This window comes from Frateuria hangzhouensis (genome assembly GCF_026410505.1).
GTDB classification, from domain to species: Bacteria; Pseudomonadota; Gammaproteobacteria; order Xanthomonadales; family Rhodanobacteraceae; genus Frateuria_A; species Frateuria_A hangzhouensis.
Map to the genome: position 1 here is coordinate 1 of NZ_JAPMIU010000011.1, position 56507 is coordinate 56507.

53 protein-coding genes and 1 tRNA gene (1 of these 54 running past the window's edge) are annotated in these 56507 nt (G+C 67.9%); 14 read left to right on the forward strand and 40 right to left on the reverse strand.

Annotated elements, in window-relative coordinates; translation table 11 throughout:
• Positions 1-182: 182 nt before the first annotated feature.
• The 8 genes from OSC30_RS12335 to hppD all read right to left on the reverse strand — a co-directional run bounded on the left by OSC30_RS12335 (position 183) and on the right by hppD (position 7182).
• Positions 183-944 carry a helix-turn-helix domain-containing protein gene (locus OSC30_RS12335; protein WP_267172159.1) on the reverse strand — a complete coding sequence of 254 codons (762 nt, stop codon included), beginning with the start codon at positions 942-944 and terminating at the stop codon, positions 183-185.
• 23 nt (positions 945-967) lie between these two features.
• A complete protein-coding gene (gene hemN / locus OSC30_RS12340; RefSeq protein WP_267172160.1) occupies positions 968-2368 on the reverse strand; it encodes an oxygen-independent coproporphyrinogen III oxidase in 1401 nt (466 codons plus the stop codon).
• A 191-nt stretch (positions 2369-2559) separates the two neighbouring features.
• Positions 2560-2868, reverse strand: coding sequence for a hypothetical protein (locus tag OSC30_RS12345; protein WP_267172161.1), 309 nt, complete (start codon positions 2866-2868; stop codon positions 2560-2562).
• Positions 2865-3851 (reverse strand): fumarylacetoacetate hydrolase family protein, encoded by a 987-nt coding sequence (locus OSC30_RS12350; RefSeq protein ID WP_267172162.1) that lies wholly within the window; start codon positions 3849-3851, stop codon positions 2865-2867. The genes OSC30_RS12345 and OSC30_RS12350 overlap by 4 nt, the downstream gene beginning before the upstream one ends.
• A gap of 82 nt (positions 3852-3933) precedes the next feature.
• Positions 3934-4530 carry a lectin gene (locus OSC30_RS12355; protein ID WP_267172163.1) on the reverse strand — a complete coding sequence of 199 codons (597 nt, stop codon included), beginning with the start codon at positions 4528-4530 and terminating at the stop codon, positions 3934-3936.
• Positions 4527-5849, reverse strand: a complete 1323-nt coding sequence (gene hmgA, locus OSC30_RS12360; RefSeq protein ID WP_267172164.1) for a homogentisate 1,2-dioxygenase — start codon at positions 5847-5849, stop codon at positions 4527-4529. Before hmgA ends, OSC30_RS12355 begins: the two co-directional genes overlap by 4 nt.
• Complete coding sequence (locus OSC30_RS12365) at positions 5846-6091, reverse strand: DUF559 domain-containing protein (protein WP_267172165.1); 246 nt, start codon at positions 6089-6091, stop codon at positions 5846-5848. Before OSC30_RS12365 ends, hmgA begins: the two co-directional genes overlap by 4 nt.
• Entirely contained in the window at positions 6088-7182 is a 1095-nt protein-coding gene (gene hppD / locus OSC30_RS12370; protein WP_267172166.1) for a 4-hydroxyphenylpyruvate dioxygenase, read from the reverse strand. Before hppD ends, OSC30_RS12365 begins: the two co-directional genes overlap by 4 nt.
• Positions 7183-7319: 137 nt before the next feature.
• Here hppD and OSC30_RS12375 point away from each other — a divergent pair, with 137 nt between their 5' ends.
• Positions 7320-7796 carry a MarR family winged helix-turn-helix transcriptional regulator gene (locus OSC30_RS12375; protein WP_267172167.1) on the forward strand — a complete coding sequence of 159 codons (477 nt, stop codon included), beginning with the start codon at positions 7320-7322 and terminating at the stop codon, positions 7794-7796.
• A gap of 61 nt (positions 7797-7857) precedes the next feature.
• Here OSC30_RS12375 and OSC30_RS12380 read toward each other — a convergent pair whose 3' ends face one another.
• From OSC30_RS12380 to OSC30_RS12390, 3 genes are all read right to left on the reverse strand, one after another.
• Positions 7858-9912, reverse strand: coding sequence for an FG-GAP repeat domain-containing protein (locus tag OSC30_RS12380; RefSeq protein ID WP_267172168.1), 2055 nt, complete (start codon positions 9910-9912; stop codon positions 7858-7860).
• Positions 9913-9948: 36 nt separating this feature from the next.
• Positions 9949-11451: a peptide MFS transporter gene (locus tag OSC30_RS12385; RefSeq protein ID WP_267172169.1), complete on the reverse strand. Its 1503-nt coding sequence runs from the start codon at positions 11449-11451 to the stop codon at positions 9949-9951.
• A 159-nt stretch (positions 11452-11610) separates the two neighbouring features.
• Positions 11611-12453 (reverse strand): tryptophan 2,3-dioxygenase, encoded by an 843-nt coding sequence (locus OSC30_RS12390; RefSeq protein WP_267172170.1) that lies wholly within the window; start codon positions 12451-12453, stop codon positions 11611-11613.
• 279 nt (positions 12454-12732) lie between these two features.
• On the opposite strand from OSC30_RS12390, the gene pdhA reads away from it, so the two are divergent.
• The 5 genes from pdhA (at position 12733) to OSC30_RS12415 (ending at position 18821) form a co-directional block, all read left to right on the forward strand.
• Positions 12733-13818: a pyruvate dehydrogenase (acetyl-transferring) E1 component subunit alpha gene (gene pdhA, locus OSC30_RS12395; RefSeq protein WP_267172171.1), complete on the forward strand. Its 1086-nt coding sequence runs from the start codon at positions 12733-12735 to the stop codon at positions 13816-13818.
• Positions 13819-13822: 4 nt separating this feature from the next.
• On the forward strand, positions 13823-14803 hold the full coding sequence (locus tag OSC30_RS12400; protein WP_267172172.1) for an alpha-ketoacid dehydrogenase subunit beta: 981 nt from the start codon (positions 13823-13825) through the stop codon (positions 14801-14803).
• Between the two features lie 142 nt (positions 14804-14945).
• Positions 14946-16319: a dihydrolipoamide acetyltransferase family protein gene (locus OSC30_RS12405; protein ID WP_267172173.1), complete on the forward strand. Its 1374-nt coding sequence runs from the start codon at positions 14946-14948 to the stop codon at positions 16317-16319.
• A gap of 150 nt (positions 16320-16469) precedes the next feature.
• Positions 16470-16853, forward strand: coding sequence for a VOC family protein (locus OSC30_RS12410; RefSeq protein WP_267172174.1), 384 nt, complete (start codon positions 16470-16472; stop codon positions 16851-16853).
• 153 nt (positions 16854-17006) lie between these two features.
• Positions 17007-18821, forward strand: coding sequence for a hypothetical protein (locus OSC30_RS12415; RefSeq protein ID WP_267172175.1), 1815 nt, complete (start codon positions 17007-17009; stop codon positions 18819-18821).
• Positions 18822-18858: 37 nt separating this feature from the next.
• Here OSC30_RS12415 and OSC30_RS12420 read toward each other — a convergent pair whose 3' ends face one another.
• The 15 genes from OSC30_RS12420 to OSC30_RS12490 form a co-directional block, all read right to left on the reverse strand.
• A complete protein-coding gene (locus tag OSC30_RS12420) occupies positions 18859-19215 on the reverse strand; it encodes an EamA family transporter (RefSeq protein WP_267172176.1) in 357 nt (118 codons plus the stop codon).
• A complete protein-coding gene (locus OSC30_RS12425; RefSeq protein WP_267172177.1) occupies positions 19212-19913 on the reverse strand; it encodes a WbqC family protein in 702 nt (233 codons plus the stop codon). Before OSC30_RS12425 ends, OSC30_RS12420 begins: the two co-directional genes overlap by 4 nt.
• Before the next feature lie 14 nt (positions 19914-19927).
• Complete coding sequence (locus OSC30_RS12430; RefSeq protein WP_267172178.1) at positions 19928-21568, reverse strand: HAD-IA family hydrolase; 1641 nt, start codon at positions 21566-21568, stop codon at positions 19928-19930.
• Complete coding sequence (locus tag OSC30_RS12435) at positions 21559-22299, reverse strand: class I SAM-dependent methyltransferase (RefSeq protein WP_267172179.1); 741 nt, start codon at positions 22297-22299, stop codon at positions 21559-21561. The genes OSC30_RS12430 and OSC30_RS12435 overlap by 10 nt, the downstream gene beginning before the upstream one ends.
• A complete protein-coding gene (locus OSC30_RS12440) occupies positions 22289-23272 on the reverse strand; it encodes a glycosyltransferase family 2 protein (protein WP_267172180.1) in 984 nt (327 codons plus the stop codon). Before OSC30_RS12440 ends, OSC30_RS12435 begins: the two co-directional genes overlap by 11 nt.
• Positions 23273-23386: 114 nt before the next feature.
• Entirely contained in the window at positions 23387-24031 is a 645-nt protein-coding gene (locus tag OSC30_RS12445) for a DUF6348 family protein (RefSeq protein WP_267172181.1), read from the reverse strand.
• The gene (locus OSC30_RS12450; RefSeq protein ID WP_267172182.1) at positions 24031-24369 is read right to left on the reverse strand and encodes a hypothetical protein; all 339 of its coding nucleotides are present in this window, start codon (positions 24367-24369) and stop codon (positions 24031-24033) included. Before OSC30_RS12450 ends, OSC30_RS12445 begins: the two co-directional genes overlap by 1 nt.
• Before the next feature lie 14 nt (positions 24370-24383).
• Positions 24384-25745, reverse strand: a complete 1362-nt coding sequence (locus OSC30_RS12455; RefSeq protein WP_267172183.1) for a tryptophan--tRNA ligase — start codon at positions 25743-25745, stop codon at positions 24384-24386.
• A gap of 4 nt (positions 25746-25749) precedes the next feature.
• Positions 25750-26067, reverse strand: a complete 318-nt coding sequence (locus OSC30_RS12460) for a CcdB family protein (RefSeq protein ID WP_267172184.1) — start codon at positions 26065-26067, stop codon at positions 25750-25752.
• Complete coding sequence (locus OSC30_RS12465) at positions 26067-26297, reverse strand: type II toxin-antitoxin system CcdA family antitoxin (RefSeq protein WP_267172185.1); 231 nt, start codon at positions 26295-26297, stop codon at positions 26067-26069. Before OSC30_RS12465 ends, OSC30_RS12460 begins: the two co-directional genes overlap by 1 nt.
• A 60-nt stretch (positions 26298-26357) precedes the next feature.
• Positions 26358-27272, reverse strand: coding sequence for an arginase (gene rocF, locus OSC30_RS12470; RefSeq protein WP_267172186.1), 915 nt, complete (start codon positions 27270-27272; stop codon positions 26358-26360).
• Between the two features lie 53 nt (positions 27273-27325).
• A tRNA-Thr gene (locus OSC30_RS12475) sits at positions 27326-27401 on the reverse strand.
• Positions 27402-27479: 78 nt separating this feature from the next.
• Positions 27480-28163 (reverse strand): SPOR domain-containing protein, encoded by a 684-nt coding sequence (locus OSC30_RS12480; RefSeq protein ID WP_267172187.1) that lies wholly within the window; start codon positions 28161-28163, stop codon positions 27480-27482.
• Between the two features lie 28 nt (positions 28164-28191).
• Entirely contained in the window at positions 28192-28947 is a 756-nt protein-coding gene (locus OSC30_RS12485) for a type III pantothenate kinase (protein WP_267172188.1), read from the reverse strand.
• Entirely contained in the window at positions 28944-29915 is a 972-nt protein-coding gene (locus OSC30_RS12490) for a biotin--[acetyl-CoA-carboxylase] ligase (RefSeq protein WP_267172189.1), read from the reverse strand. The genes OSC30_RS12485 and OSC30_RS12490 overlap by 4 nt, the downstream gene beginning before the upstream one ends.
• 188 nt (positions 29916-30103) lie before the next feature.
• Here OSC30_RS12490 and OSC30_RS12495 point away from each other — a divergent pair, with 188 nt between their 5' ends.
• On the forward strand, positions 30104-30403 hold the full coding sequence (locus OSC30_RS12495; protein WP_267172190.1) for a hypothetical protein: 300 nt from the start codon (positions 30104-30106) through the stop codon (positions 30401-30403).
• A 156-nt stretch (positions 30404-30559) separates the two neighbouring features.
• Here OSC30_RS12495 and OSC30_RS12500 read toward each other — a convergent pair whose 3' ends face one another.
• The 5 genes from OSC30_RS12500 to OSC30_RS12520 all read right to left on the reverse strand — a co-directional run bounded on the left by OSC30_RS12500 (position 30560) and on the right by OSC30_RS12520 (position 35935).
• Positions 30560-31936, reverse strand: coding sequence for an ATP-binding protein (locus tag OSC30_RS12500; RefSeq protein ID WP_267172191.1), 1377 nt, complete (start codon positions 31934-31936; stop codon positions 30560-30562).
• Positions 31937-32015: 79 nt separating this feature from the next.
• Positions 32016-32708: a response regulator transcription factor gene (locus OSC30_RS12505; protein ID WP_267172192.1), complete on the reverse strand. Its 693-nt coding sequence runs from the start codon at positions 32706-32708 to the stop codon at positions 32016-32018.
• Complete coding sequence (locus OSC30_RS12510) at positions 32708-33163, reverse strand: PepSY domain-containing protein (RefSeq protein ID WP_267172193.1); 456 nt, start codon at positions 33161-33163, stop codon at positions 32708-32710. Before OSC30_RS12510 ends, OSC30_RS12505 begins: the two co-directional genes overlap by 1 nt.
• A complete protein-coding gene (gene dusA, locus OSC30_RS12515) occupies positions 33160-34143 on the reverse strand; it encodes a tRNA dihydrouridine(20/20a) synthase DusA (protein WP_267172194.1) in 984 nt (327 codons plus the stop codon). Before dusA ends, OSC30_RS12510 begins: the two co-directional genes overlap by 4 nt.
• A 112-nt stretch (positions 34144-34255) precedes the next feature.
• Positions 34256-35935 carry a GMC oxidoreductase gene (locus OSC30_RS12520; RefSeq protein ID WP_267172195.1) on the reverse strand — a complete coding sequence of 560 codons (1680 nt, stop codon included), beginning with the start codon at positions 35933-35935 and terminating at the stop codon, positions 34256-34258.
• Positions 35936-36259: 324 nt separating this feature from the next.
• Between OSC30_RS12520 and OSC30_RS12525 the strand changes: the two genes are divergently transcribed.
• From OSC30_RS12525 to OSC30_RS12550, 6 genes are all read left to right on the forward strand, one after another.
• A complete protein-coding gene (locus OSC30_RS12525) occupies positions 36260-36883 on the forward strand; it encodes an XrtA/PEP-CTERM system exopolysaccharide export protein (RefSeq protein WP_267172196.1) in 624 nt (207 codons plus the stop codon).
• A 56-nt stretch (positions 36884-36939) separates the two neighbouring features.
• A complete protein-coding gene (locus OSC30_RS12530) occupies positions 36940-38490 on the forward strand; it encodes an XrtA system polysaccharide chain length determinant (protein WP_267172197.1) in 1551 nt (516 codons plus the stop codon).
• Positions 38487-39263: a P-loop NTPase family protein gene (locus OSC30_RS12535; RefSeq protein WP_267172198.1), complete on the forward strand. Its 777-nt coding sequence runs from the start codon at positions 38487-38489 to the stop codon at positions 39261-39263. The genes OSC30_RS12530 and OSC30_RS12535 overlap by 4 nt, the downstream gene beginning before the upstream one ends.
• A 164-nt stretch (positions 39264-39427) precedes the next feature.
• Complete coding sequence (locus OSC30_RS12540) at positions 39428-40738, forward strand: surface lipoprotein assembly modifier (protein WP_267172199.1); 1311 nt, start codon at positions 39428-39430, stop codon at positions 40736-40738.
• Entirely contained in the window at positions 40735-41523 is a 789-nt protein-coding gene (locus OSC30_RS12545; RefSeq protein WP_267172200.1) for a serine aminopeptidase domain-containing protein, read from the forward strand. Before OSC30_RS12540 ends, OSC30_RS12545 begins: the two co-directional genes overlap by 4 nt.
• Positions 41516-42364, forward strand: coding sequence for an alpha/beta fold hydrolase (locus OSC30_RS12550; RefSeq protein WP_267172201.1), 849 nt, complete (start codon positions 41516-41518; stop codon positions 42362-42364). Before OSC30_RS12545 ends, OSC30_RS12550 begins: the two co-directional genes overlap by 8 nt.
• Positions 42365-42391: 27 nt before the next feature.
• Here OSC30_RS12550 and OSC30_RS12555 read toward each other — a convergent pair whose 3' ends face one another.
• The 8 genes from OSC30_RS12555 to OSC30_RS12590 are packed head-to-tail and all read right to left on the reverse strand — an operon-like array spanning position 42392 to position 52021.
• Positions 42392-44068 (reverse strand): hypothetical protein, encoded by a 1677-nt coding sequence (locus OSC30_RS12555; RefSeq protein WP_267172202.1) that lies wholly within the window; start codon positions 44066-44068, stop codon positions 42392-42394.
• Positions 44069-44120: 52 nt separating this feature from the next.
• Positions 44121-44870, reverse strand: coding sequence for a glycosyltransferase family 2 protein (locus tag OSC30_RS12560; protein WP_267172203.1), 750 nt, complete (start codon positions 44868-44870; stop codon positions 44121-44123).
• A gap of 12 nt (positions 44871-44882) precedes the next feature.
• Positions 44883-46106, reverse strand: coding sequence for a hypothetical protein (locus tag OSC30_RS12565; protein WP_267172204.1), 1224 nt, complete (start codon positions 46104-46106; stop codon positions 44883-44885).
• Between the two features lie 38 nt (positions 46107-46144).
• Positions 46145-46831, reverse strand: coding sequence for a polysaccharide deacetylase family protein (locus OSC30_RS12570; protein WP_267172205.1), 687 nt, complete (start codon positions 46829-46831; stop codon positions 46145-46147).
• Entirely contained in the window at positions 46832-48055 is a 1224-nt protein-coding gene (locus OSC30_RS12575; RefSeq protein WP_267172206.1) for a glycosyltransferase, read from the reverse strand.
• 34 nt (positions 48056-48089) lie between these two features.
• On the reverse strand, positions 48090-49631 hold the full coding sequence (locus OSC30_RS12580) for an oligosaccharide flippase family protein (RefSeq protein ID WP_267172207.1): 1542 nt from the start codon (positions 49629-49631) through the stop codon (positions 48090-48092).
• A complete protein-coding gene (locus OSC30_RS12585) occupies positions 49628-50896 on the reverse strand; it encodes an O-antigen ligase family protein (RefSeq protein ID WP_267172208.1) in 1269 nt (422 codons plus the stop codon). The genes OSC30_RS12580 and OSC30_RS12585 overlap by 4 nt, the downstream gene beginning before the upstream one ends.
• Positions 50897-50929: 33 nt before the next feature.
• On the reverse strand, positions 50930-52021 hold the full coding sequence (locus tag OSC30_RS12590; RefSeq protein ID WP_267172209.1) for a polysaccharide deacetylase family protein: 1092 nt from the start codon (positions 52019-52021) through the stop codon (positions 50930-50932).
• A gap of 527 nt (positions 52022-52548) precedes the next feature.
• Between OSC30_RS12590 and OSC30_RS12595 the strand changes: the two genes are divergently transcribed.
• Entirely contained in the window at positions 52549-53730 is a 1182-nt protein-coding gene (locus OSC30_RS12595) for a glycosyltransferase (RefSeq protein WP_267172210.1), read from the forward strand.
• Positions 53731-53751: 21 nt separating this feature from the next.
• On the opposite strand, the gene OSC30_RS12600 is transcribed toward OSC30_RS12595, so the two are convergent.
• Positions 53752-56507, reverse strand: partial view of a non-ribosomal peptide synthetase gene (locus OSC30_RS12600; RefSeq protein ID WP_267172211.1) — the 3' portion only. It continues 2230 nt past the right edge of the window; 2756 of the gene's 4986 nt are visible here — the last part of the coding sequence; its start codon lies beyond the right edge, outside the window — the gene reads right to left on this strand; its stop codon occupies positions 53752-53754.

Sequence of the window (56507 nt, forward strand, 5' to 3'; positions counted from 1 at the left end):
CAGTCATGCGCAAGTACCTCACCGGTCTGTGGGCCTGCATGCAACGCGGCGAGACCTTCGATCCCACCAAGTTGTTCAGCGCCTGCCACCTCGCTAGGGGTTGACCGGTAACAGAGTATCTACAAGGCGTGCGGTGCGTCGAAGTGTGGCCGCAGTGGCGCTTGGCCTGGCAGGCGTGGGGCTCAGTCCGGCAGCAGGCTACGGCCGATGTGGCGCAAGCCAGCCGGATCAAGGATCTCCAACTGGCGCCCCTCCACCTGGATCAGCCCCTGGCTGCGGAACCGGCTGAGTACCCGGCTGACGGTCTCGGCCGCCAGCCGCAGGTAGTTGGCGATGTCGCCGCGCGACATGCTGAGCTGGAACTGCGTGCCGGAAAAGCCGCGCACCGCATAACGCTGGCCAAGGTCGGTCAGGAACGCGGCCATCCGCTCGTCGGCGCTGTGGTCGCCCGCCAGCAGGCTGGCCGAACCCAGCTCCTTGCTGAGCAGGCGGAACAGGTGCGTCTGCACTGCCGGCATGCGCGCAGCCAGCGCACTCATCGCAGGGAAGGAGAAACGACAGAAATGCGAGGTCTCCAGCGCGATCGCATCGCACGGGAAATGCTCGGGATAGATCGCGTTCAGCCCGATCACCTCGCCGGGCAGGTAGAAGCCCAGCACCTGCTCGCGGCCTTCCTTGTCGACCATGCTGGTCTTCACCGTGCCCGAGCGCACCGCGAAGATCGCGCGGAACGGGTTGCCGGTGCGGAACACGTACTCGCCCCCGCGGAATGGCCCGACGTGCTCGACCAGGCAATGCAGCTCGCGCAGCTCTGGCTTGCCGTAGCCCACCGCCTGGCACGCGCTGGCAAAAGCGCAGGTGCGGCAGAAATGGGTCTCGTCGCCGTCGTCGGCGATCGGACTGGGCGGCTCGGGCAGGCGACCGGCCTGGTTTTCGGAATGCATCAGCAAGACCCTGTGGCCCAACGTCAGATCGTACGCGAGAAGCGCTTTGGCGCTTCGTTCGCATGCAGATAGGCATCGAAGCACATGGCGATGCTACGGAGCAACAACCGCCCGCGGGGAGTGACCCGGATCATGCGCCCGTCCAGCGTGACCAGGCCGTCGTTGGCCAGCACGCGCAAGCGGCCGAGCTCGGGGGCGAAGTATTCATTGAACAGCAGCCGGTGGCGCGCGCCGAACAGGCGCGTGTCGATCTCGCCGTGGCACATCAGCTCGCCAATCAGGGTGCGCCGGACCAGGTCGTCCTCGTCCAGTTGCAGTCCGCGCGCGATCGGCAGGCGGCCGGTGTCCAGCGCGGCGTAATAGCCCGTAAGGTCGCGCGCGTTCTGGCTGTAGGTGTCGCCGATGCGGCCGATGGCGCTCACGCCCAGGCCGACGATGTCGCACTCGCCGTGGGTGGAATAGCCCTGGAAGTTGCGTTGCAGGGTGCCTTCGCGCTGGGCGCGGGCCAGCTCGTCGTCGGCGCGGGCGAAGTGGTCCATGCCGATGTAGACGTAGCCGGCGGCGGTGAGCCGTTCCAGCGCGCGGCCGAACAAGGCCAGGCGGGTGGCCGGGTCGGGCAGGTCCGCGGCGTCGATCTGCTTCTGCGCCTTGAACAGGTCCGGCAGGTGCGCATAGCCGTACACGGCGACGCGGTCGGGGTCGAGCGCGATCACCTCGGCGAGGGTGCGGTCGAAGCCTTCCAGGCTCTGCTTCGGCAGGCCGTAGATCAGGTCCACGCTGGCCGAGGCGAAACCCGCCGCGCGGCCGGCCTCGATCACCTCGCGCGTTTCGGCCACGCTCTGGATACGGTTGACCGCCTGCTGCACCACCGGGTCGAAATCCTGGATGCCCACCGACAGGCGATTGAAGCCCAGTTCGCCCAGGCCCCGCACGTACTCGCCGTCGGCGAAGCGCGGGTCGATCTCGATGCCGAACTCGCGCGCGCGCTCGCCGCTGAAGCTGAAGTGCCGGGCCAGCGACTCCATCAGCTCGCGCATGCGCGGCAGGTCGAGAAAGTTGGGCGTGCCGCCGCCGAAGTGCAGCTGCCGCACGGGGCGGTCGCGGTCGAACAGCGGCGCGGTCAGCTCAATCTCGCGGTAGAGCCGCTCCAGGTAGCGGTCGGCCTTGGCGATCTCGCGGGTGATCACGCGGTTGCAGCCGCAGTAGAAGCACGGGCTCATGCAGAAAGGCACGTGCATGTACAGCGACAGCGGGCGCGGAATCGGCTCCTCGTTGGACAGCCGGACCGCCTCGCGCAGGGTCGCCTCGCCGAAGCGCGCGTTGAATTGCGGCGCGGTCGGGTAGCTGGTGTAGCGGGGGCCGGCGGTGTCGTAGCGGGCGATCAGCGCCGGATCGAAGGCGGGGGCAGCGAGAATGTGGCTCATGGCGCCAGTGTGGCGACCCGCACCACGGGACTCTTGATCCGGATCAAGGCACGGGCGGGTCCGGATGGACAGAAGGTCGCGGGCGGATCCGGGCAGCTTGCCCCGTTCGGCCGACCGGCGCTTTCCCCGGGAAACGGGGGTTCTGGACGTATGCCGCTCCTGCTCCCCCGCAGAGGAAGATGCCCAGGCAGCTAGCCCCGCGGCGCATCCTGCAGGTAGGTACGCGCGGCCAACATATCCCGCGCATCAAGCGCGTCGGCATCCAGCGAAACCACCTTGCCGCCGCCATGGCAGGACGCGCACAGGTTGTTCGGCCGGACCGCCGTGGCCTGTCCGGCCGCATGCGCCGGTACGGCGGCATACAGCGCCAATCCAAGCAACGGGGCGGCAACGGCGGCGGCAAGGATGGATGACGGACGCGGCATGCGGGACTCCTGTGTGAACGACGGCCGGCGGGCCGGGACCACCCAGGCGCCTGTGCGCCTGGGTGCGTCGATCATGCCTTCATCGGTGTGATGGTTTGTTCGATGGCGCCGAAGATCGAGGCGCCCTGGGCGTCGGTGACGTCGATGCGCAGGCGGTCGCCGAATTTCAGGAACGGCGTGCTGGGCTTGCCGTCGCGCAGGGTTTCCACCGTGCGCTGCTCGGCCAGGCAGGAGGCGCCCTTGCCGGTGTCTTCGTTGGCGATGGTGCCGGAGCCGACGATGGTGCCGGCGGTCAGCGGGCGGGTCCTGGCCACGTGCGCGACCAGCTGGGCGAAGCTGAACTGCATGTCCACGCCACACTCGGCCTCGCCGAACCACTGGCCGTTGAGCCAGGTGCGCATGGGCAGGTGCAGTTTGTCGTCCTTCCACGCATCGCCCAGTTCGTCAGGCGTGACCAGCACCGGCGACAGCGCCGAGCGCGGCTTGCTCTGCAGGAAGCCGAAACCCTTGGCCAGCTCGCCGGGGATCAGCCCGCGCAGCGAGACATCGTTGACCAGGCCGATCAACTGGATGTGCACCGACGCCTGCGCCGGCGTGGCGGCCATCGGCACGTCGTCGGTGACCACCACCACTTCGGCTTCCAGGTCGATGCCGTAGTCCTCGCTGGGCACCACCACCGGATCGCGCGGTCCGAGGAAGCCGGCACTGGTGGCCTGGTACATCAGCGGGTCGGTGTAGAAGCTTTCCGGCACCGTGGCGCCGCGCGCGCGGCGCACGCGCTCGACGTGCGGCAGGTAGGCCGAGCCGTCGACGAACTCGTAGGCGCGCGGCAGCGGCGAGGCCAGCGCGGCCATGTCCAGCTCGAACGCGTCCGGCACCCGGCCGGCATGCAGCTCGTCCGACAGCGTGTTGAGGCGCGGCGCGGCGTTGGACCAGTCGTCCAGCGCGGCCTGCAGCGTCGGCGCGATGCCGGCGGCCTTGACCGCGCGCTTGAGGTCGCGGCTGACCACGATCAGCGTGCCATCGCGGCCGCCTTCCTTGAGACTAGCGAGTTTCATTGGGACTCCGGTTGCAGACAGGGTGTTCTGGAGAATCCGCCACGAGCGGCGGGTGGGTTCATGGCCGGGAGGCGGCGGGTGGTCAACCGCAGCCTTCCACGTAGTCGACCTGGGGCGGTATCCCCGCGCGCCAGCGCGTCACCTTGCCCTGCGCGTCGGTTTCGAACACGAGCACGCCTGCGTCCCGCGGCCCGGTCACGCGCAGTACCTTGCCGCCGGTCACGTACTTGTGCGGCAGTTCGCTGACCCGGGCGCCGTAGAGCGCATGGATCTGCGCCGCGCTCATGCCGACCTTGCCCCCGCCCGGGGCCGTTTCCTTCGTGGTGCCGACGTCATAGCGCACGAAACGGCCCGCCTCGAACATGAAGGCGAAGTCCGACGGCGTGTCGACCCACGTGGGCGTCTGGTAGAAGCACGCTTCGCCCGCCGGACCCAGGCGCTCGAGTTCGCCTTGCCAGGCCTGGGCGAAGGCTTGTTCATCCATGCCGAAGCGCATGTCGCCGTAGCCGTCGTAGCGGGCCAGCGTCGCCACCGCTTGCGCCCCGGCCGGTGCAACGCTGCCTGCCACGGCCGGCACGCTTGCCGCCGTGGCGGCCGGTGCCGTGGCGGTGCCGCCCGGCTCGCCACCGCTGCAGGCGGCAAGCAGCAGCACGCCGGCCAGGCACGCCGGCCTGATCATTTGCGCTCCGGCTCGAAGTGCCGCGCGATGCCTTGCCAGCACTCGTAGTAGTTCTTCTGCAGTTGCGGCGATTCCAGCGCCTGGCGCGTGGGCCGGATGACCTTGCGCGTCTCGAACATGAAGGCCATGGTGCCGCCGATGACGTCGGCCTTCGACAGATCGGCATTCGATGCCTTCTCGAACGTGGCCGCGTCTGGCCCGTGACCGCTCATGCAGTTGTGCAGCGACGCGCCGCCGGGCGCGAAACCCTCGGCCTTGGCGTCGTACACGCCGGTGATCAAACCCATGAACTCGCTGGCCACGTTGCGATGGAACCACGGCGGCCGGAAGGTGTGCTGCGCCACCAGCCAACGCGGCGGGAAGATGGCGAAATCCATGTTGGCGGTACCGGGCGTGTCGCTGCCGGAGGTCAGCACGGTGAAGATCGACGGATCGGGATGGTCGAAACTGATCGAACCGATGGTGTTGAAGCGGCGCAGGTCGTATTTGTAGGGCGCGTAGTTGCCGTGCCAGCCGACCACGTCCAGCGGCGAGTGGTCGATTTTCGCCTCCCACAGCGCGCCCTGGAATTTGGCAACCAGACGGAAGTCGCCTTCGACGTCCTCGTAGGCGGCGCAGGGCGTGAGGAAATCGCGCGCATTGGCCAGGCAGTTGGAACCGATCGGCCCGAGATCGGGCAGGCGCAGCAGCGCACCGAAGTTCTCGCAGACGTAGCCGCGCGCCTCGCCCCCGCGCTCATCGATATCCGGCAGCTCGACGCGGAAGCGCACGCCGCGCGGGATCACCGCGATTTCCTGCGGCTCGACTTCGAGCACGCCCAGTTCCGTGGCGATGCGCAAGCGGCCCTGTTGCGCCACGATCAACAGCTCGCCGTCGGCGTCGTAGAAGAAGCGGCCCTGCATCGAACGGTTGGCCGCGTACAGATGGATGCCGATGCCCGCCTGCTCCGCCGGGCCGCCGTTGCCGGCGATGGTCACCAGGCCGTCGACAAAGTCGGTGGGTTGCGTGGCGCCCGGCAACGGATCCCAGCGCAGCTGGTTGGGCGTGGCCGGGACTTCGTCGAAACGGTTGTGGAAGCGCTCGTGAGCCAGCGGTTCGAAGGGCTCGTGCACGGCCGCCGGGCGGATGCGGTAAAGCCAACTGCGGCGGTTGACGTGCCGTGGGGCGGTGAAGGCGGTGCCGGAGAGCTGCTCGGCGTAGAGGCCGTGCGCCACGCGCTGGGGCGAGTTCTGGCCCTCGGGAAGGGTGCCGGGGATCGCCTCGGTGGCGAATTCGTTGCCGAAGCCGGATTGGTATCCGCTCGATTGCATGGTGCTCATCGCTTTTCGCTCTTGAGCCCCTCTCCCTCCGGGAGAGGGGTTGGGGTGAGGGTCCGGTCGTGCGCGGTGCGGAGGATCACCTCGAGCACCGCGTCCATCTGCTGCAGTACTTCGTTATCCCAGAAGCGCCGTACCTTCAGGTCCTTGGCCCCGAGAAAGCGCGTGCGCGTCCGATTCGTATGATCGTCGTGCTGCGAGCCGTCGAGTTCTCTCCCGGAGGGAGAGGGGCTCAAAAGCGTCAAAGCACCCCGCGCTTCATCTGATCCCGCTCGATCGACTCGAACAACGCCTGGAAGTTGCCCTCGCCGAACCCTTCGTTGCCCTTGCGCTGGATGATCTCGAAGAAGATTGGCCCGATGTTGTTCTGGGTGAAGATCTGCAGCAGCTTGCGCTGCTTGGTTTCCGCATCGGCGTCGATCAGGATCTTGTTCTTGCGCAGGCGTTCCACATCCTCGCCGTGGTTGGGCACGCGCATGTCGATCACGTCGAAGTAGGTGTCCGGGGTATCGAGGAACTCGACGCCCTGCTCGCGCATCGCCTCGACCGTCGCGTAGATGTCGTCGGTGAAGCAGGCGATGTGCTGGATGCCCTCGCCGTGGTAGGCATCGAGGTACTCGTTGATCTGGCTCTTCGGGTCGTTGGACTCGTTGAGCGGGATGCGCACGATGCCATCGGGCGCGGTCATCGCCTTGGACACCAGGCCGGTCTTGGCACCCTTGATGTCGAAGTAGCGGATCTCGCGGAAGTTGAACAGCCGTTCGTAGTAGTCCGACCACTTCTGCATGTTGCCGAAGTAGAGGTTGTGCGTGAGGTGGTCGATGAAGGTCAGCCCGAAGCCTCTGGGGTTCTGATCGGCGCCCTCGACCGGTGCATAGTCGCCGTCGTACACGTCGCCCTTGGCGCCGTAACGGTCGACCAGGTACAGCATGCAGTCGCCGATGCCCTTGACCACCGGCGCATTGACCGCCTTGCTGGCCGCCTTGTGCTCGACCGCCTCGCCACCGTTGGCCAGCACCTTCGTGCATACCTCGTCCGAGGGCATCTTGAAGCGGATGGCGAAGCCGCAGGCGCTGGGACCGTGCTTGGCGGCGAAGTCGGCGGCGAAGGAATCCGGGTCCTCGTTGACCAGGAAGTTGACGCCGTTCTGGCGGTAGACGGTGATCGCGCGGCTCTTGTGCCTGAGCACCGCGGTGAAACCCATCTTGCGGAACAGCTCGTGCAGCTCCTGCCCGCGGCCGGCCGGTGCGGCGAACTCGACGAACTCGAAGCCGTCGATACCCATCGGGTTCTCGAACGTGGTGACCTGCATGCCGAGGTTCGGTTGGGCGTTCATGGCGCTCTCCTGGAATGGCGGAAGACGTAAGCTGGCAACGCGGCCACGCCGGCAAAGGATGCGCGGGGACCACGAAGAATTCGGCTAGATCTCCGTTATAGTTACATATGAAACCATTTGCAAGGAACCGCGCTGCCGTGCCAGCCAAGCGCCAACCCGCCCGGTCCCCGGCCGAACATGCCTCACTGGAGCATGCCCCGCTGGAGCTGGAGCACTTCCTGCCCTATCGGCTGTCGATCCTGTCCAACACCATCAGCCAGGCGATCGCCGACGACTATCAGCGCCGCTTCGACCTGTCGGTGACCGAGTGGCGGGTGATGGCCGTGCTGGGGCGCTTCGACGGGCTATCCGCGCGCGAAGTGGCCGAGCGCACGGCGATGGACAAGGTCGCAGTCAGCCGCGCGCTGGCGCGACTGGTCGAGGCCGGCCGCGTGGACCGCGCGATCCACGACGGCGACAAGCGCCGCTCGGTGCTCAATCTCAGCGAGGCCGGCTGGGCGATCCACGATCAGGTGGCACCGATGGCGAGGGCGCGCGAGCGGGAAGTGCTGGCCAGACTCACGGCCGAGGAGCGCACCTGGCTGGAGCGCATCCTCGACCGGTTGATGGGGTAACCGCCCCGCCAGCGGCCGAGCGGGGCACTCCCGCTTGTCACCGGTGGCAAGACCTTCTGAATTACCGCGTTGCGGGAAGGCCGGAATTGAAAACCGATTGACCGGTGGACAGCGTCATCGACGGCACGCTTTGGCTAAAGGCGCATCCGGGTACATCCAGGCATCCGCCCCGGTTTTCCCAGAGCGTGAGTGCGTGCCCATCGGACCACAGGACATCGGCCACGCCATCCCCGTCGTAATCGGCTACTGTCGCCACCCGGGAGCCACTGACGGCCGCTGGTACGCCAAAGCTCTTGATGGCGCGGGCCGCTCCGCCGTTCATCAGCCAATAGCCCCACTCCGCATCGTCGTCGGTCATCCACACCAGGTCAGCGCTGCCGTCGCCATCGAGGTCGCCGCGGCCGACGATCTTCCAGGTCGCCGGGAAGTTCGCGACGAACTTCGAGACGAAGCCCTGTCCGCGCGAGATCCAGGTGTACAGATCGTGGCGATCGCTCGACCACAGGACATCCGCCCGCCCGTCAGCGTCGAAGTCGCCCACGGTGACCGGGTAATAGCCGGCCGTGTAGCGGATGACCTTGTAGCCGGTGCGGGTGGCACCGTTCATCAGCCAATAGGCGAACTGGTGCGTCGACTTGTGCACCCACGCCAGGTCGTCCCTGCCATCAGCATCGAAATCGCCCGCGCCGGCGACCGTCCAACCGGCTGGGTAGGTCCCTGCGAATTTCGAGGTGAAGCCGTTCGGGCCGCCCGACCAGACGTAGAGGTCATGACGCGGGCTAGTCCAGAGGATGTCGGCGATGCCATCGCCGTTGAAATCCGCCACCGCCGCCGGGTAGTAACCGGCGGTGATGGCCAAGTCGGTGGCAGTACCGCTGGCCGAGCCGATGGAGAGAATGCCCGGACCTGTGAAAATCAGCGAGGAGACGCCCTTACCGGTGACATCGTCCTGGATGGGGACCACCAACTTGAAGATCGCGCCAGTTCCGTTGGGTCCAGAGTAAAGACTGATCCCGTAGATTGTCCTTGGCGCTCCCTGGATCAGGTTGGTGAGAACGGGTGCGGCGGTGCTGCGATCCGGATCCGGTTCCATGGTATGGAGCACGCTATACCGCCCGTTAGGGGCCACCCTGAATATCACACCAGTCCCATAGCGGACATCGCTTCCGTTTAAATCGTTGATGCCGTAAATGCTTCCGTCCGCGCCGATCAGCAGGTCGCTGGGTTGATCCCCGTTTTTGATAACAAGACCGTCGAACTCGTGGATGATCGAAGAAGTGCCGTCCGCCGCAAGCCGGAACAAGGTGCCGTAGTGGTAGCCAAACCCTGGACCGCCCGACAACGTGCTTCCAACCAGATTGCCGCCCCCATCGATGACCAAAGCGCTCAGTTGGCCTCCTTCGTAGTCATCGGAAAGAACGCGCAGGACGGTGCATACGCCATCCTTGATTTTGAGGATGACCTCTCCTTCTTGCCTGAGTACCGTCACGTAGAATTCGCCGGAAAGGCCGGCGACCAGGTGTTCCACCGGCCAATCACCGACATCATTCCGAAAATCGTAGATCACCCGAGTGTCGCCCTGCGGATCGATCGCGACTAATGTCGGTCCTGAAGGGGCGTTGGCGATGCCGAAGACGTTTCCGTCACGGTCGACTACCAGATTGTGGGGGCTGGTCCACGAGCCGTAGGTACCCATATCTGGGTAGGTATGTACCCGTTTGAAACCCTCACTGCCGGAAACCGTAAAGGCGCTCGCCGTGGTCGTCCCGAATAATGAACCGTCCTTCAGGCGTACAAGGTCGCTGTACGCTTCATAAAAGAAGTCGTCGTAGGGCATTCCATCACCCCAATCGAACTCATGCAGCTTGGTGAAGTCACCCTGTAACGACATTGAGAAGACACCGGCCTGTTCGAAGTAATCGCCGGACGCCATTCCATAGATATACCCGTCGGTGTAGGCGATATCCAGCGGATTGGCGAGCCCGCCGGAACCCCAGGCAGGCATGCTCCCGACCAGGCTGTAATGGGGCGAGGCGCAGATTGCCGCATCGGAAAACATCACTGCCACGATACATGCCAGCACCCGCAGGCGCCGGCTTGCCTTGTTATTTGACATGCTCTCCCCCGTGGCCCCGTGGCCGTATCAGCCAAATTACTTTATGCCATGCATCAACTTGTTGATCAGCGGCGCGATCAGCAGCAACAACACGCCCGAGCCGATCAGCACCGCGAAGCTGAAAGTGAAGCCCGACAGCGCCGAGGCGACCGTCATGCCGGTATCGCCGCTGATCCAGCTGGCTACCAGGCCGGAGAAATCACCGCCGCCGGCGAGCGACAGGAACCAGCCGCCCATTGCCACGCCGACCAGTCGCGGCGGCGCCAGCTTGGTGACCATCGACAGGCCGATGGGCGACAGGCTCAGCTCGCCCAGGGTCTGCATCACGTAGCACAGCACCAGCGGCCAGAACGGGATCAGCCCGGCCGGCCCCAGCAGTTCCTTGAGCGCGTACACCAGCACCGCGAAGCCCAGCCCGTTGAAGATCAGGCCGAAACCGAACTTGCGCGGGATCGAAGGCTCCGCCTTGCGGCGCGCCAGCGCGGCCCACACCAGCGTGACCAGCGGTGCGAACACCAGGATCGCCAGCGGCGTGACCGACTGGAACCAGCCGACCGGGAATACCCAACCGCCGAACATGGTGCGGTCGACCCAGTTCTCGGCCAGGAAGTTGAGCGAGGTGCCGAATTGGAAGTAGAACGTCCAGAACAGCACGCTGAAGACGAAGATGATCAGCATCGCGATCACCCGGTCCAGCTGCACGCGGTCGTGCCGCAGCGCCTCGACGATCAACATCGTCGCCACGCCGATGAACAACAATCCGAGCAGCCATTGCAGGCCCGCCGCGCCGACCCACGCCAGCAGCATGTACACCAGCGGCACCGCCACCGCCACGCCCACCAGCACCCAGGCCACGCGCACACGGCTTTCCATGCCCGGCAGCGGCCGCCCCACGTTCTTCAGCGTGCGCCGGCCGAACCAGAACCACAGCAGGCTGAGCAGCATGCCGACGCCGGCGGCGCCGAATACCACGCGGTAGTTCTGCTGCATCGGCGTGTCGGTGAAGTGCGCGGCCATCCACCCGGTGAGCAGCGGCGCGACCAGCGCGCCGGCGTTGATGCCCATGTAGAACAGGGTGAAACCGCGGTCGCGGCGCGGATCGTCCGTGCCGTACAGCTGGCCGACCATGGAGGAAATGTTCGGCTTGAACAGACCGTCGCCCACCACCACTAGCGCCAGCCCCAGCATCAGCAGCGGCTTGCTCGGCACCAGCAGGGTGAACAGACCGGCGGCCATCACCGCGGCGCCGAGCAAAATCGAGCGCTGGTAGCCGATCACCCGGTCGGCCACGTAACCGCCGAAGATCGAAGCGGCGTAGATCAGCGCGGTGTACGCGCCGAACACGCCCGAGGCCCAGCCCTGCCCGGCCGCGTCGCCCTGGTAGAACTGCGCCACGATGTAGAGCACCAGCGCCCAGCTCACGCTGTAGAAGGCGAAGCGCTCCCAGAACTCGGTCATGAACAGCATCCACAGCGGACGCGGGTGGCCGAGCAGTTGCGGGTAGTCGGGCGCGGCGGCCGGCGTGGCGGTGTCGGTCATGGGTTCCCCTAGGCGTGGAGGGCACGCTCAGCGCGCGCCACCGGGGACGTGTAACCGGCGCAAGGGCGCCACGTCAATGGCGCGGACACCTGTAGGAGCGCACCTGGCGCGACTGCCATCCCTCGGTCGCGCCCAGGTGCGCACCCACAGGAGAGGCGGTTACGTCCCCAGCACCGTGCGCACGTCGAGCAGTTCGGGGAAGAATTCCAGTTCCAGCGCCTTCTTCAGGAACGACACGCCGGACGAGCCGCCGGTGCCGCGGCGATGGCCGATGATGCGCTCGACCGTCTTCATGTGGCGGAAGCGCCACAACTGGAAACTTTCTTCCACGTCGACCAGCTGCTCGCACAGGTAATATTCCGGCCAGAAGCCGGCGCGCTCTTCGTAGATGCGCTTGAGCACCGGCAACAGGTCGGCATGGCGCCGGTACGGCTGCGTCCAGTCACGCTCGATGAGTTCCGCCGGCACGGCGTGGCCGCGGCGCGCGAGGTAGCGCAGGAACTCGTCGTACAGGCTGGGCGCCCCCAGCACCGCGCGCAGCTGCGCCTGTGCCTCCGGGTCGTGGGCGAACACGGTGAGCATGTCGGCGTGCTTGTTGCCGAGTAGAAATTCGATCATGCGGTACTGCAGCGACTGGAAGCCCGACGAGGGGCCCAGGTTGTCGCGGAACTCCAGGTACTCGGCCGGGGTGAGCGTCTCCAGCACCGCCCACTGCTCGAACAGCTGGCGCTGCACCTGCTTGACGCGGGCGAGCACCTTCAGACAGGCGTCGACGTCGTCCTGGCGCAAATGCACGATCGCCGCCTTGAGCTCATGGATGACCAGCTTCATCCACAGTTCGGACACGTGGTGCTGCACGATAAACAGCATTTCGTCGTGCTGGCCGGTGAGCGGACGCTGCGCGGACAACAGGGTGCCCAGCTGCAGGTAACCGCCGTAGGTCAACTTGCCGTCGAGGTCCTTCTCGATGCCGGTTTCGAGGTCGCGCTGGTTGTCCGCCATGGGAGGTGCATCCGCTGCTGCAGGATCGAGCGCCCATGGTAATGGGCCGGCGACGCAGGCGGTCCTGATCCAGGGCAAGAATGGTGTGCCGGAGCCGGCCCGCCGGCCATCACAAGGCCTCCACACGCCCGCGCATGTTGCACCGTACCTTGCAGCGCAACATGCCCGCCTGCTATCAAACGCGGTCTTTCCGGGACGAAAAGTGCGTGCCGGGCCCCACTGGAAGGGCCGCCGCCTCCCCCCGCAAGAAATCACCCACCCCATCTATGGGAGCGAGTCGTGTCCATCGCCGCCAAATTTGAAATCGAGTACCTGCAATACCTCGACGCCGAGGGCAAGCAGGTGCGTGATGACCTGCCTGCCTTCGCGCAGGACCTCGACCAGATGGTCGAGCTCTACAAGCTGATGCTTTCCACCCGCGTGTTCGACGCCAAGTCGATCGCGCTGCAGCGCACCGGCAAGCTCGGCACCTATGCCTCCTGCCTCGGCCACGAGGCCGCGCACGTCGGCATCGGCAGCGCCATGAAGCCCGAGGACGTGCTGGCGCCCAGCTACCGCGAATACGGCGCGCAGCTCTACCGTGGCGTGCAGCCGCGCGAGGTGTACATGTACTGGGGCGGCGACGAGCGCGGCAACGATTACCAGAACGAGCCTGCGCGGCACGACTTCGCCTGGTCGGTGCCGATCGCCACGCAATGCCTGCACGCGGCCGGCTCCGCGCTGGCGTTCAAGATCCGCGGCGAGAAGCGCGTGGCGGTGTGCACGATCGGCGATGGCGGCTCGTCCAAGGGCGACTTCTACGGCGCCATCAACATCGCCGGCGCGCAGAACCTGCCGATGGTCGCCGTCATCGTGAACAACCAGTGGGCGATCTCGGTGCCGCGCAAGATCCAGTCCGGCGCGCCGACGCTGGCGCAGAAGGGCATCGCCGCCGGCCTGTACTGCATCCAGGTCGACGGCAACGACATCATCGCCGTGCGCAAGGCCATGGAAGACGCGCTCGAGCGCGCCCGCAACGGCGAGGGCGGCAGTGTCATCGAGGCGGTCACCTACCGCCTGGGCGACCACACCACCGCCGACGATGCCCGTCGCTACCGCGGCGAGCAGGAGGTCAAGGACGCCTGGGCGAAAGACCCGATGATCCGCCTGAAGAACTGGCTGGTCGCCAAGAAGATGTGGGACGACAAGAAGGAAGAAGCCTGGAAGGCCGAGTGCGACGACTGGATGGACAACGAGGTCAACGCCTACCTCGAGACCAAGACCCAGCCGGTCACCGCGATGTTCGACTACACCTTCGCCGAAATCCCCGCCGACCTGGAAAAGCAGCGCGATCTCGCGCTCTCGCTCGAGAACAAGGCTCACTGACGTCATGGCACAGATCACCCTTATCGAAGCAGTCACCCAGGCACTGGCCTACGAGATGGCGCACGACGAATCGGTCGTGGTGCTGGGCGAGGACGTGGGCGTCAACGGCGGCGTGTTCCGCGCCACCCAGGGCCTGCAGGAGAAGTTCGGCGAGCTGCGCGTGCTCGACACGCCGCTGGACGAGACCACCATCGCCGGCGTCACCGTCGGCCTGGCCGCGCAGGGCATGAAGCCGATCGCCGAGGCGCAGTTCGAAGGCTTCATCTACCCGATGATGGAGCAGATCGCCTGCCACGCCGCGCGCCTGCGCAACCGCACCCGCGGCCGCATCACCGTGCCGGCGGTGTTCCGCGCACCGTGGGGCGGCGGCATCCGTGCGCCGGAGCATCACTCCGAGGCGAACGAACACCTGTTCACCAACATCCCCGGCCTGCGCGTGGTGCTGCCCTCCTCGCCGGCGCGCGCCTACGGCCTGTTGCTGGCGGCGATCCGCGATCCGGATCCGGTGATGTTCTTCGAACCCAAGCGCATCTACCGCCAGTACAAGGAAGAGGTGCCGGACGATGGCGAGGCACTGCCGCTGGACGTGTGCTTCGTGCTGCGCGACGGCACCGACGTGACCCTGGTGACCTGGGGCGCGCAGGTGAAGGAGACGCTGGAAGCGGCCGACGCGCTGGCCGCCGAGGGCATCAGCGCCGAAGTGATCGACGTCGCCACGCTGACGCCGCTGGACTTCGACACGATCGCCGAGTCGGTGGCCAAGACCGGCCGCTGCGTGATCGTGCACGAGGCACCCAAGACCGCCGGTTTCGGTGCCGAGATCGCCGCGCGCCTGGCCGAGGAATGCATGTTCGACCTGCTTGCGCCGGTCGAGCGCGTGACCGGCTTCGACACGCACATCCCGCTGTTCCGCCTGGAAATGAAATACCTGCCCAGCACCGAGCGCGTGGTCGAGGCGGCCAAGCGCACGCTGGCGGCCAGCTGACGCTCTGCTCCTCCCCCTGCTTGCAGGGGGAGGTCGGGAGGGGGTGGCTTTTGACTTGGAGCCCCAGATCAAGAGCACCCCTCCCCAACCCTCCCCTGCAAGCAGGGGAGGGAGCCAAAACCCCCACTTTGGAACTCCGCCCATGGCTGACATCAAGACGTTCTACCTGCCCGACCTCGGCGAAGGCCTCCCCGACGCGACCGTCGTCGAATGGCACGTGAAGGTCGGCGACACGATCAAGCTCGACGCCCCGCTGGCCTCGATGGAAACCGCCAAGGCGGTGGTCGAGGTGCCTTCGCCCTACACCGGCAAGGTGACCAAGCTCTACGGCGCCGCCGGCGACGTGATCGAGACCGGCGCCGCGCTGGCCGACTTCGAGCCCGACCCCAACGCCAAGCAGCGCGCCGAGGCCGAATCCACCGGCCACCACCATGGCCCGAAGAAGGGTGTCGGCAGCCCGGCACCGGACGACGGCGGCAAGGTGGTCGCCTCCGACGAAGGCGGCGAAGTGCAGACCGGCGGCAAGGACCGTGAAGACGAAGGCACCGTGGTCGGCGCCATGGTCAGCGGCAACCACGTGCACGTGGAGCAGGTCGCCACCGTCGGCGGCGTCAAGGCGGTGCCCGCCGTGCGCGCGCTGGCGAAGAAGCTCAAGGTGGACCTGGCCAAGGTGCGCCCGACCGGCGCCGATGGCGTGGTCACCATGAAGGACGTCAAGGACGCCGCCGCCAACGGCAGCGCCCCGCTCGGCGCGCGCGCCGTACCCGCTTCGGCAGGTCGCCACCTGGCGCCCGAGCTGCCGCAGCCGGAGCCGCAGCGCGGCCCGGTCTCGCTCGCCGGCAAGCCCGTGCGCACGGCCCCGCCGTCGCAGCCGGCCACCGGCCAGCCCGAGCAGCTCAAGGGCGTGCGCCGCAACATGGCCCGCGTGATGTCCGATGCCCACGCACAGGTCGTGCCGACCACGCTGGTCGACGACGCCGACCTGCACGCCTGGCTGGGCAAGCAGGACATCACCGCGCGCCTGATCCGCGCCATCGTGGCCGCCTGCAAGGCGGTGCCGGCGCTCAACGCCTGGTTCGACGGCAAGAACCTCACCCGCACCATGCACGGCCACGTCGACATCGGTATCGCGGTGGACACCGACGACGGCCTGTTCGTGCCTGCTCTGCGCAATGCCGACGTACTCGACGGCGCCGGCGTGCGTGCCGCGATCAAGCGCCTGCGCTCGCAGGTGGAAGACCGCAGCATCCCGTCGTCGGAACTGTCCGGCTACACCATCAGCCTGTCGAACTTCGGCATGTTCGCCGGCCGCTATGCCACCCCGGTGGTCGTGCCGCCATGCGTCGCCATCATCGGCGCCGGCAAGCTCAGCCACGACGTGGTGGCGGTGATGGGCGGCATCGAGGTCCACCGCCGCATGCCGATCAGCCTCACCTTCGACCACCGCGCCGCCACCGGCGGCGAAGCGGCGCGCTTCCTCAAGGCGCTGCTGGACGATCTGGCGCTGCCGCAATAACGCAGGGGGTTGCGTGCTCTTCCCCGGTCCGCCGGGAAAGGGCTGGGGCGCTTGCCGCCCGACCCGAGAAAAGCGGAGCGCCCCGGGCGCTCCGTTTTCTTTTCACGCCCCCGGGCGCACCCTTGGCCTTCCGTACTGACGGAGGTCCCCATGCACCACAGCCGCCTCAGCACCATCGTGCTCGACTGCCAGCTCGACGACCTGGAACCGGCCATCCGGTTCTGGAGCGCTACGCTGGGCAAGCCGGTCGAGGACGCCGACCAGGACGGCGACGGTTGTTACGCCGCGCTCGCCACGGCCGATGACGAGCCGATCATTCTGCTGCAGAAGGTCGAGCATGAGAGCCGCGTGCATCTGGACATCGAGACCGACGACCTGGAAGCCGAAGTGGCCCGGCTGGAGTCGCTGGGCGCCCGCGCCATCGCCTTCGTGCGCGAGCGTTGGTGGGTGATGCAAGCGCCCACCGGCCATCGCTTCTGCGTAGTGCAAAAACAGCGCGAGCGTTTCGGGCCGCACATCAACCGCTGGGATTAGCGGCCTTCGCGGTGTCGACGGCCGCGGAATGAACTGCTGATATCATCGAATATCGTTTATTTCTTCGTTGGCGTAATGACTATCGGGGCTATCGGGGGCGGCGGGGGAAGCGCTGACGATCACGCGCATCGGGACGCCCTCGAATGGCTACTGATGGCGATACTCGCCGTCATCTGCATTCCATTGGCCTCGAGCGGACTGGTTCTACGGGCCGCCATCTGGCTGGGGCTTTCGTTTCACTCCGCATCGCTTGCACTGGCCTGCGTGGTCGCGCCGGGCTGGATGTTGGCAGGCATGTTGTTCCTGCCCAAGCGCCCCCGGCCTGGTCCTTGTTCCGTCCGCCTGGATCGCGCTGCATTGCTTGCGCTATCGGTCGCTTGCGTGGCCGCGGTCCTGTCCGTTTTGTGCCTGCATCGTGCGGACGCCGACGACGTCATCTATTTGCCGAAGCTCGTTTACGCGGTAGCCCACCCAGGCGTGGTCATGGATGGCGCCATTCACGAGATTGCGCACACTCCGGTGCTCGCGCTGCCATTGTCGGCAGCGGCTTACTATCCGACCGCGTACGAGTTTTCCCAGGCTGCCTTTGCGCACTTGAGCGGGATCGATCTGCTATGGGTCTATTACCGCCTGGCGCCTGCACTGACGACATGGTTCGGCGTGCTTCTGCTCGCCTTCAATTTGCATTACCTCGGGGTTTCCAGGCGCGCATCGGCCGTTGCGGTGCTGCTCCTTGTCCCCCTTCTTTTGCTCATGGGCGAGAGCCACAGGAGCCTCGGCAACTTCACCCTTGTCCGCATGTATCAGGCCAAATGCGCCTTCATTTTTCTTGGCCTGCAGATCTTCACCGCCCTGTCGCTGCTGTTTTTCCGAAAGCCGGACATCGCCCGATGGATGCTGCTTCTGGTCGGCGTGATTGCCGTGTCCGGCATGACGACGTCGGCATTGGTCATGCTGCCGCTGCTTTCCCTGCCGCTGTTCCTGGCCTGGTGGCTGGCTTTTGGTCACGGCGGCTCGCTATCGGCCAGCATCGGCAGGGGGGCGGCCTATGTCGCGGCGCTGTCGCCGGCCTTCGCTTTTGCGCTGGACTTCCGCGGTTACGCCCTTGCCCGCGCGGCGTATGGTTCCTCGCTCAACGCGGGTTTTCCCGGGGGCTTCCACGGCCAGCTCAACCTGGTAACGGGCGGCTCCGCGCTATCACCGACCCTGCTGCTTTTCGCATCTTCGGCTCTCGTGCTGGCCGGCTTCTGGCGCGAGCCCCGCCATCGTTTCCTGCTGGCAATGGCGGCATTGACCGTCATGTTCTATCTCAATCCCTGGATGGGTCCCTGGGTCATGCGGTACCTGACCTCGGAGAATATCTATTGGCGGCTGTTCTACCTGCTGCCTTTGCTTCTCATGATGGGGGCTGCCGTGGGCGCCCTGTTCGAGAAGGTCGGTGGGGGCGCCCTGTTGCGGCGTGGGGTGCCGTTCGTCTGTTTCGCCGCTCTCGTAGCGGCCGTCTTCGTGTCACCGAGCTCGGTCATGCGGCCGGGCAATCGCGTCGAGGTCTCCGCACAGGGCTATCCGCTCGGCATTTACGCTGAAGATGCGCGCGCCTGCCTGCGCCTCGCCCGGCCGGGCGTGATACTTGCTCCGGTCGTGCTTGCACAGAACATGGCCGTGCTTTCGGCACGGCATGCGCAGGTGGTGACGCGTCCGGACTTCCTCGCCAACGCGCTTTTCGGCGACCGCGAAGAGTTCAAGCAGCGCATGAGCGCAGCAGCGGCCGTCGCCGGGAAAGGCGGCCGCCTGGAAGATCTGGTCGCGGTGGTGAGGCGCGTTCGGCCATCGACCGTTGTCGTCGCGCGCAAGGCACTCACCGCCACCATGGCATCGACGCTCGCGGACGAAGGATTCCACACGGATGGTGCGACCGGCCGCTGGATCGTTTACGGCCGTGCCGTAACGGGCCCGATGGACCGATAGTTCCGCCAACAGCGGGTTACCGCGCAGGAAGCGACACTCAGGCGCGGCTGGTGATGACCAGGCCGGCGATGACCAGCACGAGCCCGATCATTTTCGGGGTCGACAGCGATTCGCCGAAGAACGGCACCGCGAGCAAGCCGACGAGCACGAAGTTGAGCGCCATGAACGGATAGACCTTGCTCAGCTCGAATCGCGAGATCGCGGCGATCCAGCACGCCGATGCAAGGAACGCGGCGGCCAGGCCGCTCAACACCCAGGGACGCAGGAACATGCCGACGACGTAGGTCACAAGGCTGCCGTTCGCCGGCGGCGGCACCAGGCTCGTCTGCCACTTCAACACCAGCTGGCCATACACCGTGAAAAGAATAGTCAGGGCCACGAAGAGATAATTCATCGGTGTGCTCCTTCCCGCCAGCCCCACAGATAGTAGGGTGCATCGGGTCCGACGTTGAACAGAAGATCCAGGATCGATACCGCGTGTTCGAACGGCGGGTGCATTTGCGGATATTCGGGATAGCCCGAATAGTCCTTGTATTCGAGCGCGATGCCGGCTTGCTCGAAGCGCGCATCGTCGATGTAATCCCGCGCGGAGGGGCCGGACAGATAGGTGGTGGCGCCGGCCTGCCTGACCAGGTCGAGCAGGCGATCCAGCTTGCGGCCTTCTACCGTGAATTCGCACGAGTCGCGGAAGGCCGTGGTGATGCCCAGGCATTCGTTGGCGATCCGCCGCGTGAGGTACTGGTTCATCTCCGACAGGTTGGTCCAGGTGCGCCCGCAGTAGAACTCCTCGAACAGTTCGCGGTAGTGGCTGAAGTACGGCGCCTTTGCATAGTTCTGCTCGATGATCCGCCAGTGCTGGCGCTGCCAACGGTCGTCCGCTATCGCCACCTCGTGGATCAACCGGCTGGTGTCGGCCCCCACCGGCACCGTGAGCCACTTGAGGCCGTCCTTGGTCTTGACGCGATTGCGCGAACGCCAGTCGCGCACGGTGAACTGCACATCGTCGAGGAACACGAAGGTGTCCACGTCGCGGATGATGTCGAAGTAGCCCTTCCAGGGGATGTAGTTCGACTGGATGATTGCGACACGCATCGTCGAGCCAGCCCTCAGCTACCGGCCTGGCGCAGGGCCAGCGGAAGTACCCGCAGGTCGGTTGCCGTCCAGGTCCGGCTGGCGACATCGGGCGCGCAACGGGCCAGCAACGTCTCGTGTACCTGGAACCGGCCGCCGGGGCGTTGTACCAGGAGGCACGAGGCGTAACCCGCAGCGATCGCGCCCATCGCATCGCGCGCCGGGTTGTCGCCGACCATCATCAGCTTGCCCGGAGCCAGTCCCAGCGCGGCTGCCGCCGCCTCGAACGCAGCCGGAGCGGGCTTTTCCGCGCCGTGTTCGCGAGCGAACACCACGGCATCGAAAGCCTCGGCCAGGCCCGGCGCGGCGGCCAGCTTGGCGCGCTGCGAGGCCGGAGGGTTGTCCGTCAGCAAGGCCAGGCCGAAGCCCATCTCCCGCAGCGTCCGCAGCACATCCAGGACTTCCTGGTGCAGTACGGCGCGTGCGGGCACCGCCGCCCGGTAGGCGGCGAGCAGGCGATCGCGCAGGTCCGTGCGACCGATGCCCGCGGCGACCAGGTCGATCAGCCGGGCGTGCTCGCCCTCCTCCAGCGCGACATACGTTTGCGACAAAAGCGCTCCGGGTGCGATGTCATCGGCGAGGTCCCGCGAGGCCAGTTCCATCCGGTCGAGCATCCATCGCTTGTGGTCCAGCAGGGTGTCGTCCAGGTCGAAGACCACGCCGCGCAGGTGCTGCGGGAGGACAGGAACGGCTTGCTGGCGCAGCGGCCTGAACGTACGCACCTCGCGCCGCCCCGGCGTACCGGACCGACCCAGCAGGAAAGCGACCAGGTTGTTGCCCTCGGCCAGTGCGTGGCCACTCGAGGTGCCGTGCCGCGGATTGACGTCGGAGATGAACATCTGGCCGTCCGGCGTACGCAGCAGTTGGACATTGAACAACCCGCGGGCGCCGCCGCCGAGCAGCCATTGCCCCAATCGTTCTATCAGCGTCAGCGCTTCCGGATCGCGCGCGGTCTGGCTGATCACCGCGAAACCGCCGGAAGTGCGCACGCGCTTGCGCAACGTCAGCGGCGAGAGCCGTCCGTCGAAGTCGATCGCGAAATCGACGGACAATTCCTCGAAGGCGTCGAGAAAGCGCACCCAGGCGTGCGATTGGGCCAACGCTTCCATGCCGGCCGCCTGCGCCTGGGCATGCGAATCCAACCGAAGCTTGCCCTGTCCGCCCCAACCGGAGCGGGGACGGCCGAACAGCGGAAACACGGCCAAAGGGCTGAGCTCGACCAATGCCTGCACGGGAAGCCGCGCCGCGGCCAGCGCCGCATACAAGGCCCGTTTGTCCAGCAACGTGTCCAGCAGCGCCGCAGGGCACACGGCCACGTGGGCACCCGCCTGCTGCAGGCGTCCGGCAATCCGTGCGAGCGGCATCAGCTCGCGCTGGGTGGCCGGCACCACCAGGTCGATGTTTTCCGCACGCACCAGTTCGAGCAGGAAATCCTCGAAGGGTCCGGCCGGATCGAGTGGTGGCACCTGCACGTAGCGGTCGGCCAGCAGTTCGCCGATCGCGTCGCGGGTGCTGTCGGCGATGATCGCGCGACCTCCCGGAACGGCATGGATCGCCTCCACCAGCCCCTGCCCCTGGAAGCCGCCGCCGGCAATGACAACGACGTTCAATCGCATGGCCTGGCTTCGACGAAGATCGCGTTGCAGATCTCCGGCAGGCCGAAACCGATCTCGTCCATCGACTCGACAATCCTGGGATCGAGTTCCAACGAGGCAAGCTGCGCGCTGGTCAGCGGCTTGAGCATCAGCCCCGCGCGACCGACCACCTCCAGCCCGCAGGAGGCCATCAGCGCATCCAGCGATTGCGGGTCGAAGTAGCGTCGGTGACCCAACGCGAGATCCGCGGGGCTGAGGTCGTGCACGTCCGGCAGCAGTCCCGCCGCATGCCCGATCAGACGGTGCAACGAATCGGCGTTGGGCACCGCCACCATCATGCGGCCACCGGGCGCGAGGAACCGGCGGAAACGCCGCAGCACCAGTTCCGGATCGTTGACGTGCTCGAGCACGAAGCCCATCTCGACGACATCGAAACGCTGGTCGGTCTCGAACTCCTCGAAATAGGACTGTTCGAGCCGCACCTGCTGCGGCAGCGCGACCTCGCGCCGCAGCAGTTCGATGATATCGGCCGAACCTTCGACGATGACGTAGCGCTCGAGGCGTTCACCCAGGCCCTCGATCAGGCCCTTGACCGTGTAGCGATGGCCCACGCCCAGGCTGAGCAGGGAAAGCCGTTGCATGTGCGCCGTGCGCCGCAGCATCTGCTGCAGTCCTGCGCGCAGCAGCCGGACGTTGTCCTCGTAGTACTGGAAACCCGGCACGTAGGCGGCGTTGTCCTGGTCAATCAACATGGTCGTCGCACCCGGACTGTTCGATGTTTCTGACGATGAAGAGGGGGCGCTGCTGCCCCTGCACGAAGATCTTCGCCACGTACACGCCGATAACGCCCAGGCCCAGCATCATGATGCCGAAGAATGCCGTGAGCAGTGCCACGATGGTGGGAAAACCCATCATCGTCGACGCAGGGTCCAGCAGCTTGTGCACGACCACGTAGCTGGCGTTGGCCAGGGACACCAGCAGGGCGAATGCGCCCACCCAGAGGCTGGCATAGAGTGGTTTGGCCGAGAACGACGTCACCGCATGGGCCAGCAATGCCACGCGTTTGGCCAGGGTGTACGACGAAGGCCCATGCCGATGCCTCTTCTCGACAGGAATGCCCAACTGCACGAACCCGGCCCAGTACATCATGCCCGCCAGGAACACGTTGCGGTCGCCGAGCGCCAGCAGCGCATCGACGTAGCGCCGCGCCATCAGGCGTTCGGTGACCACGCTGGGCGGCACCATGGTGTCGCTCAACCGGTTGAAGGCGGCCCAGAATGCCTGCCCGCCCCGGCGCTCGACCCAGCCACCCTTGCGCGTCTCCTGGTAACCGTAGACGACATCCGCGCCGCTCGCCTGCATTTTCGCCCACAAGTCCTCGAGGAACGCCGGTGGTACTTCGAGATCGCAATCGATGAGGAACACATGCGCGCCACGCGCGTGCGCCAGGCCCGCGAGCGCGGCGTGGTGGTGGCCGAAGTTGCGCGACAGTTCGATCAGCCGGATCCGGGGCCGCGCGCGGCACTGCTGGCGAACCCAGGCCGCCGAATCATCCGGCGAGCCATCATCGACGAACACCAGCTCGTAGTCCGCGATACCCAGTCGAGCCAGGGCCGACACGCACTGATCGAGGAAATCGGGCAAATACGCGAGCGAGCGATACAACGTGGTGACGATGCTCAGCGCGGGCGCCGGAACCGGCATGCCTCCGCCGGTCGTTGGCATCGAATGACTGTTTGACAACGCGCCGTCCCTCCCCCAGGACCCGACTTGACGAAGCGCGAGCCCCCGCTCGCTGCTTCAACCCATCTTAGTCCAAGACGGCAGCCGCCAGCGCGCTCAGTAGTCGCGCACGTCCAGCAAGACCAGGTTGCGCACGCTGTAGGCGTTTTCGGCCGACGGCCAGGCCAATGCCGCGAGCGCACGATCACCGGCCGGCCAGGGCTCGTTGTCGAGCAGCGCTTCGGTCGCCAGCTTGCCGCCGGCGTCGCGCTGCAGGAACAGGCGGACCCAGTGCAGGCGTGGCGCGAGCGATTCGGCTTTCAGTGCGTCGGCCACCGCGGCCACCGCGCCGGGCGGCACCGCAACGTCGGCGCCTTCGACCAGGAAATGGCCGATGAACACATCCCACTGGCGCAACCCGATTTCCCATTGCGCCAGGTCGAGCTTGCGGTCGTCGGTGACGTACCAGCAGGCAGCCAGCAGCACCGGCAGAGCGCCGCGGGCGAAGCGGTCCAGCGCGTCACGGCAACCGGCCTCGCCCGGGCCATGCCCGGCGTAGCTCAATTCGAGCTGGCGGTCCTCGTCCAGCACGAGGTCGATGTCCAGGCGCCCTGGAAGGTCCGGTGTCGCCGCGGCGTGCCAGCTGGCGCGCACCGCCGGGAAGTCGCCATCGGTCAACAACCAGTCTTCGTCCGGCTCGAGTTCCACCTCGTGCCGTTCGAACAGGCGCAACAACAAGGTCTGCAAAAGGTCGGGAGGCATCATCGTTTCACCGCGGTGCGGGGGTGCCACCACAGATAGCGCACCAGCATCGCCACTACCAGTACCGCGACACAACCGCCGTAACCGAGCAGGGCCGGCAGCACCTGCTGCCAGATGGCGCCCGTGGCGCGGCCGAGGGCATCGACCGGCGGCGCCGGCGCGGCTGCGAAACCCCAGTCGGCACACCACACTGCGGTGATCGCCGCCACCAGCAGGGCAGCCCAGTCGAACACGCGCCGTACCGCGGTGCGCGGCAGGCTCTTGGGATAAGTGAAGTAAGCCCAGCCGAGGATCAACAACCAGGGCGCGAGCAGCAGCAGGGCGAGGTAGCGGAGCATGGACGTCGCCTCGCTCAGGCCGCAGCGGCAAGCATGTCGAGCGCCTCGCGCAGGCGCTCGAGGGCCAGGTCGCGCGCCTGCTCGTCGCCGTACTCCGGGGTGCTGCCAAGGGTTTCGCCGTCCAGTTCGAGCAGCAGGCTGCCGGGTTTGATCTGCACCACGGCAGCGGCCGCGCCGAGCTGCTTGAGCCGCTTCTGCGCGGCGCCGGCGGCCTTGGGATCTTCGAAGGCACGCGAGAGCAGCAGTTCCTCGCCGTCGCCGGCGAACAGGCGGAAACGGAAGCGGCCATCCTCGTCGCGGAAGCTGGCCAGGCGCGGCGGCTTGTCGTCGCGCGGCCGGGACCCGGCGGACGCGCCGGCGGTGGCGGCATGGCTGCCCAGACCGACCGCTTCGCGCAATCGCGCCATCTTCGGCGTGGCGATGGCGCGCGCCTTGCGTGCACCGTCGCGCAGGATCTCCTCGATATGGCCGGGCTGGGCCATCAACGATTCGTAGCGCTCGCGCATGGGCGCGATCTGCCCGTCCAGCAGTTCGAACAGCGCCTGCTTGGCCTCGCCCCAGGCAAGGCCCGCTTCCAGCGCGCGCCGGAACGCGGCCGCCTGCGCTTCATCGGCAAACGCGCGGTAGAGCGTGTACAGCGACGAGCCGTCCGGATCCTTCGGCTCGCCCGGCAGGCGCGAGTCGGTGACGATGCGCATCACCGCCTCGCGCAGCGCCTTGGCGCCGCCGGCGAACAGCGGGATGGTGTTGTCGTAGCTCTTGGACATCTTGCGCCCGTCCAGGCCCGGCAGCGTCGCCACCTGTTCCTCGATCTGCACCTGCGGCAGCACGAAGAAATCCTGGCCGTAGATGTGGTTGAAGCGCTGCGCGATGTCGCGCGCCATTTCCAGGTGCTGGATCTGGTCGCGGCCGACCGGCACCTTGTGCGCGTCGAAGGCGAGGATATCGGCGGCCATCAGCACCGGATACATGTACAGGCCCGCGTTGACGCCGGCATCGGTGTCCTCGCCCGCCTCGAGGTTCCTGTCGACCGCCGCCTTGTAGGCATGCGCGCGGTTGAGCAGCCCCTTGGCCGTGACGCAGGTGAGCAGCCAGGTCAGCTCCGGGATTTCCGGGATGTCCGATTGCCGGTAGAAGGTGACCCGCTGCGGATCCAGCCCGCAGGCCAGCCAGCTCGCCGCGATCTCCAGCCGCGACCGCGCGATGCGCGCCGGATCGTCGCTCTTGATCAGCGCGTGGTAGTCGGCCATGAAGAAGAACGCATCGACGTCCTCCCGCCGGCTGGCGGCGATCGCCGGGCGGATCGCGCCGGCGTAGTTGCCCAGGTGCGGGGTACCGGTGGTGGTGATGCCGGTGAGGACGCGGATTCGGTTCATGCCTTCAGATACCACTGAAAAGAAAGTCGAGGGCGCAAAGAATGGCGTGGCTCTGCTCCTTGAGATTCGCCACCTTGCGGCGCAATGCGGATGCCGGGAGCGCAGCGAGCTCCGGCGTGTACATCACCCATGCGTCGCCATCCAGCTGCAGTTCGGGCATGAGCTTGTCCATCGCCCTGCCACCCACCGTCGAAGCCCGTCCCAGCGGCACGACGACGCAGGTGCGAAGCTCCGCGAGCAGGTCGGATTGCACGGCCAGGAGATAGGGAAATTGCTTATTGCCAGGCGCGTGCTCGTTGCGGAAGACATCAAAGCGAGCCATCAGAATGACCTGATGCCGTCGCTCCAGAGCCCATCCCGCTCGATGTGGCGATTGTAGGCTTCGATGGCATCACGATTGGCTTCGCGCCATTTGTCGGCACGCCGCTGCCGCACGACCTCTGCCAGGTGTTGCTCGAACTCCTGCGAAAGGTTGATGTTCAACTCGCGCGCCTGCTCGAGTAAATCCAGGCGCACGGTGAGATTGGCCGCCTTCTTGGGAACGGATGCCATCTTCCACCTCCGGTGCGCATGAGCGATGCGCACAGTATATGCGCATCGGCACGAGGTCGCTCAGCGGATCAGCGTGGACTTGCCGAACAGCGACTCGACCAGATCCACCGCCAGATCGCCGGTCTGGTTGTGCACATCGTAGGCGGGGTTGAGCTCGACGATGTCCAGCGAGGCGAGCCGACCGGTGTCGGCGATCATCTCCATGCACAGCTGCGCCTCGCGGTAGGTCGGGCCGCCGCTCACGGTGGTGCCCACGCCCGGCGCGATCGGCGGGTCGAGGAAGTCGACGTCGAAGCTCACGTGCAGGTGGGTGTTGTCGTCGAGGTCGGCCAGCGCCTCCTCCATCGTGCGCTTCATGCCGACCTCGTCGATATGGCGCATGTCGTAGATCTTCATGCCGGCCTCGCGCACCAGCTTCTTCTCGCCATCGTCGACCGAGCGGATGCCGATCTGGCGGAACACGTGCGGCGAGGTCGACGGCGTGTGGTTGCCGATGCCGGTGAGCTCGGCCGGGCCGTTGCCGCACAGGCAGGCCACCGGCATGCCGTGGATGTTGCCCGAGGGCGTCGCGTTGGAGGTGTTGAAGTCCGTGTGGGCGTCCAGCCACAGCACGCGCAGCTTCTTGCCCTGGTCGCGGCAGTGGTCGGCGACGGCGGAGATCGAACCGATCGCCAGGCAGTGGTCGCCGCCGAGCATCACCGGGATGCGCCCGGCCTGCAGCTCCTGGCGTACGGCCGTATGCACGGCCATGTTCCAGGTGGCGACTTCGTCCAGGTGGCGATAGCCGTCGTCCGGCGGCAGCCAGGGATTGAGGGGGCCCTGCAGGTTGCCGCGGTCGACCACCTTCAGCCCGCGCGCGGCCAGCCGTTCGGCCAACCCGGCGACACGCAGCGCCTCCGGTCCCATCGAGGCGCCGCGGTGGCCTGCGCCGATGTCGGTGGGTACGCCGATCAAGCTGACTGTCTGCTGGGTCATGGGGCCTCGTCCGTCCGGTAAGGTGCCCGGTGCGCTGGCGCGCACCGCATGGCTGGTGCCGGCAGCAGGAGTCGAACCCGCGACCTACTGATTACAAATCAGTTGCTCTACCAACTGAGCTATGCCGGCATGAAGAAGGCACGGAGTCTAGCAGGCCGATTGTGGGCGCGCGTCGAGGGAACGCCCGTTCCCGCTCCCACCCGAAGGTCAGAAGCAGGTCGTGCTGTGCGAGCCGATGCCGGTCGTGCCCACGCGGCCGCGCCAATCGAAGCGCGCCCCATCGGCCACTACCAGGTCCAGCCAGTACTCGGGCACCTGTTCGGTGCGCTCCTGGATCTGCGCGGCGAAGCCGGCCGTGGTGACCTCGTCGCGGCGTTTGCGCGCGTTGGCCGGGTCCTTGAACAGGCCCAGCGAGATCGCATTGGGCTGGTCCCCGCCGGAGCTCATGACGAAGTAGTCGCCCACGTGCGCCGCCTCCAGCCGCCGCGCCAGCGCCAGGGCCTGGGCGCGGGTCCCGGGCGTGGGCAGGTAGACCCACCAGGCGCGAGCCTCGGTGGTGTGTTCCTGCCGCGAGCGCATGCGCACGCCGCTTCCGGCCAGTGCGCCGCGGGCGTTGCGCAGGTCCTGCGGGGTATCGAACGGGCCGATCGCCAGGCACCGGGTTTCGAGGACGGCGCTGCCGGAAGCCGCCGTCGCCGCGATGACGGGCACCACGGGTGCACGGCTGCTTGCCGGCGCGGCCGCCACCGATTGTTCGGACAACAAGTGCAGCATCGGCACGCCCGGGTCGGTAACGCTGCGGCCATGCGCGTCGTCCTGGCCCAGCAGCAACCAGGCGCCGACCGCAATATTGAGCGCAACCAGCAGGACGAACAGCAGGCGCAGGAACATCGGACTCCCCTTCCAGACGCGGGCCATTCTAGTGGCGGGCGACGGCGTCCGATTGTGTCTGCGCCCACACCGCCAGGCCGTGCAGCACGCCGTGCTCGACCATGTTCGCGGACAATCCCAGCAATGGTGCCAGCGCCGCCGCGTCACCGCCGTCCAGCCGCACCGCGGGTGCCGTGCACAGCCGCGGCTGCATGCGCGCCACGAAGCGCTCGACCAGTGCCGCGGCGGCCTGCCAGCAGCCCGACACCACCGCGTCGGAGGTGTTGTCGGCAACGTCCACCAGCACGCCGGCGCTGCGCGGTCGCACCTGTGCGGTAGCGCCGAACAGAGACTGCTGCATCAGTCGCGGGCCGGGGGCGATCAGGCCGCCCAAGTGCTGGCCGTCGGCCGTCAGCGCGTCCAGGGTCAGCGCCGTGCCGACGCCGATCAACAGGCAATCGCCCGCGCGGGCGGCATGGGCGGCAACCATCGCCAGGAAGCGATCCACGCCCAGCCGCTGCGGTTCGGGATAGGCATTGCGCACGCCGCAGGCGGCGGCGGGCGTGCGCAGCCAGTCGATGCGCAGCCCGAACCGGTCGCGCACCTGTGCCGCCACCAGTCGCTCACGCGCCTCGTCCACCACCGAGGCGCCAAACGCCGCCGCCGGTGCCGGCAGGGAGTCCCAGAAGGAACCGAGCAGCGTCGGGGCCTCGTCCCACGCCACCGCGCCATGGGCATGCCAGCGGCCACCGTCCTCCAGCGCCCATTTCAGGCGGGTGTTGCCCAGGTCCAGCAGCAGCCTCATGCGCGGCGCACCGTGACGTCGGCACTGTCGACCGAGCGCAGCTCGCCGTTGGCCAGGCGCACCTGCAGCGCGCCGCGCGCGTCGATGCCGGCGCCGATGGCTTCGAAGTTCCCCTGCGCGCCGCTGAGCTTGAGCGCGCGGCCGGCCAGCAGGTCGTGGCGGGCGTAATCCTCGGCGAAGGGCGCGAAACCCTGCCGCTCGAACTGGCGCAGCCCGTCGGCCAGCGCGGCGACCAGCCGGGCGGCCACGAGGTTGCGATCCGGCAGCTCCCCGGCCAGCGTGGCCAGGTCGCAGGCCGGTTGCCCGGCCTGCGCGCGCAGCGCGTCGGTCAGGCGCAGGTTGAGTCCGATGCCGACCACCGCGGCGCAGGGCCCCTGGTACTCACCGCTCAGCTCCACCAGCACGCCCGCCAGCTTGCCTTCGGCAGTCAGCACGTCGTTGGGCCACTTGAGGCCGGCGCCCTGGATGCCGAGCGAATCGATCGCCCGCAGTACCATCGTACCCACCGCCAGCGACAACCCCGAGAGCGCGGCGAATCCCTGGTCGAACCGCTTGAGACAGGAGAGATAGAGATTCAGGCCCGGAGGCGACAGCCAGGTCCGGCCGCGGCGGCCGCGGCCGGCGGTCTGCGTTTCGGCCAGCACCATGCTGAGGTCGGCTGCCTCACCCAGGCGCCGCTGCAGTTCGCTGGAGGTCGAATCGAGTTCCCAGTGCACCTCCAGCGCGCCCAGCCGCGCCGCGCACCCGCGCGGCAGCGCGGCGCGGATGCGGGCCGCATCCAGCAGCTGCACGGGCCAGGGCAGACGGTAGCCGGCCGCACCGCGGGCCTCGACCGGCACGCCCCGCGCGCGCAGCGTCTCGACCTGCTTCCAGATCGCCGCGCGGGTGATACCGGCGCGATCGGCCAGCTGGGCGCCCGAAACGGCCTCGCCGGAGGCCAGTGCGGCCAGCAGTTGTCGGGGCTGCATCAACCGGATACTCCAGGGTGGTACCCGGCCACGCGGGTGGAGGGGGAAAAAGTCGCGCGCATCGGCCGATTCTAGCCTTTCCGACCTGCGTCACGCCCCGGCCGGACGCCCCGCGCCGGGCACTGGCAACGCCCTCACGTTTCTGCGACGATCCGGCCCTTGGCTGGTGGATCAAGGGGTTGGTCACCATGGGACTGAATCGCTGCCTGTTCGGATGCCTGCTCGCGCTGTCCAGCGTGGGTACGGCCTCGGCCATGGGCGCGTCCACGCAGGACCCCATCCCGCCGCACGCCACGATCGACAGCGGCAGCCGCGATGGCGGCGGCGACGCCTCCAGCGACGGCCGCGACTGCACCCTGCCCGGTCCCGCCAGCGACAGCTCCGACGCCGGCATCGGTTCGGGCGGTGGTGACTCGATGGCACATCCGCGCGCCAGCCACCGCAGCGGCCTGGGCTGGCAGTCCCTGCTGCCGGGCTCGATCCAGTAAGGCTTCGCCCGCGCGGCCCGGCAACGGGGCTGGAACCGGTCGGTACCCGCATCGCGATCGCGCTCGAAGGCGCTCTACGGAAAATCCGCCGACGCGTCGTCAGAACCGTACGGGCCCGGGACAACTGCCAGAACCCTCTGGCCGAAACGCCGGCCGTCAGCTCGCGGGCAGGTTCACGCCGAAGCGCGCGCCACCGAGTTCCGGTGAGCGGTCGACGGTCAGTTCGCCGCGGTAGGCCTTGACGATGTCCTGCACGATCGACAGGCCGATGCCGTGGCCCTGCACGCGCTCGTCGCCGCGCACGCCACGCTGGAGCACCTTCTCGATCTTGTCCCCGGCGATGCCGGGGCCGTCGTCCTCCACGCTCAGCCAGAGGCCCGGGCGCTGGCGGCCCGCCTGCGGCTGCGCCTTGACGACCAGCAGCACGTGGTGGCCCGCCCACTTGAAGCCGTTCTCCAGCAGATTGCCCATCAGCTCGAGCAGATCGCCCTGCTCGCCGTAGAACGCCGCGCCCTCGTCCATCTCGAACTCGCACAACACGTTCTTGGCGGCGTAGACCTTTTCCAGGCTGCGCACCAGATCCTCGGCGTGGCCGGCGATGGGCACCGCGCTGGCGAAGGTCTGCCGGCCGGAAGTCGCGGCGCGGGCGAGCTGGTAGGCCACCAGTTCGTCCATCCGGCGCACCTGGTCGAGCAGGTCGCCACGCAGGGCCGGTTCGTTGCCGGCCGATTCCAGCCGCGAGCGGATCACCGCCAGCGGCGTCTTCAGACTGTGCGCGAGGTCCGCCAGCGTGTTGCGGGTGCGCGTGCGCTGCTCGCGCTCGGAGTCGATGAAGGCGTTGATACGGTCGGTCAGCGCGGTCAGCTCCAGCGGGTACTGGCTGTCCAGGTGGTCGCTCTTGCCGCGCTCGACCCGGGCGATGTCGGTGGCCACCTTGCGCAGCGGCGTCAGGCTCCAGCGCAGCAGCAGCAACTGCAGCACGATCAGCATCACGCCCAGGATCGAGAGCATGCCCACCAGGGTGCGGCGGTAGACCGCGTTCTCCCCTTCGAACTGGTCCTCGCTCTGCGCGACCATGAAGGTGAGCCGCAGCGGCCTCTTGTCGGGCCGGTCCCAGGCCACGCCGAAGGCGTAGTAATACAGCCGTCCCATGCGCGTCTCGACCGGGCCGACGAAGCGGTTCTCGCCCGGTTCCAGCGTCTTGAGGAAGTTGAAATCGCGGCCGATCGCCGAGGACGATTCCCAGCGGAAACCCTTGTCGCCCAGCACCAGGGCGTAGAGTCCAGAGCCGGGTTGCGAGAAGCTCGGATCCGGCGGCGCGTCGGGCAACAGCACCTTGCCGTAGCGCGATACCTCGGTCCCGGCCAGGTAGGCCACGACGTAGTTCTGCAGGCGATCGTGCAGGTTGTTGAGCGCGGTCTCGTGATTGGCCCGCGAGAGCGTCAGGCCAACCAGCCCGAGGAAGCCTGCCAGCACCAGGCCGGTGGCGATGGCCGCGCGCGCCGCCAGTGAAAACGGGCGAGGCGCAAACATGTATCAGCGACCGTCCGTGGTCAGCGGACGGCGCGAGGCGTGCGTACTCTGGGGCCGCCGCAGGACCATGCGCCGGCGCTCAGTCGTCGTCGCCGTCACTGCGGGGTATGGCGAAGCGATAACCGCGCCCGCGCACGGTTTCGATCGGCTTGAGCGCGCCTTCCGGATCGAGCTTGCGCCGCAGGCGACCGATGAACACTTCCAGCACGTTGGAGTCGCGGTCGAAATCCTGCTGGTAGATGTGCTCGGTGAGGTCGGCCTTGGAGACCAGCTCGCCGGCGTGCAGCATCAGGTACTCGAGCACCTTGTATTCGTAGCTGGTCAGGTCGACCGCTTTGCCCTCGACCACCACCGTCTGCGCGGTGGTGTCCAGCTTGATCGGGCCGCAGGCCAGCACCGGCTTCGACCAGCCGCTGGCGCGGCGGACCAGCGCGTTGATGCGCGCCAGCAGTTCCTCGACGTGGAACGGCTTGACCAGGTAATCGTCGGCGCCGTGCTTGAGGCCCTCGACCTTGTCCTGCCAGCTACCGCGCGCGGTGAGGATCAGGATCGGATAGCGCTGGCCGGCCTCGCGCAGCGCCCTGACCAGTTCCATACCGGACATCTTGGGCAGCCCCAGGTCGATGATCGCCAGGTCGAAGGGCACTTCGCGGCCCAGGTAGATGCCTTCCTCGCCGTCCTGTGCGGCGTCGACCGCGAAGCCGTCGCGCTTCAGGCGCGCGGCCAGGGTCTCGCGCAAGGGCGCCTCGTCCTCTACCAAAAGGATGCGCATCAGTGTTTCTCCTTCTTGCCTGCGCCGTTGCCGGCCGGGTGTTTGCCCGCGCCTGCACGCGGGGCATCGGACGAAATCGAAATGGTCCGCACGTGTCCTTCCGGGGTGAGCACCTTGATGCGGTACTCGGTCCGCCGGCCGAACTTGCGCGGATCAGCCGACAATATCTTACCGCCGGTGTCCTGCTGCACCTTCGCCACCGCCTCTTCCAGGGTCAGCGGCGCCTTGTCCTGGGGCGAGGCCTGCACGGGGGCGGCCAGCAGCAAGGCCGGCAGGCTGGCGAGAAGCAATCGGGTAAACATCGATGGCAAGGTAGCGGCTCCAGCCCAAATAGCTAGCAGCCTAGGCAAACGGGCCTGAACCATGGCCGGATGGGCGCCGCCGGCATACCTTTCGGCCGCCCTGGCGAACACCTCCGGAACAGCGATGGGTCCGAGCACGTGATGGACGTTCATGCCGCGGCCCGACGACCGCTCGCGGCCTGTTCGAGCAGGCTCCAGCCGGCGCCCGGCAGGTGCGCTCCCTGGCTCAGCACGCGCCGGAACGTGCGCGCGCCCGGTTCGCCCTGGTACAGCCCCAGCAGGTGCCGGCTGATGTGCTTGAGCGCGGTGCCGCGACTGAGTTCCGCCTCGACGTAGGGCCGCAGGTGCGCGAGCACCTGCTCGCGCGTGGGCATCGGCACTCCGTACAGCGCCGACTCCAGCTGCGCAAGCATGTAGGGGTCGTGGTACGCGGCGCGGCCCAGCATCACGCCGTCGACCTGCGCCAGGTGCGCCTGCACCGCCTCGACGGTGGTGATGCCACCGTTGATCACCACGATCAACTCCGGAAACTCGCGCTTGAGGCGGTACACCCGCTCATAGTCCAGCGGCGGGATCTCGCGGTTCTCCTTCGGGCTCAGGCCCTGCAGCCAGGCCTTGCGGGCGTGCACCACCAGCACCTGCACGCCAGCCTCGATCATGGTTTCGGTGAAGCGCTGCAGGCCGGCGTAGTCGTCCTGGTCGTCCACGCCGATGCGGCACTTGACCGTCACCGGCACCTCCACCGCCGCACGCATGGCGCGGACGCAGTCGCCGACCAGCGCCGGCTCGCGCATCAGGCAGGCGCCGAAGCGGCCCGATTGCACGCGGTCGGACGGGCAGCCCACGTTGAGGTTGACCTCGTCGTAACCGGCCTGTGCCCCGAGCCGCGCCGCCTGCGCCAGTTCCTGCGGGTCGCTTCCACCCAGCTGCAGCGCCACGGGATGCTCCTGCTGGCTGTGTTCGAGCAAGCGCAACTGGCCGCCGCGCACCAGCGCGGCGCTGGTCACCATTTCGGTATACAGCCGTGCGTTGGGCGACAGCAGACGGTGGAAATAACGGCAATGCCGATCCGTCCAGTCCATCATCGGGGCGACGCAGAGGCGGAAGTCGGCGGGGGTGGCGGTCACACTCATGGCGCCATTGTACGGGGCGGGCGTGGCCGGTCGTGGCGGACGTCCTGATGAAAGTCGCCCGCAACGCCATCCACGCGGCGCGGGCGGGCCGGTACGCCGTGTCGCCCGCGGTTCAGACGCTCAGGACCGCCGCCACCGCCGGCTGCGCACAAAGGGCCTGCAGGCGATCGGCCAGGCGCAGGCTGAGCGCCACGATGGTGAAAGTGGGAAACGCCCAGCCGCCGGTAGGGAACACCGAACTGCCCGCGATGTGCAGGTTGTCCATGCCATGCACGCGGCAGTGCCGGTCGACCACGCCGTGGCGCGGATCGTCCGCCATCCGCGTGGTGCCCAGGTGGTGCGCGGTGCCCTGGACCCGCGGCGGCGTGCCGTCGTCGGCATCGACCCACGGCTCGGGCTGGAAGCGTCCGCCGCAGGCCCGCGCCAGTTCGTCGCCGAACAGGTGGGCGGCAGTGCGGTAGGTGTGGCGATCCAGTGCGGTGAGCCGCCAGTCGATGCAGACCTTGCGCTGGCCGAGGGCGTCGCGATCCTGGCCCAGCGTCACGCGGCTGTGCGGGTTGGGCGCCTGCTCGAAGTAGCCGACCAGGTCGACGTGGCTGCTGCGCACGGCCGGCTTGTCGGCCTTTTTGCGCACGAGCGCCCAGGCCACGTCGCCCATGCCCAGACCCAGTTGCATGGCGAGCCTGGCCCAGGAGCCGGCGTCCGCCCTGGCCTCTGGCAGCGCCTCGTTGCGGGTGGCCGCGAACAGGTCGGACTCCAGCCGGCTCGCTTCGTCGCCGGCTACCGGGCGCATCGCCTTGCGCAGGCCGCGCAAGGCGCGCAGCCCCCGCGGCACCGGGCCTTCCACCGCAAACGGATGGACCCGTCCGCTGAGCAGCCGATGCGTCCTCTGCGCCTGTTCCGACAGGCATATCTCCGGTATCGGCACGGTGCCCCGGGCACGCTCGCGGTCGTAGGGGCGCACCAGCCGGTCGAGCGCACCGCACGCCACCGTACCCAGCTTGCCGCTGGGATGATCCATGAAATAACGCCCGACCAGGTCGTGGGCGTTGCCCGGACCGCCCGGGACCACCGCATCGGAAAGCAGCAGCAGCCGGGCATTCTCGATGCCGCCGCAGGCGAGCACGTAGTGGCGCGCACGCACCACCCCGCGGTGCCCGCCGAGCGAGCCGATGCGGGCGCCCCGCACCGCATCGCCGCCAGGGGCGATGTCCAGCTCCAGCAGGTTGGCGTGCAGCAGCACCGTGACATTGGGCTCGTGCGCCAGTTCGTCCAGGTAATCGCGCCCGAACAGCACCGGCGCGCGTATGAAAATCTGGTTGGTCAGCGTGCCGGCATCGAACGATATCGGCGCGCGCGCGGGCATCGAGCCGAATCCAAGGCCATCGATCGGGTGCGCCTGGATGCGGCAGATGTCACGCGCGCGTCGGTAATAGGGCTCCAGATCGGTCGCGGCGATGGGCCATCCGCTATGCGCCACCCACTCGCGTGGACAAAGGTCCAGTGCGCTGAGCGGTATGCAACCACCGCCCCACAGATTGCAACTGCCGCCGAACGCGCGCATGCGCGATGTGCCCGGATCGAACGGCAACCCGTCGTCCGACGAATGCCCTTCGTACAGCGCCTGGCTGGATCGCTCGCCGGCCAGGCCGCCGCTTTCGAGCAGGCACACCCGCAGCGGCGTGCCGATGAAGGAACGGGCCATCGCGATGCCTGCCGCGCCCGCGCCCACGATACAGATATCCGCATCGAGCTCGGCTGCCGCCGAGCCCTCTAGGTAATCGACGATCATTCCATTGCCCCGATTGACCGAAAGGCTGCCCCCAGCGGGCGCGAGTATATGCCCGTGTTCTGCCTTGTGCGCGTGCCCGGCCCAAATGGCTTGGGACGCGCTTTCCATTCGGTTTCAACGCGTTCCCGGCGTTTGGCAAAGAAACGAAAACGCGCCGGCCATTCCAGAGGGACACGCCCCATGAAATAGCACATCGAAAAAACCCGGCCAGCCATTGTGAAAACCAACCCATTAACGCGTGACAGCACCTTCACAATTTGGCTGCAGCGTTCGCTTTTACTCTATGCTAACGTCAAAGTCTCAAAAACAATCGCCCAGGCCGCCATGAACCGTTGCTGCCGTCTCGTTGCGTTGTTGTTTGTCTCCGTACTGGCCGGCTGCGCCTCCTCGGCCGGCACCCGTTCGGCGCCCACCCTCGATTCCGACCGCATGGCCGTCAGCGCTTACCACATCGGCGTGGACGACCAGTTGCAGATTTCGGTTTGGCAGAATCCCGACCTGAGCGTCACGGTGCCGGTCCGCCCGGACGGAAAGATCACCGTGCCGCTGATCGGCGACGTCCAGGCCGGCGGCCAGACGCCCGAAGCCGTTGCCGCCACCATCCAGGGCAAGCTCAAGTCCTACGTGCGCGACCCGCAGGTGGCGGTGATCCTCACCCAGCTGCGCAGCCATGAATATCTGTCGCGGGTGCGCGTCACCGGCGCGGTACGTACGCCGGTATCGCTGCCCTATCGACAGGGCATGACCGTCCTTGACCTGGTGCTTGCCGCCGGCGGCACGACCGAGTTCGCCGCCCCGGACCGCACCGAGCTGTACCGCCGCGACGGCGATGGCGCCACCCAGGCGTACGCCGTGCAGTTGGGCAAGATCCTGCAAAAGGGCGAGCTGGCGACCAATTATCCGGTCCAGCCCGGCGACGTGGTCACCGTTCCACAACGCGCATTCTGAGAGCCCGGTACCGGGCTCTTGGCGGCAACACCGGGTCAATCACGACAGGGACTGCCATGAACGAGCAACCCACCTCCCTCCAGGCTCTGGTGCCGGTGCTGGTCCACGAAGCGGGGCGGCGCCGCCTTGCGCTGGCCGGCATATTCGCGGCCATTGCGCTGGCCGCCCTGGCGGTCGGATTGCTCTGGCCCAAGAAATACGTCGCCTCCACCACGATTCTGGTGCAGGAAAAAAGCATCATCACGCCGCTGATGGAGGGTGCCGCCACGCCCACCGGCAACGCCGACCGGGCCGGCATCGCGCGTGCCGTGATCCTGGGCAACAAGGTCATCGACCAGGTGTTTGCCGCCGGCGGCTGGGCGGCCACCCATCCTTCCCCGATCGAAAAGGAACGCATGATCGAGGACATCAAGGCACGCACCAGCGTGCAGTTCTCGCGCGACAACCTGCTGACCATCAGTTACTTCGATTCCGACCCGCGGCGCGCCTATGAGGTGACCCGGCTGTTCGGCCAGCTGTTCATCAGCGAAAGCCTCGCCTCCAAGCAGCGCGAAAGCCGCGAAGCGTTCGAGTTCATCGATAGCCAGGTCGAGGCCTACCGGCAGAAACTGACCAGCGCGGAAAACAAGCTCAAGGCCTATCGCGAAGCCAACGCCGACGCACGGCCCGGCAGCGACGTGGCCACCCTCTCGCGCATCAACGACCTGCGTGCCCAGGTCGAGAACACGCGCATGGACCTGATGGAAAAGCGCTCGCAGGAAGCCTCGCTGGTGGCCCAGCTGTCCGGCGAATCCGAGATCACCGCCGTGCAGACGACCGAAGGGGTCTATCACGCCCAGCTGGCCGAGCTGCAGGCACGCCTGGACAAGCTGCTGCTGAGCTACACGGCCGAGTATCCGGACGTGGTGCGGATCCGCCACCAGATGGAAGACGTGCAACGCCAGCTGGCCCAGGCCGAGCTGCGCAAACAGGGCGCGCAAGCGTCCGGCACGCCGACCGCGCTGGACAGCCACGCCCAGTTCAACCCGCTGTACCAGCAATTGAAGAGTCGCCTGTCGGCGCTGCGCGGCGAAGTGGCCGCGACCACCGCGCGCCTGGGCGCGACCGAAGCGATGCTCGGGAACGAGCTGGAACGCAGCCGGCACATCGCCGAATCGGCCAACGTCACCTCCGAGCTGACGCGCGACTACGACGTCAACCGGAACGTCTACCAGGATCTGCTCAAGCGGCGGGAAAACGCGCGGGTCTCGATGAACCTCGAAGCGCGCCAGCGTGGCCTGACGTTCGTCGTGCAGAACGCCGCGGCGCTGCCGCTGGTGCCATCGGGGCTGCGCTTCATGCACTTCGGCCTGGCCGGCATGGCGCTGGCCTTCGCGGTGCCGTTCGGCTTGCTGTTCGGCGTCGCCCGCTACGACCCCAGGATACGCTCGGCCGAACAGCTGGGACGCCTGACCGGCCTGACCATGCTGGCTACGGTGCCGTACTACCCGACTGGCCAGGACCGGCGCCACCAGGCAATGCAGAACAGCTTGCTGGCGTTGATCGTGTTTGCGGTGCTCGGCGCCTACCTGGTCGTTTTCTGGGTCAAGTTGCGGGGGCACGCATGAACAGCATGAATTCGGCGCACGGCCTGGACGAGCACGCCGGCATGGACACCGCGCAGGTCACCGAACTGGCGCACCGGGCCTCCTCCAGCCATGCGATAGCGCGCATGGCCGAGGCCTCCGTCCTGGCTCCCGTGCAACTGGAACGGCGGCGCCTGATCCACCGGGACGAGTCGGTGCGCCGGCAGTCGGACGCCTTCCGCGAGATCCGCACCCGCCTGCTGGGCATGGCCGACGGCCAGAACTTCATCACCCTGCTGGTCGCCGTCAGCCCGCGATCGGGCAGCAGCTTTGTGGCGCGCAACCTCGCCGCCGCGTTCGCCTTCGACGAGGCCAGGACCAGCCTGCTGATCGACTGCAATCTGCGCTATCCCGGGCAGCACAAGGCACTCGACGTCGACCCGGCATCGGGCGGGCTGATCGACTTTCTCGAATCGCCCGAGCGCGGCATCGGCGGCATGATCTACCCGACCGGCATCCCGCGTTTGCGGCTGCTGCCGGCCGGCAAGGCCCGCGAGAACGGCGCGGAATACTTCTCCTCGATGGCCATGCGCTCGGCGCTTGATGCGCTGCGCAATCGCTATCCGGACCGCTACATCTTTCTCGACGGGCCTGCCGCGGCGGGATCGCCGGACGCGCGCATCCTGTCCGACCTGGCCGACTTCGTGGTGTTGGTTGCCGGCTACGGCCGCGACACGGCCAAGGCGATCAGCCAGGCAGCGGCGAGCTTCGACCCCCGCAAGCTGGCCGGGGTGGTGTTCAACCACGCCCCCTGACTTGCCGGACGGTCGGGGCGCGCGCGGGCTTGGGGGCGGTTGTGCACGTAGTGCCACGAACATCGAAGCGGCGTCGATCGCGATCGGCCGGGCAGCCGCTCCACGGTGATCGATGCTGCTGCACCAGACGGTTTGCCACGGTCCACCTTTCAGGGATAGAGCGTATGCCGGCACCCATCAAACTCGCGAGCGCCGTAGCGCTGGCCCTCTCCGGCGCCGCCGTCATGCCGGCCGTGGCCGGGACACTGGACTACACGCTGTACGGCGGCGTGGAGCACAGCGACAACATCGCCCTGGCGGCGGACGACCCGATCAGCCAGAACGTAGTGATCCCCGGCCTGAGCGTCGCCTACCTGCAGCAGGGATCGGAGCTGCAGGCCAACGTCGCCGGAAGGCTCGAGTACCGCGACTACCTGGGCAGCCGCTACACCGACCAGACGCAGGTGCAGTTGGCCAGCCAGGCGAACTGGACGATCCTGCCGGCGCGACTGGACCTGGGCATACAGGATTACGCGGGCGTGCAGCCCATCGACCGGCTCAACAGCAACGCGCCGGACAACCAGCAGCAGACGAACGTGTTCACCTTCGGCCCCGCCCTGCACTTCCAGCTCGGCCCGTCCACGCGTGGGCAGGCGCAGCTGCACTACATCAACAGCTACGCGCAGAAGACCAAGGATTTCAATTCCCACCGCACCGAAGGCTCGCTGAGTCTGGTCAAGGACGTCAGCCCCACCGACCGCGTGTCGGCTGCCCTGGAGGTCCAGCGCGTGTCGCTGACCGAGCGGGCCTCGAGCCCCGATTACGACCGCCGCGAACTGTTCGGTGGCTACGCGAGCACGCTGTCGCGCCTGCAGATCGACCTGGCACTGGGCTGGTCGCAGATTGATTTCCAGCGCGCCGGTACGCCGACGGCCGACGGTCCGCTGGCGCGCCTGACCCTCGACTACCACCCCAGCGAACGCAACACGCTGTCGATATCGGCGGCCCGGGAATATTCCGATGCGGCCGAGGACATACTCCAGCAACAACCGGTCGGCATCCTCGAGGGCGCCGGCAGGGGCATCAACGTGAGCAACACGACGGTCGATTCCCAGGTCTATCTCGAACGCCGCCTCCGGCTCGCTTACGCCTTCAGCAGCGAACGGCTGACCTTCTCCATCGCGCCGCTGTATCGCAAGCTGGGCTACGTCAACGACCCCAGCCTGGACCAGACGACGCGCGGCGCCAGCATCGCCCTCGACTACCGGCTGCGCCCCACGCTCACGCTGTCCGCCATCGCATCAGGCGAGCGGCTGAACTATGACCGGCTCGAACGCCGGGACACGACCATCCATTACGGGCTCGACCTGTCGCAGCAACGGACGCCCCATTGGGGCTGGCGGCTGTCCCTGCTGCGGCAACAGCGGCACAGCGACGAGCCCGGGCAGGGCTTCCACGAAAACCGGATCTACTTCGGAGTCATCTACACCCGATGAGCACGCGAACGGAGCGGGACGAACCCGGCTACTTCGGGCCCGGACAGGACCTGTTCGGCATCTACCATCCGGGCTGCCTCGGAGGCCGGCAGGCCGCGTTGCTGTGCCCTCCGCTGGGGCAGGACCTGATCCGCTGCCACCGGTTGTACCGGCAGCTGGCGCGGGCCCTGGCCAGCCTGGGGCTGGCGGTGTTGCGCTTCGATTACCACGGTACCGGGGACTCGGCCGGCGCCACCGGCGAGGTCGACTGGTCGCGCTGCCTGGCGGACGTCGCCACGGCGGCCGGGCAACTGCGCCTGCGCAGCGGCTGCGAGCAGGTGATCGGCTTCGGTGCCCGGCTCGGCGGCAGCCTGGCGCTCGCCGCCGCCGACCGTGCGCAGTTCGCCGAGCTCATCCTGTGGGATCCGGTACTCGACGGACCCGGCCATGTCGCTGCGCTGGACGCGCTGCAGTCCGCGCTGCGCCTGGACGGCAACCGCTTCGTCGCGCCGCGGCCGGCAGCCGCGCTGGCCGACCAATGGCAGGGCTTTGCCATCGGCGACGGCCTGCGCCAGCCGTTGGCCGGACTTCGCCTGGATCCGCCGCGCCGCCGTACCCTGCTGGTGTGCTCGAGTGCCGCCGATGGCAACGCCGACCACCATCGCTTCGCCGCCGCTGGCGCCGAGGTGGCCGCGCTGTCGCAACCCACGCCCTGGCAGGACCTGGCCCACCTGGAGACCGCAATCCAGTCGCACGAACTCATCGACATCGTGGGCCGCCGCGTGCAGGAGGCCACTTATGCATGAACATGCCAGCCGGTTCGGTCGCGCCGACCACCTGGTCGGCATCTGCTCGCTGCCCGATGCGGACGCGCGCAGCACCGGCGTGATCGTGTTGAACGCGGGCCTGGTCCACCACATCGGCCCGTTCCGCCTGCACGTGGAAATGGCCCGCCAGCTCGCCGGGCGCGGCTACCCCACGTTGCGCTTCGACCTTTCGACCCTGGGCGACAGCAGCGCCAGCGGCGAACCGCTGTCGCGCGAGCAGCAGGTGCAAAGCGACGTGGCCGACGCCATGACCCTGCTTCGCGAACGGTCCGGCTGCACCCGGTTCGTGCTGGTCGGATTGTGCTCGGGCGCGCAGAACGCCCACCTGGTAGCCCGCGACAACGAGGCAGTGGCCGGCGTGGTGTTCCTCGACGGCTATGCCTATCGCACGACCGGCTTCAAGTTGCGCCACTACCTGCCGCGCCTGCTGAACCCGGCGCGGGTGGCGCGCCACCTCGTGCAGCGGCTGCGCCCCGCGCAGCCCGCCGGATCGGGCTTCCGGGTCGAGTTTCCGCCGCAGGCGCGCGTGCGCGAGGAGCTGGCCGGCATGCTCCAGCGCGGCCTCAGGCTCTGCTTCGTCTACAGCGGCGGGGCGACCGGCTATTTCAACCATCGCCGCCAATTCGGCGAGTGCTACGGGCGCGCCCTGGCCCGCCACCCGGGCGTCAGCGTCAGCTTCCTCAAGCAGGTCGACCATACCTACATCCTGGTCGGCGATCGCGCGCGGCTGCTCGATGACATCGAAAGCTGGCTCTGCACGCATTTCCCCCACGTGGACGCGCCGCCGGAAACGCCGCATAACGTGGTAGCGATCCGCTGATCGGCCGGCATCGCGCCGCAATCGCCGCTAGCGTTCTTCCAGTCGCACCACGAAGCGGTCGCCCGGTCCACGGACATCGATGCGCCAGCCGCTGGTGTAATCCGCATCCACGCCGGTCCAGTCGACGGCCGTCAGGCTCGCGCCGGCAGGCGACAGCACGGTCATCCGCAGCCGGCCGGCCACCGCCGTGTTGCCCTTGATCGTCGGGCGCCCCGGCACATTGAGCTGGAATACCGCCTGGATACCGGGACTGACGGCAAAGCTGTCCTGCACGGTCAGCACCCGGTCCTGGAAATCGATCCGGCGCTGCCACGCACGCACCGCGGGGTCGCCGCCATAGGCCGGGGTCAGGTCGGCCACCGCGTGCACCTGGCCGCCCGGACCGGTGGCTTCCAGCGTCAACGTGGAGGTGGTGGGCATGACCTGCGGCACGGGCTCGCCGTTGCGTTCGAAGCGGACGACGTTGTTGGTTTCCGTACCCTGCTGGATGCCGCTGTGGCTCCAGATGTTTTCGGTGACCGCCAGCCAGTCGCCCGCGAACAGGGTGAAGGCGCCCTGCGCCTGGTGCGCATGGACCTGGTCGAAGGGCCCGACGGTGAAATCCAGCCACATCGCATCGCGGCCCCAATCGGTGCGGGCGAACAGCTGCCCCACTCCGGTCGCGTGATAGACCAGCTCGTGCGGCGCCGTGCCGGCGTCGCCCGCCGGCAGCAGGTCGTGCCGGCTGTTGAAGCCACTTTCCATCCGCTTGACCGAGATCCGGTGCAGCCACCAGGACGCCAGATTCGCCGCGGCGGCCTCGCGGGTCGACCTGCGCGCCTCCAGCATCAGCCAACGCTCGTAATCGTAGAGCTCGGGCACCGATACGCGCGGCTGGTCGCCGATCGGCGCGAACCGGTCCATGGTCGGCACCGTGGCGTGCACCCAGTAGCGAATGGTGTCAGTCAGGTGGCCATTGGCGTTGGCCAGGTCGACGCCGGTGCTGTCGTGCCATAGCCGGTACAGCCCGAACAGGGTCCGCAGCGAGGCGCCGTAGCTGGTGCCCTCGCGGCTGCCGCCCCCGGGCAGTCGGGCGACGTACGCCGTCAGCAGCGGCAGCCGGTCGTTCTGCAGAAAGGATTTCAGCGCGGCGTTGTCGCTGGCCAGCGTCCAATACATGGTGGCCTGCAGGAAACTGTAGAAATAGTTGTTGCCCGGGTCCTCGATGGCCCAGCCGTTGCCGGGCATCCAATGCCCGCCCCAGCGGGCCACGTACGGGTGCCACACGTTGGCGAGCGTCTGGTCGGCGTAGGCCTTCCAGCGCGCCTTCTGGTCCGGCGTGGCCAGCTCGCCGCACCAGTCGTAGGCCAGCGCCATGTCGCGCAGCATCGGACCCACGCCGAGGAAGGAATCGCCCGCGATGGGCGGAGCCTCGCCGGCCGCCATCGCCGCCTCCGCGGCGCTCACCTGCGCCTCGACCATGCTCACGGCGAGCGCGCCATAGCGCCGCTCGCCGGTCAGCCGGTACATGTAGGCCGCATCGGTGGCGGAAAAACCGTAGCCGGGGTCGCCGGCCACGGCGCGGTCGACGAATCCCTTGAAGCGCCGGTACTCGGCCGAGTGCTTGTCCACGTACGACAGGTCGAGCTTCACCGCGGCCCGGGCCGCCGGCACCAGGGCCAGAAACAGGACCGCCATCCAGATCGCCACGCGATGTTGCGCCATTGCCGGATCCTCGTATCGCCTCCCTGTAGAGCCATCCCCCACCGCGCCTGCGTCAACGTCGCTTGCGCACGGCATGCCAGGTGTAATGGAACATGTAGACGGCCGAGGCCAGCCAGCCGAGCCGCTCGATGCGGCGGTAGATCCGCCATTGCCACTGCGCGGCACGGATCTTGTTGGAAGACACCGACCCTTCGCGTACCAGATACCAGGCCAGCGGCGCCGGCGCGCTGACGCAGATCGCGCGGCCCGCGCGCCGCACCAGCTCCAGCCAGAACACGTAGTCCTCGTGGCCCACACGCTGGAATCCCGTGGCGCCGAGGCTGCGCTCGTACATGCCGGTCAGGTGGCCGATATGGTTGCTCTTGAGCATGTCGCGGTAGTCCACCGCCGGGCGCGGTCGCACCTGCGAGAGCAGTTGTCCCTGCGGCGTCACCCGGTCGTACGGGCCATAGCTGACCCGCACGCCCGCGGCGATCATCTGCGCAAGCTGCCACTCGAGCTTGCGCGGATGCCACCAGTCGTCGCTGTCCAGGAAGGCGACGTGGCTGCCGGTGGCCGCGGCGATGCCGGCGTTGCGCGCGGCCGCGACGCCGCCGTTGCGGTCCAGCCGGATCGGCCTGACCCGTTCGTCGAGCGCGGCGTAAGCCTCGAGGATGTCCCACGAGCCATCGCTCGAACCGTCGTCGACGGTGATCAGCTCCAGCGACGGGTGCGTCTGCTGCAGCACCGAGTCGATCGACCGGCGCAACCACGGCTCGGCGTTGTATACCGGCATGACCACGCTGACCACTGAAGTCGACATGGTGGCGTTGTCCTAGGCCGCGCCAGCGTCGGCGCGCGCGGGCGTATCCGCCCCGGGCTTGTGCCAGCGCGAGTGCGGCGGCGGCGGCAGCAGGAAGTCGCGAAACCGTGCCGGATCGCCCGCATGGCCCGCTTCGGCGGCCTTGATGATGTTGTAGGTCTCGCGCGCGGTGACGTAATGCAGCACGTACCTGCGGCCGTCGTTGTAGGCGGACTCCAGGTGCGCATGCATCGCGTCCACGGGTGCACCGAGCAGCGTGTCCAGGTCATGCTCCTGGGTGCCGTGGGTATGGATCTTGACGAACAGCCAGTCGGGGCGTCCGGCGACGTGGATGCCGGTGCGCACCCAGGCGTCCACGCGCTCCGGCGTGGGTGGGCAGGCGCGGCGTATGTCCGCGTTCTCGATGCGCGGCAGCACGCCCCACTTGCGCTCGCGCCAGTTCAGTGCGAGCGGACCCTGCACGATCATCAGGTCGCCCGTGGCGCGGCCACCGGCACGCACCGCCACGCCGTAATCGTGCGAGCGCGGCCGCGCCGGGTCGTCGGTGGCGTAGTAGATGGCGTTGACCGTGCGGGTCTGCGTGTCGCTGGGCGCCGAGGGCAACGTGAAGTCGGCATAGCAGCCGAGCTGGCGCAGCAGGATCAGCTCGTTGTTGAGGCCACACCAGCGGCCGTCCGCGCGCGCGTTGTCCAGGCACCAGTTGCCGTGGATGAAGCCGAAGCGCAACTGCCCGCTGGCCGGATCGCGCGACAGCGCGCCGTGGCGCTCGTGCAGGGTGTCGCAGAAGCGGCCGATCGTGGCGCGGAAGTTTTCTTCGGTGTCGTTGTCGTGGTGCAGGTGGATTTCGATCTCGCCGAAACCATCCGCGCACAGCGCCGCAAGCTTGTCCAGGTGCTCTTGGGCGTACTCCTCCTCCGGATAGAAAAAACTGTGCTGCGGCGGGCGCCCGTCGGCATCGCGGTGGCGCGCCGCCATGGCGCGATAGTCCTGGCACCAGCGGTCGACCCGGCGGCGCTGGCTGGGCAGGTCGGCCTTGCCCCACATCGGCTCGAAATGGTCGACGAAACAGAACATCACGTGCACCGGCCCGTCCACGGGCGCGGGGCGGCGGCGGCGCAGGTAATCGCGCATCCACAGGTGCATGTTGCGCGCGCGCAGCAGCGCGTAGCCCGCCGCCATCGCCAGCACGACGAGCGCGGCGAGCGACAGCACGATCACGGCAGCCTGGCTGGTCATCGGCGATTCCTTGGGTGGCGTGGCGAAGGCATGGCGGCTCAACCGGCCGAGGACGAGGCGGCCTGGCGCGCGCGGCGCTGGTCCGCCGAGCGCGCATGGGGCAGCGCGCAGAAACGGAAGCCGGCGGCCTTCCACTCGCCGAGCAGGGTTTCCAGCACGCGGGTCGAACAGTCGCCGTCGTCGTGCATGAGGATCACCTCGCCCGGCCGCGGCGGCACCTCGCGCATCCGCCTGATCAGTTCCGTCGGCGGCCGCCGCAGGTAATCCATGCTGTTGTAGGACCAGTAGGTCAGGTTGCGCCCGCGCACGGCGAAGTGCAGCGCCAGCGCCGGCGAAAAGACGCCGCGCGGCGGCCGGAAGCGGTGATGCCGCACGCCGTCGAAGCCGGCCAGCAGACGATCGGTCGCGTCGATCTCGTGCAGTTGCCGGGCCAGCGGCAACTGGCCGAAGTACGGGTGCGTGTAGGAGTGATTGCCGAGCCGGTGGCCCTCGGCCACCATCCGCTGCACCAGCTCGGGATGGCGCTCGACCTGGCGCCCGACCAGGAAAAAGCTGGCCGACGCCTGGTGCGCGCGCAGCAGGTCCAGCAGCACCGGCGTGCAGGCGTGGTCGGGGCCGTCGTCGAAGGTCAGGTAGAGCGCCTTGTCGGCACGGGCGCCGCGTGTGGAGACCAGCGCGTCCGGCAGCCACCCGAGCACCTGCATTTTCCGCGGCCGTAGATTCATTCAGGTCACCCGGTCATCGAAGCGCGAACGCGATCGCTGGCGGAACGCGCCGGCGCGTGGCGGCACACTGGTGTGGTCGTGGCCATCGGCGTGCCCGTAGATTTCCGTGTAGCGCTCGGCCATGGTGCGGAACGAACCGTGCCGCAGGGCCCACTCGCGTCCGGCCTGGCCCATCGCCCGGGCGCGCGTGGCGTCGCCGAGGATGCCGATCATGGCCTCGGCCAGCGCCACCGGTTCGCCGGCCGGCACCAGCGCACCGTTGATGCCGTCACGGACGATCTCCGGGTTGCCGCCGACGCGGGTCGCCACGATCGGCAGCGCCGATGCGCATGCTTCCAGCAGCGCGATCGAGTAGCCCTCGGTGACGGAGGACATCACGAAAAGGTCGAGCCCGCGCAGCAGCGCAGGGATGTCGTTGCGGTCGCCCATGAAGAACACCCGCCCGGCGATGCCCTCCGCTTGCGCAAGCGCTTCCAGCGCCGGTCGCAACGAGCCGTCGCCGATCAACACCAGCGCGGTGTCGGGCAGCCGCTCGTGTACCCGCCGGAAGGCGCGCAGCAGCGTCGCGTGGTCCTTGGCCCAGGTCAGGCGGCCGACGAACCCGGCCAGGCGGGTGTCCGGCGGCACGCCCAGCGTCGCCTGCAGCCGCTGCCGATCCTCTTGCGACGCCGGTTCGAAGCGGTCGACGTGGATGCCGTTGGGCACCGCCAGGATCTTGTGCGCCGGAAGATCCGCGCGTTGCTGGAATTCCCTGCGCGCGGTTTCGCAGACGGCGGCGACCGCGTGGGTGAACGCCATCGACTTGCCGTACAGCCATTCCAGCCGGTCGTCGCGCCACGAACGTCCGCGCGAACGGCTCTGCGCGGCGGCGCGGGTGGCGCCCATGCCATGCCGCGTGCTGACCACTCGCCGCAGGCGGAGGCCGCGCGATGCCAGCACCGCGTAGTAATGCGAGATCGCGTTGTGCGTATGCAGGATCTCGGTGGCATGCGCGAGCAGGAAGCGGCGCGCCCTCCGGATGGCGCGCAGGTCCAGGCCGCGGCGCTTGCCGCAGCTGAGCACGGGCACACCGAGTTCGGCCAGCTCCGGCGCCAGCGCACCGGGCGCGAACAGGCAGACCACCTGGCAGCGGTAGCCGGCATCCCGTTGTGCCCGCACCAGGTCGATCACGACCCGCTCCAGGCCGCCGCGATCGAGGGACTCGACGAAGTGGGTGATGTTCACGGCAGCCTCGGGTCGTGGTGGCATCGAAGACATCTCAGGCATCCTTGCAGGCACGCTTGCCTGCCCAGGCCAGCAGGGCCACCAGTGCGGGAACCGCCGGCAGCCGTTCGTGCAGCCGCTGCATGTGCCCGATGTCGCCCCGGCTCCAGCAGCCCAGCGCGAACGTCAGCAACAGGTAGGCGACGGCGAAGGTGGCACCGCCCAATACCAGCGTCGGCAACGGCGTCCACAGCCCGCGCAGCGGCAGCACGGCGACGGCCGCCAGCGCCGCGGCGGAGATGATCCGCACCAGCCGCGGCCAGTCCGGCTGCAATCCGCTCACGCGCATGGCCAGGGCGACGATCGCCATGGCGGTGAGCACGTTGGCGATGGTGCAGGCCGCCACCGCGCCGGCCAGTCCGAAGTGCACGGTCAGCACCACGTCGAGCAGCAGCTTGAACGCCGCATTGGCGATCACCAGCAACATGATGCTGCGTTGCCGGTCCGCACTGATCAGCAGGCTGGAGGCAGCCTGCGATACGGTGCCCAGCGCCGCGCCGAACAGGCAGATGGCGAACACCGGCGCCGCCGCGGCATAGGAGGCGCCGTACAGCAGACCGATCACGGCCGGGGCGAACACGAAGCCGAAGGCCACCAGCGGGGCGGCAAGCAACATCAGGTAGGTGGTCGCTCCGGCGAACCGCCGCCCGGCCAACGACATGCCGCGGCTCAGCGCGTTGGCCATCATCGGCAACAACAGGGCGCCGACCACGCCGGGCAGCAACAGCGCCGCGCCGGCGGCAAGCTGGAACGCCACCTTGAACTGTCCGGCCTCCGCGGGCGAGGCGAACAGGTTGAGAAACAGCACCTCGACGTCGCTGGTGGCGACGAAACCGACGGTGATCGTGACCGCCACGTAGCGCATGTGGCGCGCGATCCGCCGCTTCAGTTCCGGCGACAGGCGGGCGCCCGCGGACGCCGGCACCAGCCGCGCCGTCTGGTAGTGCGAGACGCCGTAGAACACCGCGCTCGAAATCGCATACACCACCAGGAAAACGCCCATGGAAGCATCCAGCCACCACGCGCCGGCCACCATGGCCAGGTTGAGCGGGGTGGCGATCAGCGCCACCATCGCGGTGGCGCGAAAATTCTCCAGCCCCTTGCCCAGCGAGATGTTGAACATGTAGGGCGCGCGCAGGCTGATGGTCAGCGCCAGCAGGCCGAACAGGACCAGACGGTCGATGTCCGGCACCAGCTTGTCGCCAGCCAGCGCCGCCAACAGCCCGGTCGCGACCAGCACCAGCAGCAGGCAGGTCCGCTGGGTGCGGCGCAGGTAGCCGAGCAGCGGCCGGATCAGCTCCTCCCGGCCGCTGCCGCGGAATTCGGCGACGAACTTGATCGCCGCGCTGGCGGACCCGGCGTTGGTCATCGTCATGCCCACCGAAACCAGCCAGATCACCAGGCTATAGATGCCGAAGCTCTGCGGCCCCAGGTGGCGCGCGATCAGGATCGACGTGAGCATGCCCAGGACATACTCGGTGTAGATCCCCGCCGAGGAGAACAAGGTATTGCGGAGCGCGCTCGCCGGTGCGTTCATTGGAACGCCAGCAGGGTTCGGACCACGACATACAGGCCCACCACGATGGCCGCCGCGATCGCCGCCAGGCGAACCCAGTCGCGGCCCAGGGCAAAGCCCGGCAGCGAGGCAAACCGGCGCCGCGCGTTGGCATAGAACGCCACCACCAGTGCGGTGAGCAGATACAGCACCAGCGTATAACTGCGACTGAGGAAGAACGCCGATGCCAGCCAGCCGCTGAGCGATAGCAGCAGCGTCATCGCGATCGCGCGCTCGGTAGCCCAGGCGGCGGTCGCCTGCGCATCCGGCAGCTCCGGCTCATGCCGCAACACCGTCAGCATCATCCAGAAGCAGTAGCCGACGAAGCCAAGCCACAGCGTGAACCCGACGAAGCCGGTCTCGGCCAGCACCAGGATCAGCGAGTTGTGCGCGGTGAGGTCGTTGTGGTCGGTGAAATTGCCGGCACCGACGCCGAACACCGGATGGGAGAGGAACATCTGCAACCCTTCGTACCAGGCGTCCACCCGGCCGCTGGCCGATTCCTCGCCCGGGCTCAGGTCTTCCAGCCGCGAGGGCAGCAGGAACAACCCGGCCAGTCCCACGCTGCCGAGCATGGCGGCTGCCACGACGCCATGCTTGCGCCACAGGTAAACGCCAAGGACCGCCGCCACCGCCAGCATCGCGCCGCGCGAATCGGTCAGGTAGATCGCGTAGAGCAGCATCAGCCCCGCGCCCAGCCAGAACACCCGGCCCAGTCCGAGGCCGCCGGCACGGCTGCCCAAAAACAGCGCCATCGGCAGGGTCAGCACGAAAAGCATGCCCAGGTCGTTGGGGTCGTTGAAGATGCCCACGTACTGGATACGACCGTCCTGGATCAGCGGCACGCCGGTCCAGCCGACGCCCGTATGCGCCTGCTCCACGCCATGCAATGCGAGCACCGTCGCGCACACCACGAACGCGGCCATGACGATGTAAACCTGCCGCGTGCTGGTGACCGCGTTGGCCAGGACGATGAAGGCCGCCACGATCGGGCCGAACTGCAGCAACTGGGCCAGCGCGCCTCCGGCCCAGCCGTTGGTGATCTGCGAGAACATCATCACGACCAGGAACGCACCCAGCAGCAGGTACTGCGGCGCCGCGAACGACTTGTTGCGCGAGACCAGCCAGCCGCACAACGCCAGCACCAGCGTCATCGGCAGCAGCGGCAGGTTGGCCTGGACGAGCGCCGGATATTCCTGCGGCCGGATCAGCACCAATGCGAGATACAGCACGATGAAGAAAAACATGGAGGCCGCCGTCTACCGTGTTCGCCCGAGCGCCTAGCCGGCCCGCACGCGCTTGGGGTGCGCGAACACCTCCGGCAGCGAGGTCATGGCGGCGAACCAGTCGATGTCCATGTCGCTCTCGACGGAAAGGCGCTGCAATCCGTAATGCGATGTGGCCGGCAGGCGATTGAGCCCGGTCACGTAATTGCAGGCCATGCGGAAGCCCGCCCGCCGGGCCGCTTCGATGACCTGCGGGTTGTACGAGTCCGGGCCGCCGACCGGATAGGACAGCACTTCGATCGGTGCGCCGATTTCACGCTGGAGCGTGCGCATGGATTGGTCGATCTCGGTCACCATGTCCGCCGGCGAAAGCTTGGCCAGGATATGGTGGTGGACGCCGTGCGAGCCCACCTCCATGCCCGCCGCGCGCATCTCGCGCAACTGGTCCCAGGTCATCGGACGGCACTGCGCGTGCCGGTCCGGCCGCATGCCCCAGGCCTCGCCGAGGCGGGCGATCACCGCCGCCTGGGTGATCGCATCGAGTGCCTTGAGATGGAACAGCAGTTCCTTGCCCAGCGCCCGGCGTCCGGCCAGCGTGGCGGGCATGGCCTGGTCGAAGGCCAGCTCGTCCACCTGCAACCGCTCAACCTGCGTGCGGCATAGCATGTGGACCAGCCAGTCGTAGGCATAAGGCATGCCGCTGTCGATATGGCCGGTGGAGACGAAAAACATGGCCGACATGCCCAACTCGCGCAATATCGGAAAGGCGACATGGTAATTGTCGTCATAACCGTCATCGAAAGTGACGATGAGCGGCTTTGGCGGCAACGGCCGACCGCTGTCCAGGGCGGCAATGAGTTGATGGAAACCTATCGGATCGTAATAACGCTTGACCAGCAGCATCTGTTCGCGGAACTGGTCCGGCGAGGCGCTGATTTCGTTGAGGTCGAAAGCGAATGCATCCGGGTTGCCGACATCGAGTACCCGGTGGTAAGCCAGGATGCGCAGATCCTTGCGCAATACGCGCCGCAACGTCGTCAATCCGGGCAGCACGCCGACGGCGCTGCAAAACGCAGCCAGCCGTTGCCGCTTTCCCGGTCGCTGCAGGGCAACTTGGTCGGATCCGTTGGCGGTTTCGGTAGTCAAGGCAACGCTCCATGCGCAACTGACACACCAGGACGAGGGCCGTACGGCATACGCCGGCTTCAGGTGCCGGACCCTACGCATACCGCTATATCGACCCCGTTTCGGAAGTATGGCACTACCTCGGGTGTCATGGGTGAAATTGCACGAAAACTTCACGTATGCGACGTCGCTTTAATCGGCGATTAACTCGACCCCTCCGCGTGCCCTGCGCATGCGAATGCAACGGGCATATGTACTCGCTGCAGAACATCGACTACCGTTACCTCCCTGCACGGTTTATGCACTCGGCGGCGCAATTAATGCGCTGGTTGCTGGACATGTCGGCCAAGGGGAAACCGCGATGCGAATGCGCGCTGCGAAAGGCGGAACCCGATCGCATGCCGGATTTTCGCGGCGCCCCGCGGCCCACGTCGATATCCGCCCCGCCCGGGCGACGCTGTATCGGGCGTTCCGTCCCGGCGGCATCGCCGCAGCGAGCTTCGCCGGCGAATCGGCCGCGGCGCCCGGCCGCGCGGGAGCCTGACGCCATGCGCGTGCTGGTCGTCACCTCGCAGTTCCCGATCCGCGACGAGCCCACGCGCGGCCGGCCGCTCGTGCAGACCGTGCAGCAGTTGGCGCGGATGGCAACCGTCCGCGTGATCAGCCCGGTTGCCGTCTATCCGCGCTGGGCGCGACCGGGCAGCTACGTGGCGCACGCTCCAGGTGCGCCGGCAGGACTGGACGGCGAGGTCGAGTATCCGTCCTACGCCGCCCTGCCCGGCCTGACCCGCCCCCTCAACGGCTGGCTGTGCGCCCGTGCGATCGGTGATGCGCTGGCGCGCTTCCGGCCCGACGTGGTGCTGGCCTACTGGCTCTATCCGGACGCCTACGGCGCGATGCTGGCGGCGCGGCGTGCCGGCGTGCCGCTGGTCGCCGGTGCACGCGGTTCGGACATCCGCGTGCGTGGCGGGGTCAGCCGTCGGCTGACCTGCCGCGTGGTGCGCGATGCACGGCGCCTGCTGGTGGTCAGCGAGGACCTGGGCCGGCTGGCGGTACGACGCTACGGCGCCGATGCCTCGCGGGTGCGCGTCATTTCCAACGGATGCGATGCGGCGACCTTCCATCTCGGCGACCGGATGGCCGCACGCCAGGCGCTCGGCGTGCCTCCGGACGCCGAGGTCGTGCTGTACGTCGGTCGACTGGTCGCCGAAAAGGGGCTGCGCGAACTGTTCGAGGCGGCTCGCCGGATTGCGGTCCAGCGGCCCAGGCTGCAGTTGGTGCTGGTCGGCGGCGGTCCCATGCAGGCTGAACTCGAAGCGCTGGCGGCAGCGAGCGACCACGTGCGACTGGCCGGCCCATTGGCACCGGCGGCCGTGGCGCAATGGATGGTGGCGGCCGACCTGGTGACGCTGCCGAGCTATTCCGAGGGCCACCCCAACGTGCTGGTCGAGGCCCTCGCCTGCGGCCGCCCGGTGGTAGCCACCGACGTGGGCGGTATTCCGGAGGTGGTCGACGCGGCCAGTGGGGTGCTCATCCACCCGCGCGATAGTGCCGACCTGGCGCGCGGCCTGGACGAAGCCTTGCAGCGGCACTGGGACGAGGCGGCCCTCTCCGGGCGGTTCTCCCGCAGTTGGAGCCGCGTCGCCGAGGAAACCCTCGCGCAATGCGCCGAGGCGCTGGCCGATACCGGTGCGTGCACTGGCGGCATGGGGCGGGCAGAACCGGCCTGAACGCCCGCGCCGGCCCGGCCCTCAGCGGTTGAAGAGCCGGCGCAACTTCCCACCCAGCGACAGCGTGCCCGAACGCGCGTCACCCCACGACTCCGGCAGTTCCGTCGCCAGCGATGCCAGGGTGCTCGTGGCCACGTGCAGCAGGTTCAGACGCACCCCGGTCTCCCTGTGCACGCGCGCGGTGAATTCCACCGCGAGCAGCGAATGTCCGCCCACGTCGAAGAAATTGTCGCTCGGTCGCACTGCCGCGATGCCGACCAGCTCGCGCCAGACCCTGGCCAGGTAGGCCTGGCGCGGATCGGTCAGGGGCGGCTGCGCCGCGGAGCCGGCCGGATCGTCCTCACCATGCAGCGAGCGCATCGATGCTGGCGCCGGCAGCGCCTTGCGGTCGATCTTGCCGTTGGGCGTCTTGGGCAGCGCATCGAGCCGTTCGATGTGCTGCGGCCGCATGTAGTCAGGCAGGGTCTCGCGCAGTCTGCCGATCAGGTGCTGGACGAGCTCGGGGGCGGCGTCGGCCACCACATAGAGCACCAGCCGCACGTCGTTGCCGCCGAACGATCGCGCCACCGCCACGCATTCGCGCACGGCCGGCTCCGCTGCGGCGGCCGCCTCGATGTCGCCCGGCTCGATGCGATATCCGCGGATCTTTATCTGATTGTCCGCACGGCCGTGAAAATACAGCACGCCCTCGCGCAGGCTGCCCAGGTCGCCGGTGCGGTACATGCGTGCATCGCCGCCGGCAAACGGATCGGCGACGAAGCGCTCGGCGGTCAGTTCGGGGCGGAACAGATAGCCGTCCGAAACACCGTCGCCGCCGATCCAGATTTCCCCCACCACGCCGGCCGGTACCGGTCGGCTGCTCGCATCGAGCACATAGATCCGCGTATTGGCGATCGGCTTGCCCAGCGGGATGGTGGCGACGTCCGGATCGATCCGCGCAACCGTCGACCAGATGGTCGTTTCGGTAGGGCCGTAGAGGTTCCAGAATTCCCCGCAGCTCCCGGCCATGGCACGTGCCAGCGTCAATGGCAGCGCCTCGCCACCGACGAACAGGCGCAGCCGCCGCACCACGTGCTCCTGGCCCAGGCCCTGCAGCAGCTGCAGCAGCGACGGGGTGGTCTGCAGCACCGTGCAACCGGTACGTTCGATGAGCTCGAACAACGTCGCCGGCTCACGATGCAGCAGCTCGGTGGCAATGACCAGCCGGCCACCGACGATCAGCGGCAGGTACAACTCCAGGCCGGCGATGTCGAAGGACAGCGTGGTCACCGCACACAGCACGTCGTCGGCGCCGAACCCCGGTTCGCGGCACATGCTGAGCAGGAAGTTGACCAGGTTCCTGTGCAGGATCCGGACGCCCTTGGGTTCACCGGTCGAGCCGGAAGTGAACAGCACATAGGCCAGGTCGTCTCCACGCACCGCGGGCAGCGGTGCTTCATCGACGCGCTCTGCGCGCAGTCGCGCCACTGCCAGCAGTTCGCGCCCCTCGGCGACCACCTCCGGCACCTGTTGCGGATCGGTCATGAGGACATGGCGCAGGCGCGCGTGCGTCGCCATGTGGCGTAATCGTCCATCCGGGAATTTGGGATCCAGCGGCACGTAGGCCGCGCCGCTGCGCAGGATGCCCAGCACCGCCACCAACATGTCCAGGCTGCGCGGCACGCACACGCCCACCATCTCGCCGCGGCCGATGCCACGCCGCCCCAGCGCCTGTGCGACCGCGCGGGTTGCGCGTTCCAGGGCGGCATAGTCGATCCGTTCGCCCTCGCATTCGGCGGCGATGCGCCCCGGGGTCTGGCGCATCTGCGCTTCGATCAATGCCGTCAGCGCCTGCTCCCGGTCGTAGGCGCTTGCCGTTGCGTTCCATGCCTCCAGTACCTCACGGCGCGCATCGGTACCGAGCAGTTCCAGGTCGTCCACCGAGGCATCCGCGGCACCCTCGTCGACCATCGCGGACAACAGGGTCGCGTAAAGCCCGATCCAGCGCCGCACGGTGGAGCTGTCGTAGCGCGCGGTCGCGTAATGCACGTCCAGGGTGAGGGTCTCGCCGCTGTCGGCCAGGTTGAAATACAGGTCCCAGTCCAACGCCACCCGCGGACATTCGCGCAGTTCATGGGCCAGCCCCGCGAAAGCCCGGGTCGGCAGGCGTGGCAACAGGTTGAACGTGACACCGGTCAGCGGGGCTTCGCCGCCGCTGGCGCGCAGGCCGAGCGCACGCAGGATATTGGTCAACGTGGTGTCCTGGTGTGCAGCGGCATCCAGCAGCGCGGTATGGACCTGTTTCACCAGCTGGCCCAACGGGGCGCCGTGGGCGATGTCCAGGCGCACCGGCAACGCACTGACACCGTCGCCCATCACCACGCCGTTTCCGCTCAGCGCCAGCCCGGCGAACGGCACCGCCACCGCGAAATCGCGCTGTCCGGACAGCCGCGCCATCAACATGCCGAAGCCAGCCAGCAACAAGCCGTACAGGCTGACACCATGACCCCGGGCCGCTTGCCTGAGCGCCACGGCCAGCGCAGGGTCGAAGTCGTACTGCTCGGTACCCGCGGCGTAGTCCGGTTGCGCGGGTGCCGGCCGATCGGCGGGCAACCGCAAGGCCGCGGGCGGCGCCTCATGCAGTGTCTTCCAATAGGCGAGGCTGGCAGCGCCGGCGCCGTCGCGACGGCGCGCCTGCTCATCGAGCAGATGGCGCCGGAACGATCCGGCCTGCGCAAGAGCGGGCTCCTTGTCGGCAACGTACGCGTTGTAGGAGGTGGCCAATTCATCGACGAACA

What these genes read in the sequence shown, in the direction of transcription:
- OSC30_RS12565 (WP_267172204.1), bottom strand. Translation starts at nt 46,106, where the DNA reads ATGACCAGCCAGGCTGCCGTGATCGTGCTGTCGCTCGCCGCGCTCGTC.
- OSC30_RS12560 (WP_267172203.1), bottom strand. Translation starts at nt 44,870, where the DNA reads ATGTCGACTTCAGTGGTCAGCGTGGTCATGCCGGTATACAACGCCGAG.
- OSC30_RS12465 (WP_267172185.1), bottom strand. Translation starts at nt 26,297, where the DNA reads ATGGCATCCGTTCCCAAGAAGGCGGCCAATCTCACCGTGCGCCTGGAT.
- OSC30_RS12495 (WP_267172190.1), top strand. Translation starts at nt 30,104, where the DNA reads ATGGGACTGAATCGCTGCCTGTTCGGATGCCTGCTCGCGCTGTCCAGC.
- OSC30_RS12505 (WP_267172192.1), bottom strand. Translation starts at nt 32,708, where the DNA reads ATGCGCATCCTTTTGGTAGAGGACGAGGCGCCCTTGCGCGAGACCCTG.
- OSC30_RS12490 (WP_267172189.1), bottom strand. Translation starts at nt 29,915, where the DNA reads ATGCAGCCCCGACAACTGCTGGCCGCACTGGCCTCCGGCGAGGCCGTT.
- OSC30_RS12535 (WP_267172198.1), top strand. Translation starts at nt 38,487, where the DNA reads ATGAACAGCATGAATTCGGCGCACGGCCTGGACGAGCACGCCGGCATG.
- OSC30_RS12500 (WP_267172191.1), bottom strand. Translation starts at nt 31,936, where the DNA reads ATGTTTGCGCCTCGCCCGTTTTCACTGGCGGCGCGCGCGGCCATCGCC.
- hemN (WP_267172160.1), bottom strand. Translation starts at nt 2,368, where the DNA reads ATGAGCCACATTCTCGCTGCCCCCGCCTTCGATCCGGCGCTGATCGCC.
- OSC30_RS12455 (WP_267172183.1), bottom strand. Translation starts at nt 25,745, where the DNA reads ATGAACCGAATCCGCGTCCTCACCGGCATCACCACCACCGGTACCCCG.
- OSC30_RS12415 (WP_267172175.1), top strand. Translation starts at nt 17,007, where the DNA reads ATGGCGATACTCGCCGTCATCTGCATTCCATTGGCCTCGAGCGGACTG.
- OSC30_RS12430 (WP_267172178.1), bottom strand. Translation starts at nt 21,568, where the DNA reads ATGCGATTGAACGTCGTTGTCATTGCCGGCGGCGGCTTCCAGGGGCAG.
- OSC30_RS12580 (WP_267172207.1), bottom strand. Translation starts at nt 49,631, where the DNA reads ATGAACGCACCGGCGAGCGCGCTCCGCAATACCTTGTTCTCCTCGGCG.
- OSC30_RS12460 (WP_267172184.1), bottom strand. Translation starts at nt 26,067, where the DNA reads ATGGCTCGCTTTGATGTCTTCCGCAACGAGCACGCGCCTGGCAATAAG.
- OSC30_RS12585 (WP_267172208.1), bottom strand. Translation starts at nt 50,896, where the DNA reads ATGTTTTTCTTCATCGTGCTGTATCTCGCATTGGTGCTGATCCGGCCG.
- OSC30_RS12425 (WP_267172177.1), bottom strand. Translation starts at nt 19,913, where the DNA reads ATGCGTGTCGCAATCATCCAGTCGAACTACATCCCCTGGAAGGGCTAC.
- OSC30_RS12445 (WP_267172181.1), bottom strand. Translation starts at nt 24,031, where the DNA reads ATGCCTCCCGACCTTTTGCAGACCTTGTTGTTGCGCCTGTTCGAACGG.
- OSC30_RS12450 (WP_267172182.1), bottom strand. Translation starts at nt 24,369, where the DNA reads ATGCTCCGCTACCTCGCCCTGCTGCTGCTCGCGCCCTGGTTGTTGATC.
- OSC30_RS12410 (WP_267172174.1), top strand. Translation starts at nt 16,470, where the DNA reads ATGCACCACAGCCGCCTCAGCACCATCGTGCTCGACTGCCAGCTCGAC.
- dusA (WP_267172194.1), bottom strand. Translation starts at nt 34,143, where the DNA reads ATGAGTGTGACCGCCACCCCCGCCGACTTCCGCCTCTGCGTCGCCCCG.
- OSC30_RS12435 (WP_267172179.1), bottom strand. Translation starts at nt 22,299, where the DNA reads ATGTTGATTGACCAGGACAACGCCGCCTACGTGCCGGGTTTCCAGTAC.
- rocF (WP_267172186.1), bottom strand. Translation starts at nt 27,272, where the DNA reads ATGACCCAGCAGACAGTCAGCTTGATCGGCGTACCCACCGACATCGGC.
- OSC30_RS12510 (WP_267172193.1), bottom strand. Translation starts at nt 33,163, where the DNA reads ATGAACGTCCATCACGTGCTCGGACCCATCGCTGTTCCGGAGGTGTTC.
- OSC30_RS12385 (WP_267172169.1), bottom strand. Translation starts at nt 11,451, where the DNA reads ATGACCGACACCGCCACGCCGGCCGCCGCGCCCGACTACCCGCAACTG.
- OSC30_RS12405 (WP_267172173.1), top strand. Translation starts at nt 14,946, where the DNA reads ATGGCTGACATCAAGACGTTCTACCTGCCCGACCTCGGCGAAGGCCTC.
- OSC30_RS12390 (WP_267172170.1), bottom strand. Translation starts at nt 12,453, where the DNA reads ATGGCGGACAACCAGCGCGACCTCGAAACCGGCATCGAGAAGGACCTC.
- hppD (WP_267172166.1), bottom strand. Translation starts at nt 7,182, where the DNA reads ATGAACGCCCAACCGAACCTCGGCATGCAGGTCACCACGTTCGAGAAC.
- OSC30_RS12555 (WP_267172202.1), bottom strand. Translation starts at nt 44,068, where the DNA reads ATGGCGCAACATCGCGTGGCGATCTGGATGGCGGTCCTGTTTCTGGCC.
- OSC30_RS12440 (WP_267172180.1), bottom strand. Translation starts at nt 23,272, where the DNA reads ATGCCAACGACCGGCGGAGGCATGCCGGTTCCGGCGCCCGCGCTGAGC.
- OSC30_RS12595 (WP_267172210.1), top strand. Translation starts at nt 52,549, where the DNA reads ATGCGCGTGCTGGTCGTCACCTCGCAGTTCCCGATCCGCGACGAGCCC.
- OSC30_RS12400 (WP_267172172.1), top strand. Translation starts at nt 13,823, where the DNA reads ATGGCACAGATCACCCTTATCGAAGCAGTCACCCAGGCACTGGCCTAC.
- OSC30_RS12420 (WP_267172176.1), bottom strand. Translation starts at nt 19,215, where the DNA reads ATGAATTATCTCTTCGTGGCCCTGACTATTCTTTTCACGGTGTATGGC.
- OSC30_RS12335 (WP_267172159.1), bottom strand. Translation starts at nt 944, where the DNA reads ATGCATTCCGAAAACCAGGCCGGTCGCCTGCCCGAGCCGCCCAGTCCG.
- OSC30_RS12530 (WP_267172197.1), top strand. Translation starts at nt 36,940, where the DNA reads ATGAACGAGCAACCCACCTCCCTCCAGGCTCTGGTGCCGGTGCTGGTC.
- OSC30_RS12525 (WP_267172196.1), top strand. Translation starts at nt 36,260, where the DNA reads ATGAACCGTTGCTGCCGTCTCGTTGCGTTGTTGTTTGTCTCCGTACTG.
- hmgA (WP_267172164.1), bottom strand. Translation starts at nt 5,849, where the DNA reads ATGAGCACCATGCAATCGAGCGGATACCAATCCGGCTTCGGCAACGAA.
- OSC30_RS12355 (WP_267172163.1), bottom strand. Translation starts at nt 4,530, where the DNA reads ATGATCAGGCCGGCGTGCCTGGCCGGCGTGCTGCTGCTTGCCGCCTGC.
- OSC30_RS12550 (WP_267172201.1), top strand. Translation starts at nt 41,516, where the DNA reads ATGCATGAACATGCCAGCCGGTTCGGTCGCGCCGACCACCTGGTCGGC.
- OSC30_RS12345 (WP_267172161.1), bottom strand. Translation starts at nt 2,868, where the DNA reads ATGATCGACGCACCCAGGCGCACAGGCGCCTGGGTGGTCCCGGCCCGC.
- OSC30_RS12540 (WP_267172199.1), top strand. Translation starts at nt 39,428, where the DNA reads ATGCCGGCACCCATCAAACTCGCGAGCGCCGTAGCGCTGGCCCTCTCC.
- OSC30_RS12545 (WP_267172200.1), top strand. Translation starts at nt 40,735, where the DNA reads ATGAGCACGCGAACGGAGCGGGACGAACCCGGCTACTTCGGGCCCGGA.
- OSC30_RS12485 (WP_267172188.1), bottom strand. Translation starts at nt 28,947, where the DNA reads ATGAGGCTGCTGCTGGACCTGGGCAACACCCGCCTGAAATGGGCGCTG.
- OSC30_RS12520 (WP_267172195.1), bottom strand. Translation starts at nt 35,935, where the DNA reads ATGATCGTCGATTACCTAGAGGGCTCGGCGGCAGCCGAGCTCGATGCG.
- OSC30_RS12350 (WP_267172162.1), bottom strand. Translation starts at nt 3,851, where the DNA reads ATGAAACTCGCTAGTCTCAAGGAAGGCGGCCGCGATGGCACGCTGATC.
- OSC30_RS12480 (WP_267172187.1), bottom strand. Translation starts at nt 28,163, where the DNA reads ATGTTCCTGCGCCTGCTGTTCGTCCTGCTGGTTGCGCTCAATATTGCG.
- OSC30_RS12380 (WP_267172168.1), bottom strand. Translation starts at nt 9,912, where the DNA reads ATGTCAAATAACAAGGCAAGCCGGCGCCTGCGGGTGCTGGCATGTATC.
- OSC30_RS12570 (WP_267172205.1), bottom strand. Translation starts at nt 46,831, where the DNA reads ATGAATCTACGGCCGCGGAAAATGCAGGTGCTCGGGTGGCTGCCGGAC.